This window comes from Allobosea lupini, from assembly GCF_900109525.1.
In the GTDB taxonomy this organism is placed as follows: Bacteria; Pseudomonadota; Alphaproteobacteria; order Rhizobiales; family Beijerinckiaceae; genus Allobosea; species Allobosea lupini.
The window spans coordinates 1-52,661 of the sequence record NZ_FOAN01000016.1; the positions used below are offsets into that span (position 1 = coordinate 1).

A 52,661-nucleotide genomic window follows, 5' to 3' on the forward strand; every position below is an offset into this window, starting at 1 on the left:
TCCCACTTTCGAGCCGGGTTGAAGGCAGTGGGAAAAATCAGGCGAAAAAGCGCAATGAAATCAATAGGAGACTAGGAAAGTGGTGGGCCGGGCCGGACTCGAACCGGCACCGGCGCTGTTATGAGCAGCGAGCTCTAACCATTGAGCTACCGGCCCGCAGCACGCCTAGCATCCGGGTAGCGAGACGTGCAACGGCTTTGCCGGGCACCGGATCGGTCCGCACGCTGATTTCGAAGCTCTGTGTCCGGCAGGCGCAGGGACCCGTCCCAGCTCACGCACCTTGCAGGGCCCGCCGACGACGCAGCGGGCCGAGGATATTGATCTCGACGGCCCCGAAGCTCGTAGTCGCCAATGCCGCAAGGCAGATGGCGAGCTTCGAGATCTCCTCCATCGCGCCCTCGATCAGCACGGCATGGACCGCGGTCGCGCTCACGATCGCCACCGCCAGCACGCTGTGCGAGATCCGCCAGCGGCGATGGCCGAGGCGCAGCCGGCGCCGGGCCGCGGCGAGCACGCCGGTCAGAATCACGCACCAGAGGCCGATCACGCCGTAGAGCGAGAACGGCGTCGGCGCGACCAGGAGCAGCGCATCCATCACGTCCTCGGGGCTATAGGCGTAGAGCGCCCCGACATGCAGGGCGACCATGGCGATGATCGCGACGCCGCCCCAGCGGTGCCAGCGTATGCCCTCGCGCGCTGCCGTCAGTACCGGCGCCGTCGCGGTGAAGAGCGGCTGGACGAAGAGCAGGCTGAGCGCAACGACGCCGGCCATGCCGCCGATGATCCACAAGGTTTCTCGGCCGCGCTGCAATGGGCTGAGCGCCGCGGCGATGACTGGCACCGCGGCGATGGCGGCGACGATCAGCCAGACGCCGAGCCGGCCGCTTCCCTCAGCCCTGCCGCGCGCCATTCGCGGCGGCGGGAGCGAGGACGAAATCGGTGACCATGCTCTTGTCATGGCGGCTGTTCAGCACCGGGCGCAGGAACAGCGTCGCGAAGCCCGGATCGTCATAGGCGATATGGATGTGCGGCTGGCCGAATTGCGGCACGATCGGCGAGATGTCGAGCCTATAGCGGCCATTGGCGTCGGTGACGACGCTGCCGCGATTGCTCGGCTCGCGCTCGCCGCCGCGCTCGGTCGCCGCCCAGATCTGGATGCGCAGATTGCGCAGAGGCTTGCCGCTGCCGGCCTCGCGCACGATGCCGGAGGCGGTGAAGCCGGTCCCGAGATTGTCGACCATGGGCGCGCCCGGGATGTAGTTGTTGGCGCCGCCGCGCATCGTCTCCGTCGCGGCAAGAGCGCCGCTCTGCGCGTTCGCGGGCAAAAGATAGCGCGGCAGCAGGCCGACGACGCCGGCAGCCGCTACACCGAGCAGAAGAATCCTGCGGTTGGGCTGGATGATCGTCACGGTCATGATCTGATCCTCACCATTACATCTGACGTCGGGAAAGATTTTGGGCGGCATCGCCCGGAGGCAGCCGCAGGCCCGCTCGACGCATCGCCTTGTCTTCCCCATCTAAGGAGCGACGGCCGGCGAAGTCCATCGGGCGGGCCATCACCTTCCCGTCATGCCGGCGTGAGGCGATGGCCGACAGCACATGGAACGCCGCCGCTCGATCAGAGCGGGGCTGTTATCGGCACCGAGCTCTGATAGTCGAGGGACCGGCCCGCCGCAGCCCTGCGCCCGTCCGGCTCCGTGGGCACGGATTCGCCCTCACGCTCCCCCGATCAGGATGCCAGCCGCCAGCACCAGCGCCCCGCCGAGCACGACCTGGAAGGTCGCGCGGGCGAAGGGCGTTTCCATATAGCGATTCTGGATCCAGACGATCGCCCAGAGCTCGATGAAGACGACCACCAGCGCGATCGCCGTTGCCGTCCAGAAGGACGGGATCAGATAGGGCAAGGCATGGCCGAGGCCGCCGAGCGCGGTCATGACGCCCGACGCCAGCCCACGCTTCCAGGGCGAGCCACGGCCGGACAGCTTGCCGTCGTCATGCGCCGCCTCGGTGAAGCCCATCGAGATGCCCGCACCGATCGAGGCGGACAGGCCGACCAGGAAGGTCGTCCACGGATTCTGGGTGGCGAAGGCGGTGGCGAAGATCGGTGCCAGCGTCGAGACCGAGCCGTCCATTAGCCCGGCAAGCCCGGGCTGCACCCAGGTCAGCAGGAACTGCCGGTGCGCCGCGGCGTCCTCCGTCGAGCCGGCCTCGCCCTTGAGATGATCCTCGGCGAGTTCCTCCGCCTTGCTCTCGTGGCCGGCCTCGGCTCGCGCGAGGTCGCCGAGCAGGCTGCGCGTCTGCGCATCCGTGCTGCGCCCGGCGGCGGCGACATAGAAGTCGCGCGCCTGGCGCTCCATCGCCGCCGCCTCCTCGCGGATACGCTCGAGCCCGAGCGTCTCGACCAGCCAGACCGGGCGGCGCTGGTAGAAATCGGCGACGTGCTCACGCCGGATCGGCACCACCACCTCGCCGAAACGGCGCCGATAATCGTCGAGCAGGCGGCGGCGATGCTCGTCCTCCTCCGCCGCCATGCCGTCGAACACCGCCGCCGAGGCCGGATAGTCCTTGCGCAGCTTCTCGGCATAGACGGCGTAGATGCGGCCATCCTCCTCTTCCGAGGCGATCGCCAGTGCCAGGATCTCGCGCTCGCTCAGGCTGTCGAAGCGGCGCCGGCCACTCAGGCCGGCGGGCAGGAACCGGGATAGCATCGCAGTCTCCTTTAGAATAATTCTAAAATAGAGAACGCGCTATGGCCCCGCAAGCCGCTTCAAACGCAACGCCCCCCGCCTTGCGGCGGAGGGCGTCGTGATGTCCGGCGATATCGTGCGCGTTTCGCGCGGTCAGGCTGCCTGTGCCTGCTCCTGGTCGTGCTCGGCTGCCCCGCTTTCGCGGAAGCTGAAGCGCGAGATGTGCTCGGTGAGCGAGCGGGTCTGCTCGTCGGTCAGGGCGAGCGCGGCATTGGTCTCCTCGACCAGCGCCGCGTTCTGGTGCGCCATGGTGCCGATGCCGTCGATCTCCTTGTTGATCGTCGAGACATCGGTGGCCTGGCCACGGGCCGTCTGTGAGATCCCGTTCATCAGCGCCGAGAGATCGTTGACCGAAGTCAGGATGCTGCCGAACACCGCCGAGCTCTGCTCGACCAGGCCGACGCCGACCTTGACGTCGCCATGGGCGGCCTCGACCAGCTTCTTGACGTCGTTCGAGGCGTCGGCCGAGCGCTTGGCAAGGCTGCGCACCTCGCTGGCGACTACCGCGAAGCCCTTGCCGGCATCGCCGGCGCGAGCCGCTTCCACCGCCGCATTCAGCGCCAGGAGGTTGGTCTGGAAGGCGATCTCGTCGATCATCGAGATCACCTCCGAGATCTTGCTGGAGGAGGTGCGGATGCGCTGCATCGCCTCCAAGGCCGAGGCGACGACCTGCTCGCCCTGCTGGGCGCGTTCCTCGGCGCTCTGGGCCATGCCCACGGCGGCGGCCGCATCCTTGGCGGTTTTCTGGACGTTGCTGGCGAAGGCACCGAGCTGGTTGGTCGCTACCGAGACGGCGTTGCTCTCCTCGCTGGTGCGCTCGGCGAGGTCGGTGACGCCGTCGAGGATCTCGCTTGTCGCGCTGCGAACCGCAGAGACGGTCTCCGAGAGGCGTGCCAGCGTGCTCTCGAACTCGCCGGCAAGACTGTTGGTGCCGTTCTTGAGTTCGGCGAAGGCGCCCTGGTAGCGGCCCTCGACGCGGGCGACCAGATGACCGTCCGAGAGGTGGCCGAGGACCTCGCAGGTCTCGGACAGGCCGGTCTGGACTGTCTCGAGCAGTTCGTTGACTGAAGCTGCCAGCGCATTGAGCTCGGCATCGGCGAAGGTGGCGTCGACCCGGCGGCTGAAATCGCCCTGCGCCGCGGCTGCGACGACGACGCCGAAGGCTTCGCCGAGCTCGGCCATCATCTGGCGGCGCTGCTCCTGGGCGCGCTCCTCATCCTCGACCTTGGCGAGTTCGGCGGCGCGCAGCGCCACCGCATTGTCGCGGAAGAGCAGCACGCTCTTCGAGATGTCGGCGATCTCGTCATTGCCTTTCGTGTCGACGACCGTCTCGAGCTGGCCGTCGGCGATCGCCTTGGTCGCGGCCCAGAGCTTGTTGAGGCGACCGACGATCTGGCGCCGGACATAGAACAGCGACAGCGCCAGCGCGACGAGAAGCGAACCGAGGCCGATCATGCCGAGCCAGAGCTTGCTGGTCTCGATCAGCTCTTTCGTCGAGCCGACGGCGGCCTGCGCCTCTCCACGCGCGCCCTGCACGAGGGCATCGACCTCGCGGCGCAGCTGCGCCGCAGCCTGGTCGACCTCCTTGAGGCCGCGGTTGATACCATCGCGGGTGGTGATGTCGCGGTTGCGGATGTCGACCAGCCCGTCGCTGCCTTCGCCGATCGCGATCAGGTCCTCGACCGTCTTGGCCCGGGCCTTGTTGGCGGTGATCTTCTCGGCGTCGGCGAGCAGCGTCCGCAGCCGATAGGCAATGCCGTTGAAGCGCTCGCGGGCGAGGCTCAGCTTCTCCTTGTCGTTGATCTGCGCGATCTCGCGGAGAACGCCGACCATCTCGTTGACATTGGCCTGCAGGGTACGGGCCAGGTCGAAGATCGCGAAATCGCGGTCCATCAGCGTCTTGACCGCGCCGGTCAGCGCGTCTCCCGAGAGCGCGGCGAGATCGTCGAGGCCGAAGGTCACCGCGAACTTGGCCTGCTCGGCCTCGCCGCTGGCAGCCTTGACGAAGGCCTCATAGGCCGTGCCGAGCTTCTCCAGCGCAGCAGCGCTTTCGGAGGCGTTGCGCAGGCGCTCGCCGGTCAGGTCGTTGATGTCGTTGATCTGGCGCGACAGGTTGTCGAGCGCGGCCTGCGCCTTCTTGTTGTCGACATTGCCCTCGCCGATCTTGCGGACGAGATCGAACTGCCGGGCCTCGACCTTGTCGAACTCGCCGGTCAGAGCCGCGCGCTCGCGCACGGTCTGCACTTCCATGAAGCGCGGAGCCAGCGCGGTCGAGGCGGTCGCGGCCTGCGACAGTTCGAGCGCCAGCTCGACCACCGGCATCTTGCGCTCGACCATGTCGGCGACCGTGCTGCCGACCCTGCCATAGGAGAACCAGGCGACCAGCGAGGCCGCGATCGTCAACACCGTCAGGACGCCGAGCGCGGCATAGATCCGCGCCGCGATCCCGATGCGCGAGCCCTTCTGGCGCGCAGGCTTTCCAGTCTTCGACATTGACGCGGTACTCCTGAAGGCATTCCCGGCAGCGCGGCGCTGGCCGGGGTCGGACGCGGACATGGGGGCAGGCAGCCGACGACGGTCAGCCGCGGAACGGAAATGAGCTTGTTGACGGGCGACGGCGGCTCGTCGGCGCGGCGCCATGCTGCGGCGACGGCGCGAGCCAAGCTTCATGCGCCGGCGGATGACGGCGGCCGATCATGCAGGACCTCCCAGCCCCTGGCAGAGCGATCCCGATGGACCGATCTATGGCAGAATTGCGGAGGTCCGCTTAAAGAACGCTTAAGTTGCCGGATTCTTCTGAATCACTCGGCGTTGGGGCGGGTTCACGTCTCGTTAGGATTTTTCGCCGGCTTCACGCGGACGGCAGCGGCGGCACCGGGCGCGGCCTGCCATCGTCGTCGATCGCGACGAAGGTGAAGGTCGCATCGGTGACCTTCTCGTGCAGGGTGGTGCGGAAGCGCCGGGCCCAGGCCTCCACCTGGATCTTCATCGAGGTCCGACCAATCGACTTCACCGAGGTGTAAACGCTGAGCACGTCGCCGACCTTGACCGGGCGGATGAAGGTCATCGCCTCGACTGCGACCGTGACCACGCGACCTTGTGCCCGGTCGACCCCGGCGATGCCGCCGGCCTGGTCCATGCGCGACATCACCCAGCCACCGAAGATGTCACCGTTGGCGTTGGTGTCCGCCGGCATGGCGATGGTGCGCACGGTCAAGGTGCCGCAGGGTTCCTCGGCGGGTTTCACACCAGGCTCAGTCATCGTTGGCCGTCCCCTCTTCGATATGGAAGGAGTGGAGCACACGATGCAGGATCGGCGCCAGCACGAAGCCCGTGGCGACCACCACGAACAGGCCCGAGAAGATCGCATAGAAGCCGGCGAAGAGCTTGCCGCCCGTGGTCTTGAGCTCGGCCACCGGCCCCATGCCGGAGAGGATCATCGCCGCGTTGACGAAGGCGTCGACCGCGCTCATGCCCTCGCTGGCGGCGTAGCCGATCATGCCGATCGCGAGCCCGACGATGGTGAGCCCCAGCCAAAGCAGCATCGCCCGCCCCATGCGCAGGGCGAACTGTCTTGGCGGCAGGAGTGCCTCGCGGCGGTGCTCGAAGCGGGTCAGGTGGCGCATCGGCGCTAGGCTTTGCCGAGTTCCTTGCGCACCAGCGCGGCTCCGGCTGAAAGCGCCGCGAGCTTGCCGTAGGCGACCGCGAACGGCATCGGCGCCAGGCCGCAATTGGTGCAGGGGTAGAGCTTTTCCGGCGCGACATAGTCGAGCACCGCCCGGATCGTCGCGGCCACCTCCTCCGGCGTTTCGACGGCGTTGGTGGCGACATCGATGCAGCCGGCCATGACGTCCTTGCCGTCGAGCAGCCTGATCAGCTCGAGCGGCACCTTCGAATTGCGGCACTCGAGCGAGACCTGGTCGATCGCGCTCCTGGCGATCACGGGGAAGGTTTCCTCGTAATGGCGCCACTGTTCGCCGAGCGTCGCCTTCCAGTCGATATTGGCCTTGATGCCGTAGCCATAGCAGATGTGAACGGCGGTGGTGACCGCGAGCCCCTGCGCCGCGCGCTCGAGGCAGGCGATGCCCCAGTCGGCAACGGCGCCCATATAGACGTTGAAGGCCGGCTCATCGAACTGGATCACATCGACCCCGATGGCCTGCAGTTCCTTCGCCTCCTCGTTCAGCACGGCGGCGAAGGCCATGGCGAGGTCCTCGCGCCGACCGTAATGTTCGTCGGCGATGGTGTCGACGATCGTCATCGGACCCGGCAGGGTGAATTTCAGCTTGCGCTTCGTATGCGCCCGCGCCGCTTCCGCCTCCATCCTGTGCACAGCGCCCCTGCGCCGGATCGGGCCGGTCACGGTCGGCACCTCCGCGTCGTAACGGTTGTTGCGGATGCCCATGATCGTCTTCTTGTCGAAGTCGATGCCGTCGAGATTGGCCAGGAAGCCGTGGACGAAATGGACGCGCGCCTGCTCGCCGTCACCGACGATGTCGAGCCCGGCATCCTCCTGCAGCTTGACCGAGAGAATGGTGGCGTCGCGCTTGCCCGCCTCCAGCGCCTCCCCCGAAAGCATCCAGGGTGCCCAAAGTCGCTCCTCTTCCGCGAGCCAGCGCGGCTTCGGCAGGCTGCCGGCAAGGGTGGTCTGGAGCATGGCGTTCCCCTTTCATCATTGAGCTGAGATTGCCGCGCGCGCATGCTGCGTCAAGTCGGGCTCGTCGAAGGAGAAGGCGATGGCCAGTCCGCCGCCGATGATCTGCATCTCGCTGCGCTATGCCGACGCGCCGCGCATCTATGACTGGCTGATCGCGGCCTTCGGCTTCGAGAAGCACGCCGCCTACTATTCGCAGGACGGCAAGACGTTGCTGCACGGCGAGCTGCGTATGGGCGACAGCTTCGTCATGCTCGGTTCAGCCGAGAACAACGAATTCGGCAAGCTGGTCTCGCGTCCGGCCGAGCTCGGCGGCACCACCGCCTCGCCCTATGTCGCGACGACGGATATCGACGCGCTCTGCGAGCGAGCCCGCAAGGCCGGCGCCGAGATCTGCATGGAGCCGACCGACCAGCCCTATAGCAGCCGCGACTTCATCTGCAAGGACCCGGAGGGCCATGTCTGGTGCTTCGGAACCTACCGTCCGGGTGCTGTCTTGGCTTGATCACGCCGCCGCCAGCTTCGGGCGCGCCTTCAGCATCAGCCAGCAGACGATCGAAAGGTTGATCAGATTCCAGGCGAGGCCGTTGAGGAAGGCGAGCCGGTAGGACGAGGTCGCGTCGAAGATGAGGCCGGAAACCCAGCCGCCGAAGGCCATGCCGAAGATCGTAGCCGACATCACCACGCCGATGCGCACGCCCGCCTCGCGCGGCGGCATGTAGTCGCGGATGATCACCGCATACATCGGCACGATCCCGCCCTGGAACAGGCCGAAGATGCCGGTGACGATGAAGAGCGAGCTCAGCCCGTCGAACCAGAGATAGAGGAAGAGCGCCATGCCCTGCATCAGGGAGGACAGAGCGAGCGTCGCCGTGCCGCCGATCTTGTCGGCGACGAAGCCGGATGAGATCCGGCTGACGATGCCGAGCGCCATCATCACGCTCAGCATCTCGGCGCCGCGAGCGACGCCGTAGCCGAGATCGCTGCAATAGGCGACGATATGGACCTGCGGCATCGACATCGCGACGCAGCAGCAGAAGCCGGCCACGACCAGCAGCAGCTGCAGCTGGTTGGGCGACAGCCCGAGGCTGCCGCGCGCGCCGGCGCTCGTCGCCTCTGCCGCCGCGATGCTTGCAGCGTTCGGCCGGCGCCGGAACAACGGCGCCAGCGGCAGCATCACCACCAGGCAGGCGATGCCCAGCCAAAGATGCGTCGTGCGCAGGCCATGGGTCTGGACGCCCCAGTTGATCAGCTGCGGCCAGAACATGCCGGCGAGATAGCTGCCCGACGCGCCGAAGACGACGGCAAGGCCGCGATAGCGCCGGAACCAGTGCGAGAGATCGGCGATGAGCGGCGAGAACCCGGTCGCGGCGCCGAGCCCGATCAGGAAGCCGTGCGCCAGCGCGAACTGCCAGAGCGAGCCGGCGACCGAGGCGAGCGCATAGCCGCTGCACAGCAACAGTGCGCCCAGCACGATCGGCCAGACGATCCCGAAACGATCGGCCAGCCGGCCCATGGCGATATTGCCGACGCCGAAGCCGATCATCGCAAAGGTATAGGGCAGCGAGGCATCGGCGCGCATGACGCCGAATTCCTGCTGAACTGCCGTCACCACCACGACCGCCGACCAGGAACCGACGCAGGCGATCGTCCCGACCAGCAGGGCGAGCGCGAGCCTCATCCAGGCATAAGACGAATCCGGCGCGTAGCGCGCATCCTGGGCGTTCATGTTTCCTCGCCGGATCAGCGGAGAACGATTTTCTCTCTGCCCGAGCATTAGGCAGCACGATCGTTCGCCACAAGCGCATCGGCGGCGGGCCGATGCGGCGCGGATGTGGGGGCGGCCTGCGTTCTTTTCGACCGCTTGCATCGTGGGCCGACAGCGGCATGCTCGGCCCGAGGCGGAGGAGCGATGGCCAGGATCTCAATCTACGGCGCCGGCGCGATCGGCTGCTATCTCGGCGGGCGGCTCGCCGCCGGCGGCGCGAACGTCGCTTTCATCGGCCGCCGGGGCGTTGGCGAGCAACTCCGGCAGCACGGCCTGACGCTGACGCATTATGACGGCCGCAAGTGGCACGTTCCGCCGGAGACGGTCGCCTTCTCGACCGAGCCGGATGCCGCCGCGGCGGCCGAGCTCATCCTGGTCACCGTGAAGTCGGGCTCGACCGCGCAGGCCGCAGCCGAGCTTGCCGCCATGGCTGCACCGAACGCCGTCGTGATCAGTTTCCAGAATGGTATCAGCAATGCGGATGTGCTGCGCTCTGCACTGCCCGGCCGCAGCGTGCTCGCCGGCATGGTGCCGTTCAATGTCATCAGGCGCGATCCCGGCGGCTTCCATCAGGCCTCGGAAGGCGAGCCCGAAGTCGAGGACGCAGCCGCACTCGCACCTTTCCTCGCCGATTTCACCAGCGCCGGCTTCGCGCTGCGCCGGCATCGCGACATGCTGCCGGTGCAATGGGCCAAGCTGCTCCTCAACCTCAACAACGCCGTCAACGCGCTCTCCGCCCTTCCCTTGCATCAGGAACTGGCGCAGCGCGCCTATCGCCGCTGCCTGGCGCTGGCGCAGGCCGAAGCGCTCGCCTTGCTCAAGCAGGCAGGCATACAGCCGGCGCGGCTGACACCACTGCCGGCGGCCTGGATCCCGGCGCTGCTACGCCTGCCCGATGCGCTCTTTGCCCGGCTCGCCCGCAAGATGCTGGCGATCGATCCGTCGGCGCGTTCGTCCATGGCGGACGATCTCGCCGCCGGGCGCAGGACAGAGGTCGACTGGATCAATGGCGAAGTGGTCAGGCTGGCGCAGCGGCTCGATGGGAGCGCGGCGGTGAACGAGCGCCTTACGGCTCTCGTCCACCAGGCCGAGCACTCGCCGCGGCGCTGGAGCGGCGACGCCTTGTTCGCGGAACTCGGCGACGCGAACTCCTCTCTCCGGGGGATCAGGCGGCGCGACGATCGTGCCGGCCCTCATTGACCTCCTCGATGATCTTGGCGACGAAAGCCGGCAGGTCGCCGGGATTGCGCGAGGTGACGACACCCTTGTCGGTGACGACCTCGCTGTCCTCCCATTGCGCCCCGGCGTTGACCAGGTCCTGCTTGATCGTCTTGTACGAGGTCAGCCGCCGCCCCTTGGCGATGCCGCTGTCGACCAGCAGCCAGGGCGCGTGACAGACGGCCGCGACGACCTTGCCTTGCGCGAAGAAGTCCTTGATCAGCGCGATCGCCTTGTCGTTGCCGCGCAGTGTATCGGGGTTCATCTGGCCGCCGGGCAGCACGATCGCGTCGTAGGCGTCGGCCCGTGTCTCATCGAGGCTCTTGTCGACCTTGACCGCCTTTCCCCAATCCTTCTTGTCCCAGCCCTTGATCTCGCCGCTCTCAGGCGATGCGACATGCACGGTGGCGCCGGCTTCCTTGAGCTTTGCGAGCGGTACCTCGAGCTCGGACTGCTCAAAGCCGTGCGTGGCGAGGATGAGGATCGATTTTCCGTTCAGCGAGGCCATGGCCTTCTCCCTGGTTGCTGCTTCAATCAAGGCAACCTTCGGGAGGGCGATCCGTTTCCGCGTCGGAACGACGCGGTGGGGGCGACAACGGCCCAGAGACATGCCGCGATCTGGAGGAGTGCTCCAGCTCAGCTCTTGCGGCCGGTCAGGTCGGCATATTGCTCGGCCGGCAGCGGGCGGCCGAGCATATAGCCCTGCATGTAGTTGCAGCCTTCGTCGATCAGGAAGTCGAGTTGCTCGCGCGTCTCGACACCCTCGGCCACCACCTCGATGTCGAGCGCATGGCCAAGCGCGATGACCGCGCGCGTGATCGCCGCGGCCTCCGAGGCGACGCCGAGATTGGCAACGAAGCTGCGGTCGATCTTCAGCGTCGAGAGCGGGAACATGTGCAGATAGGAGAGCGAGGAATAGCCCGTGCCGAAATCGTCGAGCGCGATGCGCACGCCGAGCGCCTTGATCCGGTGCAGCACCAGCATGGTGCGGTCGAAATCGGTGATCATCACCCCTTCGGTGATCTCGAGCTCGAGCCGCTCCGGCTCCAGCCCGGTCTCGACCAACACCTCATCGATCAGCGTCGGGAGGTCACCATGGCGGAACTGCAGGGGCGAGACGTTGACGGCGATGCGCAGCGGCCTTGCCCAGCTTGCCGCCTCGGCGCAGGCCTGGAGCAGCAGCTCGCGCGCCAGAGGCAGGATCAGCCCGCTCTCCTCCGCCGCCGGGATGAACTCGGATGGCGGAATCACGCCACGCTCGGGGTGGACCCAGCGCGCCAGCGCCTCGAAGCCCGACAGATTGCCGGCGGCCGAGAAGACCGGCTGATAGTGCAGATGCAGCTGCTTCTGCGCGATCGCGGCTGCAAGGTCGTCGGCAAGGTGATGAGCGGCCGCCGCCGCATCGCTCCCGGTTTGCGGGCCGCTGCTGACGTCGACCATCACGTTGACTGCGCCGGTGAGCTTGCCTTGCGCATCGTAGAGCGGCGTCGGCAGCGGCATGAAGCGCACGCGGCTGCCATCGGGCCGCTCGGCCAGCGCCTCGATGCCGCGGACCGCGCGCTTCTCGCGCAGCGCCACGGCCAGCGGGCAATCCTCATGCGCCAGAGGCGAACCGTCGACCTGAAAAAGACGATGGGCGATGCACCAGCGATCCTGCCCGATCTCAGGTTGCCGCCCGACGAGCCGGGCAGCCGCCTGATTGAAATAGGTCACGTTCCCGTCGGCATCCGTCGCGTAGAGCGCGAGCGGCAATTGCGCCACGACCTCCCGGAACCAGCTGTCGTCGGCCGCGTCGGCCTGCGCACCCGGAGGCTCGTCCGGCTTCTGACCGCCGGGGGGATTGGGAGGCATGCTGGTGATCTCGACGCGAACAACGTGGTGGCATCAAAGCCGGAAAAACCGAATAAAGTTTTAAATGGCGAAGGCGAATCCAATGCCGCTGCGCAATAGCCACTCCCGCCGGCGTCGGAAAGCAGCGGAAATCTTCGTATAAATTGACTCAAATTTGCGCAATGCCCCAAGGACAACACAATGGATGCGCAGTTTTAAAATTTTAAACCGATACTGATCCAATGAATTGTGAAACACTTTCGATAACTAAAACAGGGATTACGTGAAATCCTATTTGAACAGGCGTTCGCCCTGTTCGTCGATCAGCTGCCGGGCCTTGACGATCGCGAAATCGGCCGCCTCATCGGCGCCCGGGAAGCGGTCAGCCCGGATGAAGCGATGGCTCTTCACCTCGCCGTCGATCTCCTTCTCGATCAACCCGGACAATTGCTGCTGCCCCCCCTCCGGGAACGGCGTGGCGTGGATGGTGAAGCCCTTGTACTCGATGGTCTTCAGCGGCCCGGCAGGCGTAGCCGGCTTGGCATCCTTGCGGCCGAACAGGGATTTGAGAAAGGACATGACGCGCTCCGTGTGACCGGCGCTGTATAGCGCAGATGCGGCCTGATTGGCCAAGCTCGCCTTGTGGGCTTGTCTTCTCCCATAATAATACCATACGGTATTGTATTATTATGGAGACTGACATGAATTTCTGGCTCGCCCTTGCCGCCGCGCTTGCGGCCATCACCACCCTGGTTCACGCCATTCTCGGCGGCCGGGAGATCGCAGCGCCGCTGCTGGCTGCCGAGCGGCTGCATGCGGTGCCGAAATTCACCTTGTACTACTGCTGGCATCTGGTGACGATCGTGCTCGCCGCACTCGCCCTGGCCTTCGGCCTCGTCGCGACCGGCCAGGGCAGCCGCGACCTCGCGCTCTTCGCCACCGCCGGCGCTGCGCTGTTCTGCCTCTGGGGCCTCGGTATGGTCGGGCTGTTCCGCCTGCGCATTGTGCATTTCCCGCAATGGGCACTGTTCGCGGCGATCACGGCGAGCGGCGCGATCGGCTTGTGGCAGTGACTGGTCTTCCCCCGCGCCGCTTCCGCCTGGGCGACTGGCTCGCGCTCGGGCTCACTGCCCTCGCCGAACAAGGGCCTTCCGGGCTGACCATCGAGGCGCTCTGCCGCCGGGCCGGCAAGACCAAGGGCTCGTTCTACGCTCATTTTCCGGCAATCGAAGCCTACCTCGCCGCCCTCGCCGGGCATTGGCGCGAGACCCATACCCTTCGCCTGATGCAGGAGGTCGACACGGGCGGGCCGGCGCAGGAGCGGCTGATCGCGCTCGACCGCATGGCGCTCGCCCTCGACGTGCGCGTCGAGCAGGGCATGCGCCGACTCGCCCAGCTCGATCCCGGCGTTGCCGCGACCTGTGCCGAGGTCGATCGCGAGCGTATCGCCTATCTGGAGACTCTTCATGGCGAGAGCGGGCGCTTAGCGCCGGAAGAGGCTCTCGCGCTCGCCCGCATCGAATATGCCGCCTATATCGGCTTCCAGCAGCTCGACCTCGGCCTTTCGCCGCAGGAGCTGCATGACTGCTACGGCATCCTGATGCGGCTTTTGCACCGCCCCGCCAGCGGCTGACGGCTCAGGCGAGATGCAGCACGACCGCGCGCCGGTGCGGGCTGGTCCGGTGCTCGAACAGGTAGATGCCTTGCCAGGTGCCGAGCACGAGCCGGCCACTGCTGACCGGGATCGACAGCGAAACCGGCAGCACCGCCGCCTTGATATGAGCCGGCATGTCGTCCGGCCCCTCCGCGCGATGGGTAAGATAGGCCATGGCCGCATCGTCCGCCGGTGGCACGAGCCGGGCGAAGAAGGCGGACAAATCACGCTGCACATCCGGATCGGCATTCTCCTGGATCAGGAGCGAGCAGGAGGTATGGCGCACGAACAGCGTCAGCAGGCCGACATCGACCGCCGCCTCGCGTACGAAGCGGGCGACCGCGTCGGTGAACTCGTAGAGCCCCGCCCCGCGTGTCTCGATCGCGAGACGGGTCTGCTTGCCAGACATCACCGCTCGGTCAGCGCGAGCTTGGCGCCGAGCGCGACGAAGGCCGCCGCGAAGGTGCGCCGCAGCCAGGCCATCACCGCCGGCCGGCTCACCACCTTGTCGCGCATCGCCGCCGCGAACAGGCCGTAGAGCGCGAAGACGACGAAGGTCATCGCCATGAACACGCCCGAGAGCTCGAGCATGCGCGCCATCGGGCTGGCCTCGTTCGCGGCGATGAACTGCGGCAGGAAGGCGACGAAGAAGATCGAGAGCTTCGGATTGAGCACGTTGAGCGCAAGGCCGTCGACCAGCACGCGCCAGGCCGAGCGCTCGTCGGCCGCAGCCTCGACGCTGAGGGCGCCCTGCTCCTTCAGCGTCTGCCAGGCCATCCAGAGCAGATAGGCGACGCCGGCATATTTGACGATCGAGAAGGCGAGCGCGCTGGCATGCAGCAGTGCCGCAAGACCCATCATCGCGGCGATCAGGTGCGGCACGATGCCGAGCGTGCATGCGAAGGAGGCGAGCAGGCTGGCCTTGGCCCCGCGCGTCAGCCCGGCGGCGATGGTGTAGATCGCGCCCGTCCCGGGCGAAGCGACGATGATCAGCGAGGTCAGCAGGAATTCGAGGGACATGCGTTGCTCCACTTCCTGCGACGAGGTCGGTGGCGCATCGATATCCCGGTCGCGGGCGCCTTGCTAGCCCAGCCCCTCGAAGATGCCGCCGATGACGCTGACCACCGCCTCACCGGTAGCAACCACAGCGGCCCCGGCGCCCTCGACGACGGTCCCGACCACCTCGACCGCGACGCCGACCGCATCGATGGTGACGTTGCTGGCGACATCGAGCACGCCGCTGACGACGTCCCCGGCCGTCGAGCCTTCCTCTTCCTGCTTCTTCGCCTGGGGCGGAAGATTTGCCTGCAGCGCCGCCTTGGCGGCCTCGATCTCGTCGGCGCTCGGAATTCCGGTCATCTGCGCTCCTCCAGGGGAAGCCCCGCAAGGTCACCTCGATTGTCGAGGCGACCTTAGCAGAACTGTGGCGGACTGGACCGATTCTGCTTGCCCCCTGTGCCTGTCGATCGTAAAGGCAGCGCCGCGTCCCCAGGGACAGCCGTAAGCGTCTCACGTCAGGCAACGCATCCACGAAGGCTCAGCGCCGCCGGGATGCAACAAGGCCATGACGGCGCGGCCTGTCCTTGCAGGATGTCTCCCATGAACTCCGTCCGCAAATTGCCGGCGCGCTATGGTGCGTTCGTCACCCCCTTGATCCTGTCCGGCCTGATGACCCTGATCGTCTCAGGGATTTCGACCCTGCGCGTGCTCGGCCCGACGCCGGCCTTCCGGCAGGGCTGGCCCGGCGCCTGGGGCCTGTCCTGGCTGATCGCCTTCCCGGTGCTGCTGCTGGCGCTGCCTGTGGCGCGCCGGCTCACGGCGATGCTGGTCGCGCCGGCGGGGTGAGCCCGGGCGACGCGCTCAACACGTCCGCGCGATGTCGTGGACCGCGGCGAGCAGGCGCTCGATGTCCTGCTCGCTCGTGAGATAGCTGACGGAGGCACGCACGATGCCGGCGAGCCCGCGTGCCTCCATGTCGAACGGTGTATAGGCGGGCCCGTTCGCTCCCACCGAAATCCCGGCACTCGCAAGCCGGTTCTTGACCGCGTTGACGTCGAGATCGCCGACGGTGAAGGACACCAGCCCGGACCGTTGCTGCCCGAGATCATGGATCGTGACGCCGTCGATGGTCGCAAGCTCGGCCCGCAACCGCCTGGCCGTCAGGTCGATCTGGTCCCGGATCGCAGGCACGCCGAGCGCCAGCGCCTCATGCAGCGCGACGCCGAGTCCCAGCAGCAGCGCGACCGCGTGCTCGCTCGTCTCGAAGATCCGCGCATCGCCGCGCGGCACTGGCCCTTGCGCCGTCCAAGGCGCGGACAGGACATCCGAGAACACCGGGTCGAGCCGCTGCCGGAGTGAAGCCCGGGCGTAGAGGATCGCGGTTCCGCGCGGGCCGCGCAAATGCTTGCGTCCGGCACCCTTGAGCACGTCGCAGCCGATCGCCTCGACATCGACGGGAATCTGCCCGAGCGCCTGCCCGGCATCGACGAAATAGGGGATGCCGGCCGCACGCGTCACCCGGCCGACTGCCGCGGCGTCGTTGATCAGGCCGCCATTGGCCGGCAGCCAGGTCAGGGCGACGAGACGGACGCGCTCGTCGATCATGCCTGCGAGCGCCTCCGGATCGACCGAGCCGTCCTCGCGGCAGGGGATCATCTCGATCCGCGCTCCAGAGCGCGCTGCCGCGCGCTGCATCGTCGCGAGATTGCCGCCCCATTCCTGGCGCCCGACCAGAATGCGGTCGCCAGCGCGCAGCGGCGGCAGGGCGGCGAAGGCGAGCCCCCAGCCGGCGGAGCCGCTTGGGGTGAAGGCGATCTCCGCGGGCGTGGCGTTGAGAAGGCGGGCGGCATCCGCCCGTGCCTGATCCAGCCGGCCCTGGACCGCGACACTGGCCTCATGCGGGCCGTAAAGCGCCTCGCGTTGGAGCTGCTCGGTCACCGCAGCGAGCGTGCCGGCGGACATCAGCGAAGCGCCGGCGTGATTGAAGTGGATGCTGGTCGCGCAGCCCGGCGTTTCGGCGCGGAGCGCTTTGATATCGAGGCGGCTCATTGCCGAACCTGCACAAGGCGGGCTGCGTCCGTAGCCCGGGCGAGCATCAGCGAGGGGTCAGTCATCATCATCGTCGAAATCCCTTCGATCCCGACGATGGCAGCGCCGTCCGCGGCTGACCAATTCGAAACGTCCGGCGCTGCGATCGATCTGGCTCATGGGTGGAACCCGGCCTATAGCTCGATATCGATGATCGGGACTCCATCGCATGCGCTCCTCGCCCGTCCTGCCACCGCTGCATGCACTGCGCGCGTTCGAAGCCGTCGGCCGCCTCCTCAGCTTCCGTCGCGCTGGCGAGGAATTGCTGATCACGCAGAGCGCCGTCAGCCATCATGTCCGGACGCTGGAAGAGGCGCTGGGAACCATGCTGTTCGAGCGCAAGGGGCGCAGCATCGCCTTGACCGCGGCAGGCGCACGCTATCTCGACAGTATCTCGCAGGCCTTCGCTCTCGTCGCCGACGGAACCCGCGAAATCCGCTCTTACGCTACGCACCAGGTCCTGACGGTGAGCCTGCTGCCATCCTTCGCTGCCAACTGGCTGGTGTCGCGTCTCGCCGGTTTCCGGGCCGCCTATCCGCAGATCGAACTCGTCCTCGACCCGACGCTGAACCAGGCCAACCTCGCCGCCGGGGAGGCGGATATCGCGATTCGGTACGGCGTCGGCGAATGGCCGGGCCTGCGCTGCGAGCTGCTTGCTGCCGAACGCCTGCTTCCGGTCCTGAGCCCGGAGCTGGCGGCACGTCAGCCACTGGCGAAACCTGACGACATCCTCTCGCACACCCTGCTGACCAGCCATCGTCCCACCGAATGGGAGGCCTGGTCGCGGCATACCGCCCTCGACCTGACCTCAGCCAGCCGGCTGCAGTTGACGGACTACAACATCGTCCTGCAGGCCGCGCTCAATGGTCAGGGTGTCGCCATAGGCCGCAGCCTTCTCGTCGCGGATCATCTCCGCCGTGGCGCATTGCTCGCGCCATTGTCGGATTTCGCGACCGCGCCGGGGCTTGGCTACTGGGCGGTCCTGCCGGGCAGCGGCGCAGGCAAGCCGGCCGCGGCGATGTTCGTGACCTGGCTCAGGCGCGAAATCGCCGAGGCCGGATCCGCGGGAATGGCCCGCCAAAATGAAACGGGGCGCTGAAGCGCCCCGTTCGAACTTCGCGTCAATTGTCGAGGAAGCTCCGGAGCTTGCGGCTGCGGCTCGGGTGCTTGAGCTTGCGCAGCGCCTTCGCCTCGATCTGGCGGATGCGCTCGCGGGTCACGCTGAACTGCTGGCCGACCTCTTCGAGGGTGTGGTCGGTGTTCATGCCGATGCCGAAGCGCATGCGCAGCACGCGCTCCTCGCGCGGGGTGAGCGAGGCGAGCACGCGCGTTGTGGTCTCGCGCAGATTGCTCTGGATCGCCGCGTCGATCGGCAGGATCGCGTTCTTGTCCTCGATGAAGTCGCCGAGATGCGAATCCTCCTCGTCGCCGATCGGGGTCTCCAGCGAGATCGGCTCCTTGGCGATCTTCAGGACCTTGCGCACCTTCTCAAGCGGCATGGCCAGCTTCTCGGCCAATTCCTCCGGGGTCGGCTCGCGGCCGATCTCGTGCAGCATCTGGCGCGAGGTCCGAACGATCTTGTTGATCGTCTCGATCATGTGCACCGGGATGCGGATCGTGCGGGCCTGGTCGGCGATCGAACGGGTGATCGCCTGGCGAATCCACCAGGTCGCGTAGGTCGAGAACTTGTAGCCCCGGCGGTACTCGAACTTGTCGACCGCCTTCATCAGGCCGATGTTCCCCTCCTGGATCAGGTCGAGGAACTGCAGGCCGCGGTTGGTGTACTTCTTGGCGATCGAGATCACGAGACGCAGGTTCGCCTCGATCATCTCCTTCTTCGCCTGCCGGGCCTCGCGCTCGCCCTTCTGAACCATCAGCACGATCTTGCGGAACTCCTGGATCTCCAGGCCGGTCTCCGAGGCCATCGTATGGATGTCCTCGCGCAGGTCCTTGATCCGGTCCTTCTCCTGCGCGACGAACTCCTTCCAGCCGCGCGAGCCAAGCTTGGAGACGCGCAGCAGCCACTTCGGGTCGAGCTCGCCGCCGATATGCTGCTTCAGGAAATCCTCGCGGCCGACGCCATAGCTCTCGGCGAGACGCAGAAGTCTCGTCTCGTGAGAAATAAGCCGCTTGTTGATGTCGTAGAGCTGCTCGACCAGCGCCTCGATGCGGTTGTTGTTGAGCGAGAGCGACTTCACCGAAACGATGATGTCGTCCTTCAGCTTCTTGTACTTGCGGTCCTGCGACGGCGAGAGCTTGGCGTTCTCCAGCCGGCCGGCAATGTCCTGGTCCTGCAGGCGGCGCAGCTTGGTGTAGTTGCTGGCGATCGAGTCGAAGGTTTCGAGCACGCGCGGCTTCAGCTCGGCTTCCATGGCCGAGAGCGACACGTTGTTCTCCATGTCGTCATCGTCCATGCCTTCGGGCGGAGTCTCGCCCTCGGGTGCAGCCTCCTCGGCCTCAGCCGCCTCCTCGCCCTCGCCCGGCAGCTGGTCCGGGTTCTTGCCATCGGGACCGGCATAGGTCGCTTCGAGGTCGATGATGTCGCGCAGGAGAACCTTGCCCTCCATCAGCTCGTCGCGCCAGATGATGATCGCCTGGAAGGTCAGCGGGCTCTCGCAGAGTCCCGCGATCATCGCCTCGCGGCCGGCCTCGATGCGCTTGGCGATCGCGATCTCGCCTTCGCGCGAGAGCAGTTCGACCGAGCCCATCTCGCGCAGATACATGCGGACCGGATCGTCGGTGCGCTCGGTCGGCTCGAGATTGCGCTTGGTCTCGACCGGCAACGCCGAGCGCTGCGCCTCGACCATGTCGCCGCCCTCGGCCTCGTCCTCTTCACCGTCCTTGCCGCGGGCCGCACGCTCTTCGCCTGCCGCTTCCGGATCCTCGTTGTCGACGACGTTGATGCCCTGCTCGCTGAGCTGGCCGAGCACGTCCTCGATCTGCTCGGAGGAGAACTCTTCCGACGGCAGGACCTCGTTCAATTCGTCATAGGTGACATAGCCGCGCTTCTTGGCGAGCTTGATCATCCGCTTGACGGCCTGATCGGTGAGATCGAGAAGCGGGCTGTCCGTGCTCGGGGGCGCCTCCGGGGAACCCGCTTCGGACTTGTCCCGCTCGCTCACTTTGGTCGCCATCAATCAGCGCTCCACCATCTTGCGCGCCGGTGCTCTGGCCCCGACGCATAAAAGGGCGCCGCGGCAGACGTCACTGCCGCGCACCCACCCAACTCATCCGCCATAGATAGCACCGACCATCGTTGATGAATCGTGCACCATCCTCAAAGCCGTCCTCGATTCTGCCGACGAAAGCAACGGGCCGGCCTGGTCATTTCTCGGGGTTCGCCTCGGTCCCCTCGATCGTCTCGAGGCGAGCCTTGACGTCCTTCATCCAGGCGAAATTGGCTTCCGTTGGTTCGTCAGCCAATGCGCGTTCGGCTGCCTTCAGCTCGCTATGTAGCGTGCGTGCGCGATGATGCAAGACGAGAGCCTGACGAATCGAATCAAAAACAGATTCAGGATCAGCCGTTTGCGCGAGTTTCAGCCGTTCGGCCGGCTGGGTGACGGCGAGCAGCGCCGCCCTCGCCTCCGCCACGCGGGTCTGCTCCAGCCTGCGCCCGAACGCCTCCTGGTCGAAGCTCCCATCGAAGGCCGCTTCGACGAGCGCCTGGCGGAAGCGCTCGGCCGCGGTCCCGTCGAGCGCAAGCTCGGCGATCTCGTCGACGCAGCGCATGACGAGGTCCGGATGGCTCGCAAGGGCCAGCAGGATGAACGCCTCGCGCGTGTTCTCGCCGTGCCGGCGCTGCATCATCTGCGAACCGGCAAGTTGCGGGCTCGGCCGCACCAGCGACAGCGGCGGCCGTTCGGAGCCACGCGGAAAGCCGCGCCCGCCGCCGCGCGCAGTGCCGCCGCCGAACCCGCTCTGGCGCCGGCCCTCGAACCGCTCCTGCCGCGCCGGCGCGAAGAGCTGGCCAAGCCGCTCGTCGATCTCGCGGCGGTAGTGCCGGCGGGTGACCTCGTCGCGAATCAGGCCGAGCGGCTCCTTCAGCCGGCGCTCGAAGGCGGCGCGCCGCTCGGGCGTGTCGAGCTGGCTCGCCTCGAATTCACGGGCCCAGAGCATGTCGACGAGCGGCTTGGCCGAACCGATCACCTCGGCGACGGCAGGCTTGCCACCGGAACGGGCGAGATCATCGGGATCCTGCCCTTCCGGCAAAAGCGCGAAGGAGAGCGAGCGCCCCGGCTCCAGCAGCGGCAGCGCAAGGTCGATCGCCCGGCCCGCCGCCTTGCGGCCGGCCTTGTCGCCATCGAGGCAGATCACCGGTTCGCCCGCCATGCGCCAGAGCAGCGAAAGCTGGTCCTCGGTCAGCGCCGTGCCGAGCGGTGCCACCACCTGCGGGAAGCCGGCCATCGTCATGGCGATGACGTCGACATAGCCCTCGACCACGATGACCTGGCCGGTGTCGTGCGCGGCTTTGCGGGCATTGTGGTGGTTGAACAGCAGCGCGCCCTTGTGGAAGAGCGGCGTCTCAGGCGAGTTCAGATACTTGGCCGGGACATCGGCGCTCATCGCCCGGCCGCCGAAGGCGACGACGCGACCGCGCGCATCGTGGATCGGGAACATGATCCGGTCGCGGAAGCGGTCATAGGGCACGGCGATCTCCTCGCCATGCACCAGCAGCCCCGTCTCCATCATCGCATCGGCGCCGACGCCCTTAGCCGCGAGATGGTCGCGCAGCGCGAAGCGGTCCGGCGGGGCATAGCCGATGCGGAAGAGCTGGCGCGCCTGTCCTTCCAGCCCGCGCCCCGAGAGATAGCGCCGCGCCAGCCCGCCGCGCTCCGATTGCAGCTCGGCCTCGAAGAAGCGCGCCGCCAGCTCGACGACCTCGTGCAGCCCCTTGCGCTTCTCCTCCTGGACCTGCGCCTCGAAGGAGACCTTCGGCAGGGTGACGCCGGCTTCCGAGGCGAGCTTTTCGACCGCCTCCGGGAAGGACAGCCCTTCGGTCTCCATCACGAACTTGAAGATGTCGCCGTTCTTGCCGGAGGAGAAATCGAAGAAGGAGCCCTTCTGGTCGTTGACGAAGAAGGACGGCGTCTTCTCGGCATTGAAGGGCGAGAGCCCCTTCCATTCGCGGCCGGCCTTGGCGAGGCGCACGCGCTTGCCCACGACCGCCGAAACAGGCAGCCGCGCCTTGATCTCCTCGAGCACGGAGGGCGGGAACTTCATGGCTCCCTATCTGGCCGCTGCGAGCCCGCTTGCCAACTCCTGAAGGCGCCCTTGTCGGGCTTATGGTCCATATCCACAGCAAGCCCCATATGATAAAGAAAATCGCGAAAAAGGAAGAAAGCCGTGGCGCTCAACATCAAGGACCCGGAGACGGAGAAAGCGGTGCGCCAGCTGGCGCGCCGGCGCGGCCTCAGCCTGACAGAGGCCGTGCGCATGGCCGTCAGGAGCGAGCTCGACAAGGACGAATTGTCCGAGGAGGAGAAGGCGCGGCGGGTGGCGGCGGCGCATGCCTGGATGAACGAGTTCTACAAGAAGTACGGCATCAAGCCGGCCGAGCGTTCCATGACCAAGGAGGAGATGGACGATATCGTCGGCTATGACGAGAACGGAATGTGGGGATGATCGTCATCGACGCCTCGGCAGTCGTCGCGATCATAACCGGTGAGCACGACGCTCAGGCCCTGCTCGAACGCATCGCCCTCGCACCACATCGCTGCATTTCGGCCACCAACTTGTTGGAAGCACGGCTCGTCCTCGAACTCGGCCGTGGTCTCGAATCGATTCTGTTGAACAATCTCCTGTCCCGGTGGCAGATCGAGATCGTGCCGTTCGATAAGGAAGACATCGAATTCGCCTTCGACGCCTATCGCCGCTACGGCAAGGGCCGCCATCCCGCCAAGCTGAACATGGGTGACTGCGCGGCCTACGCTTTGGCCAGGTCGCGCGGCTGGCCGCTGCTCTACAAGGGCGAGGATTTCACGCAGACCGACATCGAGCGGGCCTAATGCCGCCAGCGGTCGAGACACGGCTGCTGCGCCAGTTCATCGCCGTCGCCGAGGAATTGAACTTCCACCGGGCGGCCGAACGGCTGCACATGGCGCAGCCGCCGCTGAGCCAGGCCATCCGCAAGCTTGAGGATGCGCTCGGCTTATCTCTGTTCGAGCGCAGCAATCGCAGCGTCGCGCTGACGCCCGCCGGCGCGGCCTTCCTCATCAGCGCCCGGCGCATCCTCGCCCAGCTCGATGAGGGCGTCCGCGAAGCGCAGGCCGTCGCCGCCGGCCAGGCCGGCCGGCTCGCGATCAGCTTCGTCGGCACGGCCCATGACCTGCTGCCTCTGGCGCTGCGCCGCTTCCGCGCGCAATTCCCCGGCATCGAGCTCGTCCTGCGCGAGGCGACCACGGGCGAGCAGCTCGCAGCGATCACCGCGGGCGAGGCCGATATCGGCCTGATGCGCCAGCCCGGCATCATGGTGGCTCAGCTCGCCAGCGAAACCCTGCTGCGCGAGCCGATTCTCGCCGCACTGCCGGATGACCACCCCCTCGCCGGAGAGGAGAGCATCCCTCTCGCCGCCCTCGCCGGCACCGAGTTCATCGGCACGCCGCGCCAGCTCGGCATCGGCTTCCACGACCAGATCATCGGGCTCTGCCGCCTCGCCGGCTTCTCGCCGCGCATCGTCCAGGAAGCACGCCAGATGCAGACCATCGCCAGCCTGGTCGCGAGCGGCCTCGGCGTCTCGCTGATCCCGGCGTCACTGGCGCTGATGCCGCGCGCCGGTGTCGCCTTCCGGCCGATCGCCGTCGAGGCGCCGCCGGAGATGACCAATATCGAGTTGATCGCGGCGTGGGATGCGACGCGCCATTCTCTGGCCCGCGACAACTTCCTGGCCGTGCTCAGGCACGTGGCCCGCGATATGCAGTTCATATCAAACTAGAACAAACAATATATTTTACCGCAGAAGCGTCTGCTGGCAGCCTTTCCTCGACAGCAACAACGAGGGAGCATTCGCTATGCCAAACCGCTTGCGACGATGGGGCCTGATCGGCGCGGCCCTGGCCGCGGCCGCCCTTTTCACCACCCCGACCTCGGCAACCGAACGAGTGACCATGATCGAGCAATTGCGCATCTACGAGATATTCGAGAGCAACAAGGAGGCGTTTCACGCCCGCTTCCGCGACCACGCCGCCCGCATCATGAAGACCTATGGTTTTGACATCGCCGCGATGTGGGAGGCCAGGACCAAGGATCGCACGGAATTCATCTACGTCCTGCGCTGGCCCGACGAGGCGACCATGCGCCAGAGCTGGGCCAGCTTCATGCAGGACGCGGAATGGTCTGCGATCAAGGAGCGCACCTCGGCCGAGCACGGCCGCCTGGTCGGCGGAATCGAGGAGCGCGTGATGCAGCGCACGAGCTATTCGCCCTGAGCAGACGCCTCTCTAAGGACACTGCAGCGGGTCGTCCGCCAGGGCTTTCGCCACGCCCTCGATCGGCAGCAGGACGGCGGCGTCGCCGGCCCGCAATTCGATGCGCGTCGCATCGCGCAAGGCTGCCACGACCGGCTTCATCTGCGCAGCGCCGAAACTGCCGTCGGGTTTCCAGGTCAGTTCGACCTCGTCGATGCCCGCCTGCGCCGTGACCGGCACCCGCGTCGCCTTGCCGTCGGCCACGATCTCGATCGCCGACGGCAGGGCGTCCTTGAGCTGCGTCTTGGGCAGGACGGCGATCAGATAGGGGCCGCCCGCAATCGCCGGATTGGCGCGGGCCGCCGCCGCAGCGCCGCAATAGAAGGTGAGCCGCGTCCCGTCGGCACCGTTCACCCCGGCATAGGAGGTGCCCATCTGGTAGCCGGTACCCCAGCCTTCGGATTGAGCCAGAGCAGCCGAGCCATGCAGGGTCAGACCGAGCGTCAGGATAGCGATCGATCGTTTCGACATCGGAAGCCTCCTTTGCCGAAACGCTGTCCGTCGATCTGGCGAAAATGCCGCCCGCGGATCAGCCGCCCAGCAACTGCTTCACCATAGGCGAGACCTTGGCGAAGTCCATCTGGCCGGCGTAAGCCGCGCGCAGCGCACCGATGACCTTGCCCATGTCCTTGACGGCGGATGCGCCGGTCTCGGCGATGACCTCCTCGATCGCCGCCTTGATCTCCTCGTCGCTCATCTGCTTGGGCAGGTAGGACGAGATCACCGCGACCTCGGCGCGCTCGCCCTCGGCGAGCTCGGGCCGGCCATTGGCGTCGTAGATCGCGATCGACTCCTGGCGCTGCTTGATCATCTTCTGCAGCAAGGCGAGGATTTCGTCCGGCGTCGCCTCGCCCTTGCCGGCGCCGCGCGCCTCGATGTCCTTGTCCTTCAGCGCCGACTGGATCAGGCGGATGGCGGCGACCTTGCCCTTCTCGCCGGCCTTCATCGCGGTCTTGAGGTCGGCAGTGAACTGCTCGCGCAGAGTGGACATGATGGTACGAACCTTCTTCATTCATTGACGGGGCGCGGCCGCCTGATTAAGGCTCGCGCTCCAGACCGGCAGCGCCATTTCGCGCAGCCTTCACGCTTGCCGCAGCTTCCAGCGGCCTGGACGAGACATAGACATGACCGCTCACGAAGGAAACCCCGCCGCGCAAGGCGGGCAAGAGGGCTGGGTGGAGCCGCGCGCGACTGCCGTGCTGGTGCTGGCCGACGGCACGGTGCTCGAAGGCTTCGGCCTCGGCGCGATCGCGCAGGCGCCCGGCGAGGTCTGCTTCAACACGGCGATGACCGGCTATCAGGAAATCCTGACCGACCCGTCCTATGCCGGGCAGATCATCACCTTCACCTTCCCGCATATCGGCAATGTCGGCGTCAACGAGGAGGACACCGAGACGGTCAACGCCGCCGCCTCCTCCGGCGTGCGCGGCATCGTGCTGCATGCCGAGGTCACCCAGCCCTCGAACTGGCGCGCGGCCAAGCATCTCGACGCCTGGCTCAAGGCCCGCAACATCGTCGGCATCAGCGGCGTCGACACCCGCGCCCTGACCGCGCTGATCCGCGAGAACGGTATGCCCAACGCCGTCATCGCCCATGACCCGGCCGGCGATTTCGACATCGAGGCCCTGAAGAAGGAGGCCGCCGCTCTCCCCGACATGGCCGGGCTCGACCTCGTGCCGCTCGTCGCCGCGACCCAGCGCTATGACTGGGACGAGACGCCCTGGCTCTGGCCGCGCGGCTACGGCAAGCGCGAGAGCGCGGCGCATCGCGTCGTCGCCATCGACTACGGCGTCAAGCGCAACATCCTGCGCCTGCTGGCCAAGGCCGGCTGCGAGGTCGAGGTCGTGCCCTCGACCGCATCGGCCAAGGACATCCTCGCGCTCAACCCCGACGGCGTCTTCCTGTCGAACGGCCCCGGCGATCCGGCCGCGACCGGCGAATATGCCGTGCCGGTGATCAGGGAACTGCTCGACCGCAAGATCCCGACCTTCGGCATCTGCCTCGGCCACCAGATGCTGGCGCTCGCCATCGGCGGCCAGACCATGAAGATGAAGCAGGGCCATCACGGCGCCAATCATCCGGTCCAGGACAAGACCACTGGCAAGGTCGAGATCGTCTCGATGAACCACGGTTTCGCCGTCGATCCGGCGACGCTGCCGGCCAACGCGACCGAGACCCATGTCTCGCTCTTCGACGGTTCGAACTGCGGCCTCGCCCTGACCGACCGCCCGGCCTTCAGCGTCCAGCACCATCCGGAAGCCTCACCCGGCCCGCAGGACAGCCACTATCTCTTCACCCGCTTCGTCGAGCTGATGGAGACGGAGAAGGCGAAGAAGGCCGCCTGAACCCGGCCATTGACAGCAAGCATGGCGCGCGCTCTAAGCGCGTCATGACCTTTGCCTGCCTGCTCGCCCGCAACTATTACGCCCCGTCCTCATAGAGGCGGTGGCATTTTCATGTCTCAACCGCCGCGCTGGCGGTTGAAATCAGGCAGTCACCCGGCATCGCGGCCCCTCCAGAGGACCACGCGATGCTTTTCCCGAATATCACCACTCCCTCCGTCGGCCTGATGGGCTTTGGCGCCTTCGGCCGCCTGATCGCCCGCCATCTCCGCCCGCATTGCCATCTGATCGCATTCGATCCAGCGCTGCCGGCCGATGCGGCCGCCGGTGGCATCATCGCCGCAGATCCCGCCGAGATCGCCGCCTGCGACATCGTCATCCTCGCCGTGCCAGTCTCGGCCCTCTCGCAGGCGATCGCGACCTTGCGGCCGCATCTGCGCGCCGGCGCGATCGTCGTCGATGTCGGCTCGGTCAAGATCGGCCCGGCCATGACCATGCTCGCCGAGCTGCCCGAGCACGTCGGGATCGTCGGTACCCATCCGCTCTTCGGCCCGCAGAGCGGCCGCAGCGGCATTGCCGGCCTCAAGATCGCGATCTGCCCGATCCGCGGCCGCAGTGCCTGGCGCATCGCCGCCTTCCTGCGCCGTGTGCTTGGTCTCAAGGTGATCATGACGACGCCGGAGGCGCATGACCGCGAGGCCGCCATGGCCCAGGGCCTGACCCATCTCATCGCCAAAATCCTGGTCGCGATGGAGCCGCTGCCGCGGCGCATGACAACCGCGAGCTTCGACCTTTTGATGCGCGCGACCGAGATGGTCCGCCATGACAGCCCGGCCGTATTCCTCGCCATCGAGCAGGCCAACCCGCATGCACGGCCGGTGCGCGACCGCTTCTTCGCGCTCGCCGAGGAGATGCGGGCGCATCTCGATCGGGATGCCGCTTCGTCCTTCGACCAGCGGGACGCGGGAGCCCTCTCTTGGAAGGAGAGGGTTGGGTGAGGTGTTCGGACTGAAAACGTTGGCTTGAACCTGACCGCGCGTTGAGCGCTCGTGTCACTGGTCCAACAGCCTGCACTTCACCCTGCCCTCTCCTTCCAGGAGAGGGTTCCCCGCGCTCTTTCCTGCCGACGATGGCTAGGCCGCTTTCGCCTCGGTCCTCAGGAAGCCCGCGAGCTTGCCTGCCGACAGCCCGGCCTGATGCGCGATCCTTGTCGCCAGCGCGACCGCCGCCGGCCGTGGCTGCCCCATGGGCCGGTCGAGCCAGTAGGAGACCGGGTTGAGCGCCGTGCGCTGATCGACCCTGGCGATCCGCCCGGCATCGACCTGCGCCTGCGCCAGAGGCGGGCGCGACAAGGCGACGCCGAGCCCGCTGGCAGCGGCGTCGAGCACGAGATTGTAGTCCTCGAAGCGCCGGTCCTGCTGGCGCGGCCGGAAATCGAGCCCATGGGCATTGAACCAGGCGCGCCAGCCGGCAGCATCCGAATCGTGGATCAGCGGCTGGTCGAGGAAGCGCTCCGGCCTCCCCTCGCCGATCGCCCTGGCCAGCTCCGGCGAGGCGACGGGGTAGCACCACTCCTCGAAGAGCTGCACCGAGACCCGTCCTGGCGTGCCGCCGCGGCCGCAGCGAATGGCGAGGTCGATGCCCTCCTCCTCGAGGTCGACCTTGCGATGATCGACCTGCAGCATGATCCGCACGGCGGGATCGCCGCTCTCCAGAAGCTGCCAGCGCGGCATCAGCCAGAGCGAGCAGACGGAAGGCGTCGCGCTGAAGCGCACCACCGCCGTCCCGCGCGGTTCGCTCCAACGGTCGGATGAGTCGGCGAAGACCGAGAATGCCTCCTGCGTGCGCTGGAACAGCCGCTGCCCCTCCGGCGTCAGCGCGACGCCGCGCGCCTGGCGCTCGAACACGCGCAGGCCGAGCCAATGCTCGAGCTTGGCGACCTGCCGGGAGATCGCGCCATGGGTGAGGTTCAGCGCCTCGGCCGCAGCCGAGAAGCTGCCCGAGCGGGCGGCGGCTTCGAAGGCGCGTAGCGTGTCCAGCGGCGGGAGTGGCGAGCTGTGATCCATGTTCACAGCTCGCCATCGAATTACTCGTTTGTCAATCAGCTCGCCGAGGCGCTTATCCGAAGGCGAACCGTCACCAGCCTTTGAGGCCTGCCATGACAACCGTCCCCTCCGCCGCGTCTTCCCGGCCCGGCTCCACCCTCGACGCCATGCTGCTCTTCACCATCCCCTTCACCGTGATCGCCTGGGCCTCCTCCTTCCCCGCGATCCGGGCCGGCCTTTCCGGCTTCGGCGCACTCGAGCTGGCGGCGCTGCGCTTCGCCATCGCCGGCGTGTTCGCCGCGCTCTTCCTGATCGTGACGCGGCCGAAGCTGCCCGAGCGCGCCGATATCTGGCGCTTCCTCACCGGCGGCATCGTCTTCATCGCGCTCTATGCGATCTTCCTCAATCTCGGCCAGCGCGTCGTTCCGGCGGGCGCGGCGAGCTTCATCATCAACACCAACCCGATCATGACGGCGGCGCTCGCCATGCTCGTCCTGAACGAGCGCTTCAGCGCTCTCGCCTGGACCGGCACCGCGCTGGCGTTCGCCGGTATCGGCGTCATCGCGATTGGCAACGGGCTCGACCTCAATATCGGCGTCAGCGTCCTGCTGATCCTCGGCGCCGCTTTGTGCAACTCGGTCTCGACCGTGGTGCAGAAGCCGCTCTTTGCCCGCCATAAGCCGCTCACCGTCGCAGCGTGGAACATGGCGATCGGCGGCCTTGCGCTGACGCCGTTCCTGCCCGGCGCCCTGGAGCAGTTGCCGGCGGCCCCGGCGCAGGCGATCTGGTCGGTAATCTGGCTCGCTCTGGTCTCCAGCGTCGTCGCCTACGGCACCTGGGCGATCACCCTGTCGCGCCTGCCGGCCGCCCGCGCCGCCAACTTCCAGTACTGCGTGCCGCCGGCGGCGATGCTGATCAGCTTCCTCTGGCTAGGCGAGGTCCCGACCGCGCTCGGCCTGATCGGCGGCGCCATGGCGCTGGCTGGAGTGGTCCTCGTCAACCTGAAGCGCTGAACCTCATCGTCATTCTCGGGCGGCGCACAGCGCTCACGCTAACCCTCTCCCCTTGCGGGAGAGGGTTAGCGTGAGCGGTCGCGCGACGCTGATCGCAAGTCCGGCGTCGTATTTCGTTGGCTGTCAGGACCTGCGCGACCTCTCATCCGACCTTGCGGGCCACCTTCTCCTGCAAGGGGAGAAGGATACGCGGCTCGTCCAGCGCTCGACCGGACAGCCGTAGGTCAAGCTCGGGCACGACCTGCCTTCAATGATCGCCTGCGCTATCGCTCGACTCGCGTCGATCCCAGGATCATTGCCGGCGCAGGCGGTCGCCCCCCTCCCAGCGCCCCTGCGCCAAGATATCTTGACGCCAAGATAATTATCTTGACAGGAAGATATCTCTCGGTTAGATATCTTTTCGTCAAGATAATTCAATCCGCAGTCAGCCCTGGGAGGCAGCTATGTTCAACGTCCTTCGGTCCGAAGATCAGCAGCGCGGCGCCAACCGCACCGTGCGCTTCGAGGGTGAGAAGCTCGGCGGCCCGGTCTCGTTCTTCATCGTCGACGCCGAGCCGGGCCAGGGCTCGATGCTGCACGTCCACCCCTATTCAGAGACCTGGATCGTCCGCAAGGGCGAGGCCGAGTTCACTGTCGGCGGCGAAACGACGCGTGGCTATCCCGGCGACGTCGTCGTCGCTGCGGCCGACATCCCGCATCGCTTCGAGAATGTCGGCGACGGCCGGCTCGAGCTGATCTGCGTCCACCCGAACGGGCGAATCCTGCAGCAGAACCTGTGAAATCGCTCAGCAAGGAGACTGACCATGTCCAAGATGATCTTCGTCAACCTGCCCGTCGCCGACATCGGCGCCGCGACGCGCGTCTACGAGGCGATCGGCTGCAGGCAGAACCCGGATTTCAGCGATCATCAGTCGTCGAGCATGGTCTGGTCCGAGACGATCACCTTCCAGCTGCTGACCCGCGACTATTTCGCGACGTTCGTCAGCAAGCCCGTCGCCGACGCCCAAGCCGGGGCGCAGGTGCTGCTGGCGCTCACGCTGGCGAGCCGCGCCGAGGTCGACGCCACGGTCGCGGCGGCAGCGGCAGCCGGCGGCAAGGCCGATCCGCGGCCGGCGACCGATTTGGGCTGGCTCTACAACCGCGCCTTCGAGGACGCCGACGGCCACACCTTCGAAGCCGTCTTCGCCGACATGACGGCGATGCCAGCGGTTTAGCCGCGCCGCCGAGCACTGCATGGGCCGAGTTGGCCCGAGCGATGTCGCGGGCGTCGAAAGCGCCCTGCCCCGTCCGTCACGCCCGGCCTGGACAAGCCGGCAGACAGCCTGTCGCAAACAGCGACCGTGCGACGGTGAAGAGCATAGCGCGCGCCCAAGGACAATTCCGGGGAAGTTCTTGCTCTTTGCGGCTGGACTGAACGGGCGAGTGGCTGCAGCCGCGGAGCGTCATCTGCAGCCACTCGAGTTTGCCCGGTCAGCTGACCGATGACGACGCATCTCGGGCTTGGTCGGGTGGTGATCACGCATCAGCCTGATGGAAGTCACCGCTGGGCGAGGCGGCCGCCAAATCGACGCGCCTCGACACGCGCCAACGGCTGCACCTCACGGCGTTCCACACGAAAAAGCCGACAGAAAAAGCAGTAGATTTTCACCGAAACTGATCCGTAAAGCAGGTTTCTCTTCAACAAAATCCAAAAAAACGCTCGAAACTTTTACATTCGAAATAAAAATAAACGAACAAATGAATTGACATGCACCTCATAAAATCCTAGAAGTATTTTCGTCGATATTTGCTCGGACGGTTAGTTTTATTTTCGCGCTTCGGCGCGTTTCTGACGAACTCCCCTTTCAAAATCGTTCTGAATCCGCCGAGCATTCGCATGGCGGACGACAGGTCTTGCCAACAGGAGGGTTCTTCAATGACCACCGGCACAGTGAAATGGTTCAATTCCACCAAAGGCTTCGGCTTTATTCAGCCTGACGATGGCAGCCAGGACGTCTTCGTGCATATCTCCGCCGTCGAGCGCGCTGGCATGCGCGATCTTCAGGAAGGCCAGAAGATCGGTTTTGAGGTCGCTCGCGACAATCGGTCTGGCAAGATGGCTGCCGAGCAGCTTCAGGCTGCGTGATCCGCTCATCATTCGTCGCGGTGACCATGGATGTACCGGCACCACTGACTGGAATGATTTCCGAGGAAAGGCCAAGCGAATGCTTGGCCTTTTTTATGGCCTGACCGGGCAATCAAAACCAAACGGAGGGCAATTTGGCTGAACATTCAAGGCAACGCACCGATGCCGACAACAATTTCCTGAAGGTGCAGACACAGGCGCTGGCCCGCAATCGGATCATCTCCGAGGCAGACAGCATCGCTCAGGCCCGAGACGCGAATACTGCGAAGCTGAGGCAGCTGCGGTTGCATAAGGAAGCGCTCGACCGCGAGTCCCAGGCTCTCTCCCCGGCCAAGTCCAAGACACGCCGCAAGATCGTCCCGGCCTGATCGCCTATCGGCGGCGGGCATTCCTGCCCTGGATGGGCAGTGGCCCATCGCGCTGCCTTGGCATGGCTAGGTAGCTGTAGGATGCAATACAGCCCGGCCCCGTTCCCCTTCTCGAATGACGGTTTCAAAGGTCTGCGGTGACAAGCCGCCGGAACGATTGTGCTTGCCGAGAGCCGGCTCGCCTCAATCAGCCAACAGCCGCCGCTGCAATTCGTCCCAGAGGGCCGGCGTCTGCGCCGCCAGGATGCCGAAGCCCGGCTCGGCCGGCCTGTAGGGGCGCCCGTCGAAGCGCGCCGCCCGGCCGCCGGCCTCTTCGAGGAAAAGCGTGCCCGGCGCATGGTCCCAGGGCAGGCCGCGCCAGAACATCACGAAATGCTGCTCGCCGCGCACGATCGCCGGATAGTCCTCGCCGGCGCAATGCATGCCCGGCAGGATGGCGGCAAGGTCCCGGCCATTGGCCTGCACCCGCGCCGTCATCTCCGCCGGCAGGAAGCGGGTGAGCACGCCGCCGCGCAGCCCGGTCCATTGCGGCGGCTGTCCCACCCGGACGCGTTTCCCATCGACCCAGGCGCCGCCGCCGCGCTCGGCGACATGGATGGTACCGGTCGCCGGGCTGAGCATCCACGAGGCGACCGGCTCGCCCTCGCGCAGCAGCGCCACCATCATCGAGAAGCACGGGCTGCCCTTGACGAAGTTCGAGGTCCCATCGACCGGATCGACGACGAAGACAGTGCCCTCGCCCAGCTCCTGCAACAGCTCCGGCTGTGCCGAGACCGCCTCTTCCCCGATCACCCGGGAGCCGGGCAGCAGCGCCGGCAGCCGGAGAGTGAGCAGACGCTCGGCCTCCTCGTCGGCGATCGTGACCTCCTCGCCCGGCGATTTCACCCGGACCTCGGCCTCCGCCAGCTTGCGGAAGCGCGGCATCACCACCTCGGCCGCGACCTCGTGCAGCAGGTCGCAGACCGGCTGGATCAGCTCCTGCCTCGCCATCGTCAGAAGCCCCGCTGTTCCAGCTCGGCTTCTGCCTCGGTGATGTAGTCCCGGATCACCGGCACGGCGCTCTTGTGCGGGCCGAGCAGCAGCTGGAACACCATGTCGCCGCCGATGTCGAAGGAGATCGAGCAGGCGGAGAGGTAGAACTCCCACATCCGCGCGAAGCGCTCGCCCAGCATAGTCACCACCTCGGGCCGGTGCGCGATGAAGCGCTCGCGCCAGGCTTCCAGCGTCCAGTGGTAATGGCGGCGCCAGAACTCGCAGTCGGAATGCCAGAGGCCGGTCTGCTCGACGGCGGCAAACACCTCCGACAGCGCCGGGGCATAGCCGCCGGGGAAGATGTACTTGTCGAAGAACGGGCCGGTGAAACCGGGCGGACCGACGCGGCCGATGCAATGGACCAGCGCGATCCCATCCGGGGTGAGCAGGTCGCGGATCTTCTCGAAATATTCGAGGTAATGCGCGACGCCGACATGCTCCATCATGCCGACCGAGACGACGCGGTCGAAAGTGCCGGTCAGCTCGCGATAATCCTTGTTGATGAAGCTCACGGCATCGCCGACGCCGGCGGCTTCCGCCCGCTTCTGTGCCGCCGCCATCTGGTCGGGCGAGACGTTGAGGCCGGTCACCTTCGCGCCGCAGGCCTTGGCGAGATAGATCGAGAGCTCGCCCCAGCCCGAGCCGATATCGAGCACGCGCATGCCCGGTTCGATCTTCAGCTTGGCGGCGATGTGGCGGAGCTTGGCCTTCTGCGCGTTCTCCAGGCCGACGTCCGGAGAATGCCAGTAAGCGCAGGAATAGGTCATCGTCTCGTCGAGCCAGAGCCGGTAGAACTCGGTCGGGATGTCGTAGTGGTGCTTCACTTTCTTGCCGGCGACGCCGAGCGGATTGTGCATCCGCCAGCGCCGGATCTTGAAGCGGACCTTGCGGATCGCCGCCTGCACCGGATGCTTGCGCAATTCGCTGCGCTGGATCCAGAACAGCGTCAGCAGGTCGTGGATGGTCGAGCCGTCCTCGAACTCGATCCGCTGGTCCATATAGCCTTCGGCCAGCGCCAGCTCCGGGTTCAGGAAGAGCTCGCGCTCGATCTTGGTATCCTTGAAGCGCACCGTCACCTCGCCGGCGACGACCGGCTTGCCGGCGAAGGTGAACTCAGTCCGCCCCGGCCCGAAGACGTGCCGCTGGCCGTCCGGCGCGATCACGGTCAACCGGCCCTTGCGGATCGAGCGCTTCAAGAGTTTCGGCAACAGCAGCATGGTCGGGCAGGCTCCGGTCGGTCGCGCGCAAGCTATTGGCTCAGCAGCCGTGCCGTAAACCCAGCAGGCAATCAACCTGCTCTGCACGCGCGGCGCAGCCATGCTAAGGGCTAGCAGCGAAGGCGACCCTCGAAACGGAGACCCGATGTCCTGGCGTGATTTCTGGAATGGCGAGCATGCGATCTACGTTTCGGATCGTCACAAGGCCCTGCATTACCGCCGCATCGCGCAGGATATCGCCGCCGCAGTGCCCTCAAAGGACGCAAGCGTGCTCGATGTCGGCTGCGGCGAGGCGCTCTCGGCCGATCTCGTCGCCGCGGCGAGCGGCAGGCTGATCCTGTGCGAAGCTGCTCCGACCGTCCGCGAGAAACTGAGAGCCCGCTTCGGCAGGCTCGCCAATCTCTCGGTGGTCTCGCCGGAAGAGGTCGAGGCCCTGCCGGATGATTCGCTCGACCTCGTCGTCGCCAATTCGCTCATCCAGTATCTAAGCGAAGACGAACTGAAGCGGGCACTGTCGACCTGGCTCGCCAAGCTGAAGCCCGGCGGCGAGCTCATCCTCGCCGACGTGATCCCGCCCGACCTCTCGGCCTTGACCGATGCGACCGAGCTGCTCGGCTTCGCCTGGCGCGGCGGCTTTCTCGTCGCGGCGCTCGGCGGCCTCGTCCGCACCGTCTTCTCGGACTACCGCAAGCTGCGAGCGCAATACGGGCTCTCGACCTACGGCGCCGTCGGCATCACCGCGCTCATCGAGGCCGCGGGCTTCACCGGCGTCACGCGCATTACGAATTTCGGCCATAACCCGCACCGCATGGCGTTCGCGGCCAGGAAGCCGCTGGCGGCGGAAGTTCCGACGCGATGACCTCGCTCGCGCTCGCACTCACCATCGTCACCTTGGCTCTGGCCGGTGCCATGGCCGGCTTCTTCTACGCCTATTCGATGTCGGTGATGTGGGCTCTGGATGCGGTCGATCCGAAAGCCGCGATCGCCGCGATGCAGAGCATCAACATCGTCGTCCGCAACGCCATCTTCTTCCCGGCCTTCTTCGGCACGCCGGTGGTGGCGCTGGTCGCGGCTGGCCTATGGTGGAAGCAGGGCGCCGGACAGGTCGCACTGCTGCTCGCGCTCGCCGCCATCGTCTATCTGGCCGGTACCTTCCTCGTCACCATCGTCGCCAACGTGCCGATGAACGAGGTGCTCGCCATCGCCACGATCCCGGCCGATCCCGAGCAGGCGCGGACGCTGTGGCAGGACTATTCCCCTCCTTGGACGCTGTGGAACCATGTCCGCACCGTCGCGAGCTTTGCGAGCCTGCTGCTGGTCGGCTGGGCGCTCTACGCCGCCGGCCAGGCCTGATCACGGAGAACGAGATCAATGCATATCGGCCTCATCGGCGGCATCGGCGTCGCGGCGACGATGGTCTATTACCAGCGCCTGACCGCGGCCGCGGCGGCACGCGGCGTGCCCAGGCTCGACCTGACGATCGTCCATGGCGAGATTCACGAGCTGATCCGCAACAACCTGGCCGACCGCAAGGCCGAGCAGGCGCAGGCCTTTCTTCCGCTGGTCACGCGCCTGAAGGATGCAGGTTGCGATTGCGCCGCCCTATCCTCACTCGGCGCGCATTTCTGCTTCGAGGAGCTCGCGGCGCTGTCGCCCTTGCCATTGGTCTCCGCCGTCACGCCGCTCGACGCCTATTTCGTCGAGCAGGGCATCAAGCGCGTCGGGCTGCTCGGCACGCGGGTGGTGATGCGTACCCGCCTTTACGGCCAGCTCGCCCATACCGAGGCCTTGGCGCTGGACGACGAGATCGAGACCCTCGGCCAAACCTACCAGGAGGTTGCCGTGGCCGGCACCTGCTCGGCCTCGCAGCAGGATCTGTTCCTCGATGCCGGGCGTCGCATGATCGCGGCCGGAGCCGACGCCATCGTCCTTGCCGGAACCGATCTCAACCTGGCTTTTGACGGGCAGGATCCGGGATATCGGGTCGTCGACGCACTGGATGTCCATGTCGCGCTGCTCGCCGATCTGGCGGCGGGGCGCAAGACACTGAGTGATCTCTAGACCCTGGAGCCGCCGTTCACTGCGCCCGATCGGCGAAGGAGAAGAACTTGTGCCCGGCGAAGGTGAAGACCATCACGATCAGCGTGGTGACCACCTGCATCGGCAGATAGGGCAGACCGGCAACCTTGACGAAGAAGTGCATCAGCACGCCGGTGAGCAGGAAGCCGCCGAAGGCGATCAGGCCGAAGCGCCAGCTCGCCTCGCCATGGCTGCGGGTCGCCTCGAAGGTCAGCCAGCGGTTCAGCGCGTAGGAGACGACGCCGCCGAGCACGAAGCCGGCGAGTGAGGCGGCAACCGGATCGGCCCGGCCGAGCTCGACCAGGCCGATCAGCAATCCGTAATGCGCGACCGCCGCCATCACGCCCGAAAAGGCATAGGCGATGACCTGGCGCGTTTGGCGGGGAAGACGGTGCAGCATCCGGAAATGCCTATACCCCGGATGCTGAACGGAAGCCTACGGCCAATCAGCCCGCATCGCTGCCGGCGAGAGTGGCCGGCATGCCTTCGACCGGCAGGTCGAGCGCCTGCTTCAGCGTCTCGAGATTGTATTCGCGAATGCGGCCGTTGGTGGGGTCGCTGACATAGGCGCTGCCGCCGACCACCGCGAGCGAGGGCGTCGGCGTCTTGGCGCCGTACTGGCAGTCGAAGGCCGGCACCGCGTCGAAGCTGGCGAGTTCCTTCCAGGCGGCGACATCATAGACCCTGAGCTTGCCATCCGGCGTCAGATTGGCGAGCCGCCGGCCATTGGCGGAGAGCTCGAACTGGCAGGCCGACTGGCCGCCTGGCACCGGCAGGACATCCGCTGTCGTCAGCGACTTGGCGGTCGGGTCGACCCTGAGCAGGCCGTCATAGGGCGAGGTCTTGCCGTAATTGGCGACCATGAACCTGGCGCCCGCCTTCGCCTTGATCGCGCTGATCCGGCGCTCATCGGGGTAGGCGAGCTTGTGCGCGCTGAATTTCGCCCCGGCCTGCGACAGCACCAGCATGCCGCCGCCCTCGCCCTCGGCACAGCCGAAGACATGGCGGCCATCGGCGGCGGCATGGCCGTGATAGAGCTTGCAGGAGGCGTCGGGCTTGGCCGGATCGTTGAAGCTGGCGAGCCTGGTCCAGCCACCCTTCGTCCGATCGAGAATCTCGAACCCGTCGGGCCGTGACGAAGCGCTGCGATCCTCGCCCTTCACATAGACCGGGTTCGGCACCGACATCAGCCAGCGTCCCTCGCCGAGCGGCACGACGATGCCGTGCTGCGGCCCCGGGCTCGGCCATTCCGTCAGCGCCGGCTTGTCCTTGGAAAGGTCGTTGATCGCGACCAGCACCGCTTTGGCCGTGCTTTGCCCGTCCCAGGGGCGGATGCCGTCATAGAACAGCGCGAGCTGGCCATGGCCCGAGATGACATGGGCCGGCTTCTGGCCGGTCAGCACGAGGTCGATGAGCTTCACCGGCCCCTTCTCGATGTCGTTGTGGTCGCCATGCGATTCGATCGTCAGGCCGGTGTCGAGGAAGCGGAGCGTGCCGGCATCGTCGCCGGTCTTGATCACCACGAAGCGGCCGCCCTGCGCGGTGGCGAAGCCGGGATTGGCCTTGGGCACGTCGAAGCTGTGGGTGACTTCGCCGCTGTCGAGATCGAGCACGCGCACGACAGGTTTCTCGTAGTCGGCGAAGACCAGACGGCCGCGCAGCACGGCATGGTCATGGGCGAGCGCCGGCAGGCTCGACAGCAAGGCCGACATGGCGAGCGTGGACAACAGGGAAAGCGGACGCATTCTGGGCTCCAAAGCGAACGACGGAAAAGGGCGAGGTCTCAAGCGGCATCGGCCCGGCGCCAGGCCGGGAACGGATCGGGCAGGTCGCGATAGCGCTCGGGCTTGAAGGCGATAGTCGGGGTCTCGCCGAGCAGGCAGGCGTCGAGCCCGGTGCGGATGGCCTGTTCGTCCATCCCCGCGCCGATGAAGACCAGCTCCTGCCGGCGATCGCCCCAGACCGAGTGCCAGTGCCGGTTCAGGATCGCCTTCCATTCCGGATGGTCAGGCCAGCGCGGGCGCGGCACCGCAGCCCACCAGAAGCCCATCGCCTCGGTCCGGCAGATCGCGCCGGCAAGCGACATCTCGCCGACCCATTCGGGCCGCGTCGCCAGCCAGAAATGGCCCTTGGCCCGGATCAGCCCCGGCCAGCTCTGCTCCAGGAAGGCGTTGAATTTCTCGGGGTGGAAGGGCCGGCGCGCCCGGTAGACGAAGGAGGAAATGCCGTATTCCTCGGTCTCCGGCACATGGTCCTTGAAGCCGTAGAGTTCCTTGTGCCAGAGCGGGTGCTCCTGCGCCTTCTCATGGTCGAACAGGCCGGTATCGAGGATCGCGTCCAACGGCGCGCGGCCGAAATCGGCCTCGATCAATCGCGCATCCGGATTAAGCGCCCGGATCACCAATTTCGCCTGCGCCACCGCCTCCGGCCCGGCATCGCCGACCTTGTTGAGCACGACGACATCGGCGAACTCGATCTGCTCGACCAGGAGATCGACCAGCGTGCGCTCGTCGCCCTCGCCGGCCGTCTCGCCGCGCTCGCGCAGGAAATCGCGCGAGCCGTAATCCCTAAGCAGGTTCACCGCATCGACCACCGTGACCATGGTGTCGAGCCGGGCGAGGTCGGAGAGCGAGAAGCCCTCCTCGTCGCGGAACTCGAAGGTCGCAGCGATCGGCAGCGGCTCGGCGATGCCAGTGCCCTCGATCAGGAGGTAGTCGAAGCGCCCGTCGCGGGCGAGGCGGCCGACCTCAGCGAGGAGGTCGTCGCGCAAGGTGCAGCAGATGCAGCCATTGCTCATCTCGACCAGTTTCTCGTCGGTGCGCGAGAGATCGCCGCCGCCGGCTCGGACCAGGTCGGCGTCGATGTTCACCTCGCTCATGTCGTTGACGATGACCGCGACCTTGCGGCCTTCGCGGTTGTTGAGGACGTGATTGAGCACCGTCGTCTTGCCGGCGCCGAGAAAGCCGGACAGCACGGTGACGGGAAGGCGGCCATCCATCGCGAAGCTCATGTTTTGTTACGTTGTAACATTTCATAGCGAGGGAGAATTGCTGACGCAAGGCTGCCGTGCAGGCGCGTCGCTGGCCTTCCACAGCACGCGCCCTAAGCTCACCCTCCCGCGCTGTTGGAGGAGCCCGCGCCATGATCGAGATCGACCTCCTGGTGCGCGCCGAATTCCTCTATCCGGTCAGCCCCGGCCTGCCGGTCATCCCCAACGGCGAGGTCGCGATCGCCGGCGGGCGCATCCTCCATGCCGGCCCGCGTCAACCCGAGGGACATTGGGCACCGGCTCGCACGATCAATGGCTCCGGCCGCGCGGTGCTACCCGGCTTCGTCAACTGCCATTCGCATGCGGCATCATTGGTGTTCCGCAGCCAGACCGACGACCACGCCGCCAAGGCGGCGCTGCTCGAAGTCGCCTTCCGGATGGAAAAGGACATCACGGAAGATGAGTGGGCGCTGCTGGCGGAGGCTGGCTGCGCCGACATGCTCCAGTCCGGGATCACCACGATCAACGACATCTGGTACGCGCCGCACCGGCTCGCCGACACCGTCGAGGCCTGCGGCCTGCGCGCCCAGATCGCCCACAAAGTGTTCGATGTCCGCCTGCACGAGCTCTGGCGCGGCGACTACACTCACCATCCCGACATCGGCGAGGAACGCCTAAGCGATGGCATCGCCTTCGCCGAACGCTGGCACGGCGCCGCCGACGGCCGCATTACGGCGCGCATCGGCACGCACGCCACCGACACCTGCTCGGCCGAGTTGCTGCGGACGGCCCGCGCCGAGGCGGACCGGCTCGGCATCGGCATGCATATCCACGCCGCCCAGAGTGTCGCCGAAGTCGAGCAGATCAGGGCGGCCCATGGCTGCGGCCCGCTCGAGTTCCTCAGGGATGTCGGCATGCTCGGTCCGGATGTCGTGCTCGCCCATCTCGTCTTCGCCGGCACCGGCGATCTCGACGCGGTGGAGGAGAGCGGTGCGGCCTACGCGCATTGCCCGACGATCTATCCGCGCCGCGGCCGCTATCCGCCACTCGAAGACATCATGGCGCGGGGCATCCCGACCGGCTTCGCCACCGACTGGATGCTGAACGACCCGTTCGAGGGCATGCGCAACGCCCTCAACGCCATGCGCTTGCGCCTGGGAAGCCCGACCGCCCTCTCCTGCGCGAAGGCGCTGGAACTACACACGATCGGCGCCGCGCGCGTCATGGGACTTCAGGACGAGATCGGCTCGCTGGAACAGGGCAAGAAGGCCGACCTGATCATGGTCGACATCGACCGGCCGCACCTACAGCCCTATTACGGCGACTATGCCGCACTGGTCTACTATGCGAGGGCGAGCGACGTGGTGACCAGCATCGTCGACGGGGCTGTCGTGGTCGAGAATGGCCGCCCGACCCGCCTCGACCGCGAACAGACGATGGCGCGGATCAGGGAGAAAGTACCCGGCTGGCGCGGCAAGCTGGCGGCGCTCGGCAGCCGGGCGGTGTTCGGGCCGGGATGCCCCTGCTGCGGCTGATCTAGCCGGCGGCAGCCGCCGGTTCGGCGATCAGCCTGCGAACAACGTCCGTCGCGATGTCGAGCAGAGCCCCGGCCGCCGGCGTCCGCGCTCCCGATGCCAGCAGGCGCACCTCGATCGGCGGCAGGTCCGGCAGATCATGCTCGACCCCGACATCGCGAACAGTGTCCGGCAGGCGGTGGCGGCTCCGGACCGAGACGCCATGTCCCGCCCCCAGAGCCGCCCACAGACCCGGCAGGCTCGGCGTCGTCAGCGCCAGCCGCCAGCGCAGGCGCTGCCGGTCGAGGGTCTGGAGCGCGGTCTGCCGGAACAGGCAGGGATGGTCGAACAGCACGAGCGGCAGTTCGGCAGCGCCTGGCCGCCGCATGGTCTCGGCGGCAAGCCAGACCAGTGGCAGCGTCGCGACATGCGTGCCGGCCGTCGATGACCCCGCCTTGAAGAAGGCAAGCGCGACGTCGAGCCGGCCGGCCTGGACCTCCTCCTCCAGCGCGTAGTTGCGGCCGGCTCTCACTTCGAGATGGGAGTTCGGACGTTGCTGCGAGAACAGCCCCAGCACCTCCGGCATCACATCCTCGAAGAAGTCCTGCGGCAGGCCGAGACGCACGGTCGCAGCCCCTGCGCTGTTGCCGACAGCCGCGGCGGCCTCGTCGTTCAGCGCGATGATCTGGCGGGCGTAGCTCAGCAGCGCCTCGCCGGCCTCGGTCGGCACCAGACCGCGCCCGTCCCGCCGGAACAGCGGACGCCGCGCCTGCTCCTCCAGCTTCTTGAGCTGCATGCTGATCGCCGATTGCGATCGGCCGAGTTGCGTGGCGGCGCGGGCGAAGCTGCCGAGTTCGACCCCGACCACCATCGCCCGCAGTGCGTCCATATCGAAATTCGCCGACATCGACCCGAATTCCTGAAGTCAGACTTACGATCATTTCGTTATTCGGAATGATCTAGCATTGCTAGCGTCCTGTCCAGCGGCCTTGCGGCCGGACCAGACCATGGAGGACAGCGCATGAATCCCGATCTGATCGCGCAACTGAAGACGCTCACGACCCCGCATCTGGCGGATGGCTGCCTGCGCTGCGGCGTGCCGATCCGTTTCGCGCCCGCCGGTTTGCGACCGCTCGCGCCGGACATGGAGGTACGCGGCCGCGCCCGCCCCGTGCGCCATGTCGGCAGCATCGACGTCTTCTTCGAGCTGCTCGAGCATGCCGCGCCGGGCGAGGTGATCGTCATCGACAATGGCGGCCGCCTCGACGAGGCCTGCATCGGCGACATCGTCGCGATCGAGGCCAAAGCCGCCGGCATCGCCGGCTTCGTGATCTGGGGCCTGCATCGCGACAACCGCGAGCTTGCCGAGCTCGGTCTGCCCGTCTTCAGCCTCGGCGCGCTGCCGACCGGGCCGCAGCGCCTGCATCCGCGTCCACACGACCTCTTCCGTCAGGCGCTGGTCGGCCAGCACGGCATCGCCGAGACCGACTACGTCGCCGCCGACAGCAATGGCGTGCTGTTCCTGCCCGAAAGCCGGATCGAGGACATCGTCGCGGCAGCGATCGGCTATCGCGAGACCGAGGCGCGCCAGCTCGCGGCGATGCGCAATGGCCGCAGCTATCGCAGCCAGACCCGTTTCGACCAGTACCTGGCGACGCGGGCGCAGAACCCGGCCTACGGCTTCCGCCAGCATCTCAAGGACATCGAGGCCGCCGGCGAGGTCTGACCGCGCCACCGCCCACTTCAGCAAACCAGCGGCATGTCAGCCGCCTCCATCACGAGACATCGCAATGACCAAGCAGATCCGCATCCACGAGACTGGCGGCCCCGACGTGCTGCGCTATGAGGACGCCACGCTCGGCGCCCCCGGCCCAGGCCAGGTCCGCCTGCGCCAGACGGCCGTCGGCCTCAACTTTATCGACGTCTACCAGCGCAGCGGGCTCTATCCGCTGCCGCTGCCCAGCGGCATCGGGCTGGAGGCGGCGGGCATCGTCGAGGCGGTCGGCGACGGTGTCGCCGATCTGCGGCCGGGCGACCGCATCGCCTATGCCGGCGGCCCGCTCGGCGCCTATGCAGACGCGCGCGTCATGCCGGCCGGCCCGCTGGTCAAGCTGCCGGACGCGATCAAGGACGAGCAGGCCGCGGCGATGATGCTGCAGGGCCTCACCGCCCATTACCTGATCCATCGGACCTGTCGCGCCAAGCTCGGCGACACCGTGCTCCTGCACGCCGCAGCGGGGGGCGTCGGGCTGATCGCCTGCCAATGGCTCAGCGCGCTCGGCGTCACCGTGATCGGCACCGTCGGCAGCGAGGAGAAGGCGGCGCTGGCGCGCGCCCATGGCTGCGCCCATACGATCCTTTATCGCGACGAGAACATCGCCGAGCGGGTCCGCGACATCACGAATGGTGCCGGCGTTCCGGTCGTGTTCGATTCGGTCGGCAAGGACACCTGGGCGGCATCGCTCGACAGCCTGAGCCCGCTCGGCCTGATGGTCAGCTATGGCAACGCCTCGGGAGCCGTGCCGCCCTTCGCCGTCGGCCAGCTTGCCAGCAAGGGCTCGCTGTTCGTGACGCGGCCGACGCTCGCGACCTATATGGCCAGGCGCGAGGACCTCGAAGCCGCTGCCAACGCATTGTTCGCCGTCGTCGCCGATGGCACGGTCAAGATCGCGGCGCTGCAATCCTATCCACTCGCCGATGCTGCGCAGGCGCATCGCGACCTCGAGGCCCGCAGAACCTCCGGCTCGACGATCCTCATCCCATAACGCCGCCCCTCGGGCGGGCCGCGGATCAGACGTCGATCTTGATCCGCGGCACCGACGGGTCGCGCCGCGCCGTCTCGATCACGCTGTCGAGCAGGCCGGGGAAGCGCCGGTTGAACTCCTCGCGGCGGATGCTGAGGAAGCGCACCGTCCCCTCCGCCCGCGAGCGGGTGATCCCCGCCTCGCGCAATTTGGCGAAATGGTAGGAGAGCAGCGAGGGCGAGGCGAGCTCGGTGAAGGCGCCGCAGCGCGCCTTGTCGACCTCGTCGCAATCGGCGAGCGAGACCAGGATGCCGAGCCGGATCGGGTCGCCGAGCGCTGCGAACACGTCGGCCGGCACGACGTCCTCGATCTCTGGGTGGAAGAGCTGCTTCATCACCTCCGGCTTAATTGCATCGGCCGCTCCTGACAAGTTTCAATGATCCTTGAATTTAGGATTGACTCATGGTCGGCTGACGCCCATGATTCAACGATCATTGAAATAGTCGGCAACTCCCCACGGAGCGCTCTGCCATGGACATCCGTCTCCTTCTGCTGGCCGGCGGCGCCTTCGCCATCGGCACGGGCAGCCTCGTCATCACCGGCATCCTGCCGAACCTCGCCGCCGCCTTCGGCGTCAGCGTCGACACCGCCGGCCTGCTGATCTCGATCTTCGCCATCGCCTACGCCATCGGCTCGCCGGTGCTCTCGACCCTGTTCGGCAATCTCGACCGCAAGCTCGTGCTGGTCGGCTCGCTGACGGTCTTCACCCTCGCCAATCTCCTCGCCGCCTTCACCAGCGACTTCGCCTGGCTGATGCTGGCGCGCATCGTCATGGCGCTCGGTTCGGGCGTGTTCATGCCGGCGGCGAACGCCGTCGCGGTGGCGCTCGTCCCGCCGGAGCGCCGGGCGCGCGCCATCGCGCTCGTCACCGGCGGCATGACCGTCTCGCTGATCCTCGGCGTGCCGCTCGGCACCGCCGTCGCCACGCTCGGCTGGCACTTCGCCTTCCTGGTCGTGGCGCTGTTCGGCGCGCTCGCCCTCGCCGGCCTCGTGGTCAAGATGCCGGCCGGCCTGCCGCGCGGTGCCAACACGCTCGCCGAGCGGCTGCAGGTCGCGCGCCGCGGCGACGTGCTGCTCGCACTCGGCACCACCGCGCTTTGGACCACCGGCGCCTTCACGCTCTACACCTATGTCGCGCCCTTCCTCTCGGCCCATGCCGGCATCTCCGGCCATTGGCTGAGCGCGACCCTGGTGCTGACCGGCATCGGCTCGGCACTGGGCAACCAGCTCGGCGGCCAGGCCAGCGACCGCTTCGGCCCGGTGCCGACGCTGACCTTGGTCCTGACCCTGCTCGCAGCCTCGCTCGCGGCCGCCTCGCTCGTCGCAGTGACGCTGCCGCCGGCGATGGCGATCTTTGTCCTGCCGGTGATCCTGATGATCTGGAGCGGCGCCGGCTGGGCCGGGCATCCCTCGCAGATGTCGCGGCTCGCCTCGATGGCGCCCGATGCGGTCGTCGTCGCGCTCTCGCTCAACGCCTCGGCGCTCTATATCGGCATCGCCGCCGGCGCGGCGCTCGGCCAGCAGGTGCTGCGCCACGGCGCCTCCTGGGAGCTCGGCTTCGTCGGGGCGGCCTGCGAGCTCGGCGCACTCGGCCTGCTGCTGATCGCGACGCAGCGGCGCAAGGCGGCGGCGCGCGAGGCCGCCCGCGTCAGCGAGGTCGCGGTCGCGCCCTCCGTGCGCTGATGAGCACTGGCTGACCGACCACTCAGCCCGCTCGCCGTCACGGCGGGCGGGTTCTGCTCATCCGTCGGAGCCAGTCTCAGGCCCTGACCTCGAACACCATGTTGAACGGCGTCTCGGTGGCGCGGCGGAACCGGGTGAAGCCGGCGTCGAGCGCCACCTTGCGCAAGCGCATCTCGCCGGCCTGCGCGCCGAGCCCGAGCCCGACCTCCTGCGACAGTGAAGCCGGCGTGCAGATCATCGTCGAGGCCCCGTAGAAGATCCGGCCCACGGGATTGAGGTTCTGCTTGAGATTGTCGTGGGCAAAGGGCTCGACGATCATCCAGGTACCACCCTGCGCCAGCGTCTCCCTGACATGGCGGCCGGCCCCGACCGGATCGCCCATGTCGTGCAGGCAGTCGAACATCGCGACGAGGTCGTAGCTCGCCGCCGGGAAGTCCTTGGCGCTGGCCCGCTCGAAAACGATGCGGTCGCCGACGCCGGCCTTGTCAGCCGCTTCCCTGCCCGTCTCGATCGAGGGGCCGTGATAGTCGAAGGCGTAAAAGCGCGATTTCGGATAGGCCTGCGCCATCAGGATGGTCGAGGCGCCATGGCCGCAGCCGACATCGGCGACGACGGCGCCCGCCTCGAGCTTGGCCTTGACGCCGTCCAGCGCCGGAATCCAGCTGCTGACCAGATTGGTGTTGTAGCCCGGCCGGAAGAAGCGCTCGGTGCCGCGGAACAGGCAGTTGCTGTGCTCGTGCCAGCCCAGTCCGGCGCCGGACCGGAAAGCCTCTTCGACCTTGGGCTCGTCGACCCACATCGACTGGACCACCTCGAAGGCCCCGGCGAAGAAGGCCGGGCTGCTCTCCTCGGCAAAGGCCATGGCCTGCTCCGGCGACAGGCTGAAGCTGTCGCTGCCCTCGTCATAGTCGATGTACTCGGCCGCCGCCTGGGCCGAGAGCCATTCGCGGACATAGCGTTCCTTCAGCCCAGTCCGGCTGGCGAGTTCCGCCGCCGTCACCGCTTTGCCGTCGGCCATCGCCTTGTAGAGCCCGAGCTGGTCGCCGAGGACGATGAGCGAGCCGGTGACGCAGGCTCCGACGTCCCCGACGAGACGTCCCACCAAGGCATCCAGCTTTTGCGGGTCGGATTCACGCATGGCCAAGCTCCTCTGGTTGGGGAGGGCGTGGCCGGGCCTCACGCGAACCGGCTCGACGCCATCGCGGAAGCCGATGCTATACCCCGCCGGTCACCACTCAACTGCGCAGAGGGAGAAACGCGCCACATCTGCGCGCATGACCTGTGTGCGCATGACAGGAAGTAGCGCTTTCCGCTTCCCCCCGCCGCCTCCCCCGTCTATAGCGAGCGCCTAGCATTCATCTTCAGGCGCTCGCTGGCCCCCGCTCCTTTCGATCGGACGGGTCATGCGCGCCCGCACGGAACCGGTCGAGACCATGCCCAAGCGCACAGACATCAAGACGATCCTGATCATCGGCGCGGGCCCCATCATCATCGGCCAGGCCTGCGAGTTCGACTATTCGGGCACCCAGGCCTGCAAGACGCTGAAGGCCGAGGGCTACCGCATCGTCCTGGTCAACTCGAACCCGGCGACGATCATGACCGATCCGGAGCTGGCCGATGCGACCTATGTCGAGCCGATCACGCCGGAGATCGTTGCCAAGATCATCGAGAAGGAGCGCAACGTCCTGCCCGGCGGCTTCGCCCTGCTGCCCACGATGGGCGGCCAGACCGCGCTCAACTGCGCGCTCTCGCTGCAGAAGCTGGGTGTGCTGGAGAAGTTCGACGTCGAGATGATCGGCGCCACCGCCGATGCCATCGACAAGGCCGAGGACCGCGAGCGCTTCCGCGAGGCGATGACCAAGATCGGCCTGTCGACGCCGCGCTCGCACCACGTCAAAACGCTCGGCGCCGCACTCGACGCGCTGGAAGATATCGGCCTGCCGGCGATCATCCGGCCGTCCTTCACCATGGGCGGCACGGGCGGCGGCATCGCCTACAACAAGGGCGAGTTCATCGACATCGTCGAGCGCGGCATGGACGCCTCGCCGACCAGCGAGGTGCTGATCGAGGAGAGCGTGCTCGGCTGGAAGGAGTACGAGATGGAGGTCGTCCGCGACAAGGCGGACAACTGCATCATCGTCTGCTCGATCGAGAACATCGATCCGATGGGCGTCCACACCGGCGATTCGATCACCGTCGCCCCGGCGCTGACGCTGACCGACAAGGAATACCAGATCATGCGCGACGCCTCGCTGGCGGTGCTGCGCGAGATCGGCGTCGAGACCGGCGGCAGCAATGTTCAGTTTGCCGTCGATCCCGAGACGGGCCGGATGATCGTCATCGAGATGAACCCGCGCGTGTCGAGGTCGTCCGCCCTGGCGTCCAAGGCCACCGGCTTCCCGATCGCGAAGGTCGCGGCGCGGCTTGCCGTCGGCTACACGCTCGACGAGATCGAGAACGACATCACCGGCGGTGCGACACCGGCCTCGTTCGAGCCGACGATCGACTATGTCGTCACCAAGATCCCGCGCTTCGCCTTCGAGAAGTTCCCGGGCGCCGAACCGACGCTGACCACCGCGATGAAGTCGGTCGGCGAAGCCATGGCGATCGGCCGGACCTTCCAGGAGTCGCTGCAGAAGGCGCTGCGCTCGCTGGAGACCGGGCTCGACGGCCTCGACGAGATCGAGATCGAGGGTATCGGCCAGGGCGACGACAGGAACGCGATCAAGGCAGCACTCTCGACGCCGACGCCGGACCGCATCCTGCAGGTCGCCCAGGCGATGCGCGCCGGCTTCACCGACGCGCAGATCCATGAGAGCTGCAAGATCGACCCCTGGTTCCTGGAGCAGATGCGCGGCATCGTCGACGCCGAGGAGAAGGTCCGCAAATACGGCCTGCCGCAGACGCCGATCGCCTTCCGCCAGCTCAAGGCGATGGGTTTCTCCGACAAGCGCCTGGCGGCCGTCGCCGGCAAGAGCGAGACCGAGGTCAAGGCCCTGCGCCGTTCGCTCAAGGTGCGCCCGGTGTTCAAGCGCATCGACACCTGCGCCGCCGAGTTCGCCTCGCCGACCGCCTATATGTACTCGACCTACGCCATGCCTTTCGCCGGCGCGCCGGCCGACGAGGCCAAGCCGTCGGACGCCAGGAAGGTCGTCATCCTCGGCGGTGGGCCGAACCGCATCGGCCAGGGCATCGAGTTCGACTATTGCTGCTGCCATGCCTGCTACGCGCTGCGCGACGCCGGCTACGAGACCATCATGGTCAACTGCAATCCCGAGACGGTCTCGACCGACTACGACACCTCGGACCGGCTCTATTTCGAGCCGCTGACGGCCGAGGACGTGCTCGAGATCCTCGAAACCGAGAAGCAGGCCGGCACGCTGCACGGCGTCATCGTCCAGTTCGGCGGCCAGACCCCGCTGAAGCTCGCCCATGCGCTGGAGCAGGCCGGCATCCCGATCCTGGGCACCACGCCCGACGCGATCGATCTCGCCGAGGACCGCGACCGCTTCAAGCGCCTGCTCGACAAGCTGCATCTCAAGCAGCCCAAGAACGGCATCGCCTACTCGGTCGAGCAGTCGCGCCTGATCGCAGCCGAGCTTGGCCTGCCCTTCGTGGTGCGCCCGTCCTATGTGCTCGGCGGCCGCGCCATGGCGATCATCCGCGACGAGGTGATGTTCGAGGATTACCTGCTCGGCACCCTGCCCTCGCTGATCCCCTCCGAGGTCAAGGCCAAGTACCCGAACGACAAGACCGGCCAGATCAACACCGTTCTCGGCAAGAACCCGCTGCTGTTCGACCGCTATCTCTCGGATGCGATCGAGGTCGACGTCGACTGCCTTTGCGACGGCAAGGACGCCTTCATCGCCGGCATCATGGAGCATATCGAGGAGGCCGGCATCCATTCCGGCGATTCGGCCTGTTCGCTGCCGCCGCGCTCGCTTTCACCGGAGCTGATCGCCGAACTGGAGCGCCAGAGCAAGGCGATGGCGCTTGCTCTCGACGTCGGCGGCCTGATGAACGTGCAGTACGCCATCAAGGACGGCGAGATCTATGTGCTCGAGGTCAATCCGCGGGCCTCGCGCACCGTGCCCTTCGTCGCCAAGGTGATCGGCCAGCCGATCGCCAAGATCGCGGCGCGGCTGATGGCCGGCGAGAAGCTCGCGAGCTTCGGCCTAAAGCAGGAGAAGCTCGATCATGTCGGCGTGAAGGAGGCGGTGTTCCCCTTCGCCCGCTTCCCTGGCGTCGACGTCCTGCTCGGACCGGAGATGCGCTCGACCGGCGAGGTCATCGGCCTCGACCGCTCCTTCGACGTCGCCTTCGCCAAGAGCCAGCTCGGCGCCGGCTCGAAGGTCCCGGTCAAGGGCACGGTCTTCGTCTCGGTCCGTGACGAGGACAAGCCGCGCATCCTGACCTCCATCGCGGTCCTGGCCGAGCTCGGCTTCCATATCGTCGCGACCGGCGGCACGCTGCGCCTGCTCCAGGAGAACGGCATCCGCGCCAGCAAGATCAACAAGGTGCTGGAAGGCCGCCCGCACGTCGTCGACGCGATCAAGAACGGCGAGATCCAGCTCGTCTTCAACACCACCGACGGTCCACAGGCACTGGCGGACTCGCGCTCGCTGCGCCGCGCGGCCCTCTTGCACAAGGTGCCCTATTATACCACCTTGGCCGGAGCGATCGCCGCGGCGGAGGGCATCAAGGCCTATTGCAGCGGCGATCTCGAAGTGAGGTCGCTGCAATCCTATTTCGCCCGCGCCGCCTGACCGGCCGCGCGGCGAAGTAGTTTTTCGACGATCGGGAGCGGTGCGGGCGCGTTGGCAAAAGCTGGCGCGGTCGTCATCGCTTTTCATAACTGGGACGGAACGATGGACAAGGTTCCCATGACGGCCGGCGGTTTCGCCGCCCTCGAAGTCGAGTTGAAGCAGCGCCAGCAGGTCGAGCGCCCGCGCATCATCCAGGCGATCGCCGAGGCGCGCGCGCTGGGCGACCTGTCGGAGAATGCCGAATACCATGCTGCCAAGGAGGCCCAGTCGCTCAACGAGGGCCGGATCATGGAGCTGGAATCGCTGATCGGCCGCGCCGATATCATCGATATCAGCAAGCTCGGCGGCGACACGATCAAGTTCGGCGCCACCGTCACGCTGATCGATGACGATACCGAAGAGAAGAAGCTCTATCAGATCGTCGGCGAGCCGGAATCGGACGTGAAGTCCGGCAAGGTCTCGATCGGCTCGCCGATCGCGCGCGCTTTGATCGGCAAGAAGGTCGGCGATTCCGTCCATGTCAACACGCCGGGCGGCGGCAAGTCCTATGAGGTCGTCAGCGTCGCCTTCCGCTAGAGCCGGATCCGATCAGATCGACTCAATCGGATCGGTGAATCCGTCTCTCACTTTGAATTGGAGACCGGGTTACCGATCGACTTGCGGTGCAAGTTGATCGGAACGGGCTCTGAGCGGCGCTTGTGACTTGGCCAGCCCGGCGGCAGCTCCTAGATTAGGGAACTGCCTGCCGGAGACCACGCCATGACCACGCGTCGCGCATTTCTCACCGGGTCCGCCACGCTCGCCGCTAGCGGGCTCGTTTCGTTTTCGGCTTCCGCTCAGCCCGTCTCGATCGGCGCGATCAAGGTCGATGCCCGCAGCCTCGGCCCGCTCGGCTGGGGCGAGAACGCCCCGCGGATCGGCCGAGCCTTCGAAAGCCGGCTCGCCAGCGAACTTCTGCCGTTGCGTCGCCGTGGTGGCCCGACCTTGCACGTGACCGTGCGCTGGCTCTGGCTCGGCGCGGGTGTCGGCGGTGGTATGCCCGGCGACGGCGGCGGCGGCAGCGACGACAACATGGTGAGCATCATCGAGGTCGCCGATCGCGGCCGCCCGCTCGTCAGCCGCGAAATCCGTTCGATGCTGCCATCCAGCTCCGGCGGCGCCTGGTATCGCCCCGATGTTGACCAGCGCCGCATCGCCGCGCTGCTCGAAAACAACGCCCAATGGATTCGCCGATATCTCGGCGCCTGAGGCTATGCTCGCACGCCGCACCATCCTGACTGGTCTTGCCGCAGCCCTGCTGGCTGGCTGCCAGACGGCCGTGCAGACCGCCTCCCCCGTCGCGATCGGCGCGATCCGTGTCGATACCGGGCCACTTGCGGCAAAGGGAAAGAGCGCCACCGCGGCCGCAATCAGGCCGATGCTGGAGCGCGAGCTCGCCAGCCTGCGCAGCGCAGCAAGGCACAGCGCGACCCTGCACGTCACCGTCACCGGGCTTTACCTGACGAGCTATGCCGGAGGGCAGTCCGCCACCCTCGGCAACGACACGCTCGAAAGCGAAGCGGTGCTGGTCGGCACCGGCGGCCGCGAGCTTGCCCGCTATCCCGTGATGTCCATCATGGCGCCGAGCTTCAGCGGCGCCTGGTATCTGCCGGACATCAACCAGCGGCGGATCGACGCCCTGGTCGCGAACAACGCGCAATGGATCAGGCAGGCGCTCGGGCGTTGAGCGACCGCGCTAAAGCGGCGCGATCGGCGCGTCCTTGACCCGGTCTAGCGCCAGCGCCGTGCGGACATTGCGGACATTCGGCAATGCCGTCAGGTCGGCGACGAAGTCCTGGAAGGCCTTGAGGTCGGTCGCGACGCATTTCAGGATGAAATCGATGTCACCCGACAGCGTCCAGCACTCGCGCACCAGCGACCAGCTGCGGATGCGCTCCTGGAAGATGGCGAGATCGGCTTCGGCCTGGCTGGCGAGATGGACGAAGGCGAAGCAGACGACCTCGATGCCGAGCTTGCGCTCGTCGAGCAGTGCCCGATAGCCGGTAATCACCCCGGCTTCTTCGAGCGCGCGGACGCGCCTGAGGCAAGGCGGCGGCGATATGCCGACCCGGCTCGCGAGCTCGACATTGGTCATGCGCCCGTCACTCTGCAGTTCCGTAAGGATGCGGAGATCGATCTCGTCGAGTTTGGCGCGCACAAATCCTCCTGAAAAAGAGCCGCGCAGGTGTAGACGGGCCATCGAAGCGTTACAAGGCATCGACCC

The 52,661-nt window shown here is 66.9% G+C and carries 58 protein-coding genes and 1 tRNA gene; 29 read left to right on the top strand and 30 right to left on the bottom strand.

What is annotated here, in order from left to right; translation table 11 throughout:
* Positions 1–80 precede the first annotated feature (80 nt).
* From BMZ21_RS28175 to BMZ21_RS28210, 8 genes are all read right to left on the bottom strand, one after another.
* Positions 81–156: transfer RNA gene (locus BMZ21_RS28175), tRNA-Ile, on the bottom strand.
* 115 nt (positions 157–271) lie between these two features.
* Positions 272–910 (bottom strand): ferric reductase-like transmembrane domain-containing protein, encoded by a 639-nt coding sequence (locus tag BMZ21_RS28180; RefSeq protein WP_167561793.1) that lies wholly within the window; start codon positions 908–910, stop codon positions 272–274.
* Complete coding sequence (locus tag BMZ21_RS28185; RefSeq protein WP_208862394.1) at positions 891–1,415, bottom strand: peptidase associated/transthyretin-like domain-containing protein; 525 nt, start codon at positions 1,413–1,415, stop codon at positions 891–893. Before BMZ21_RS28185 ends, BMZ21_RS28180 begins: the two co-directional genes overlap by 20 nt.
* A gap of 300 nt (positions 1,416–1,715) precedes the next feature.
* On the bottom strand, positions 1,716–2,708 hold the full coding sequence (mbfA, locus tag BMZ21_RS28190) for an iron exporter MbfA (protein WP_091842750.1): 993 nt from the start codon (positions 2,706–2,708) through the stop codon (positions 1,716–1,718).
* 132 nt (positions 2,709–2,840) lie between these two features.
* Positions 2,841–5,240 carry a methyl-accepting chemotaxis protein gene (locus BMZ21_RS28195; protein WP_100963999.1) on the bottom strand — a complete coding sequence of 800 codons (2,400 nt, stop codon included), beginning with the start codon at positions 5,238–5,240 and terminating at the stop codon, positions 2,841–2,843.
* 358 nt (positions 5,241–5,598) lie between these two features.
* Positions 5,599–6,009, bottom strand: a complete 411-nt coding sequence (locus BMZ21_RS28200) for an acyl-CoA thioesterase (RefSeq protein ID WP_091842756.1) — start codon at positions 6,007–6,009, stop codon at positions 5,599–5,601.
* Positions 6,002–6,373, bottom strand: a complete 372-nt coding sequence (locus tag BMZ21_RS28205; RefSeq protein WP_091842758.1) for a hypothetical protein — start codon at positions 6,371–6,373, stop codon at positions 6,002–6,004. Before BMZ21_RS28205 ends, BMZ21_RS28200 begins: the two co-directional genes overlap by 8 nt.
* A gap of 5 nt (positions 6,374–6,378) precedes the next feature.
* Positions 6,379–7,404 (bottom strand): methionine synthase, encoded by a 1,026-nt coding sequence (locus BMZ21_RS28210; protein ID WP_091842761.1) that lies wholly within the window; start codon positions 7,402–7,404, stop codon positions 6,379–6,381.
* A gap of 79 nt (positions 7,405–7,483) precedes the next feature.
* Here BMZ21_RS28210 and BMZ21_RS28215 point away from each other — a divergent pair, with 79 nt between their 5' ends.
* Positions 7,484–7,906, top strand: a complete 423-nt coding sequence (locus BMZ21_RS28215) for a VOC family protein (protein ID WP_091842764.1) — start codon at positions 7,484–7,486, stop codon at positions 7,904–7,906.
* Here the strand turns inward: BMZ21_RS28215 and BMZ21_RS28220 are convergent, their stop codons facing one another.
* On the bottom strand, positions 7,907–9,130 hold the full coding sequence (locus BMZ21_RS28220; protein WP_091842766.1) for an MFS transporter: 1,224 nt from the start codon (positions 9,128–9,130) through the stop codon (positions 7,907–7,909).
* Between the two features lie 183 nt (positions 9,131–9,313).
* Between BMZ21_RS28220 and BMZ21_RS28225 the strand changes: the two genes are divergently transcribed.
* Complete coding sequence (locus tag BMZ21_RS28225; RefSeq protein ID WP_091842769.1) at positions 9,314–10,369, top strand: 2-dehydropantoate 2-reductase; 1,056 nt, start codon at positions 9,314–9,316, stop codon at positions 10,367–10,369.
* On the opposite strand, the gene BMZ21_RS28230 is transcribed toward BMZ21_RS28225, so the two are convergent.
* From BMZ21_RS28230 to BMZ21_RS28240, 3 genes are all read right to left on the bottom strand, one after another.
* The gene (locus BMZ21_RS28230; RefSeq protein WP_091842772.1) at positions 10,335–10,895 is read right to left on the bottom strand and encodes a type 1 glutamine amidotransferase domain-containing protein; all 561 of its coding nucleotides are present in this window, start codon (positions 10,893–10,895) and stop codon (positions 10,335–10,337) included. The genes BMZ21_RS28225 and BMZ21_RS28230 overlap by 35 nt on opposite strands.
* A gap of 128 nt (positions 10,896–11,023) precedes the next feature.
* Positions 11,024–12,238, bottom strand: coding sequence for a putative bifunctional diguanylate cyclase/phosphodiesterase (locus tag BMZ21_RS31090; protein ID WP_342029058.1), 1,215 nt, complete (start codon positions 12,236–12,238; stop codon positions 11,024–11,026).
* A gap of 270 nt (positions 12,239–12,508) precedes the next feature.
* The gene (locus tag BMZ21_RS28240) at positions 12,509–12,796 is read right to left on the bottom strand and encodes an HlyU family transcriptional regulator (protein WP_091842774.1); all 288 of its coding nucleotides are present in this window, start codon (positions 12,794–12,796) and stop codon (positions 12,509–12,511) included.
* Between the two features lie 122 nt (positions 12,797–12,918).
* On the opposite strand from BMZ21_RS28240, the gene BMZ21_RS28245 reads away from it, so the two are divergent.
* Positions 12,919–13,290 (top strand): hypothetical protein, encoded by a 372-nt coding sequence (locus BMZ21_RS28245; RefSeq protein WP_091842777.1) that lies wholly within the window; start codon positions 12,919–12,921, stop codon positions 13,288–13,290.
* On the top strand, positions 13,287–13,850 hold the full coding sequence (locus BMZ21_RS28250) for a TetR/AcrR family transcriptional regulator (RefSeq protein ID WP_167561794.1): 564 nt from the start codon (positions 13,287–13,289) through the stop codon (positions 13,848–13,850). The genes BMZ21_RS28245 and BMZ21_RS28250 overlap by 4 nt, the downstream gene beginning before the upstream one ends.
* 4 nt (positions 13,851–13,854) lie before the next feature.
* Here the strand turns inward: BMZ21_RS28250 and BMZ21_RS28255 are convergent, their stop codons facing one another.
* The 3 genes from BMZ21_RS28255 to BMZ21_RS28265 all read right to left on the bottom strand — a co-directional run bounded on the left by BMZ21_RS28255 (position 13,855) and on the right by BMZ21_RS28265 (position 15,230).
* Positions 13,855–14,280 (bottom strand): secondary thiamine-phosphate synthase enzyme YjbQ, encoded by a 426-nt coding sequence (locus BMZ21_RS28255; RefSeq protein WP_091842782.1) that lies wholly within the window; start codon positions 14,278–14,280, stop codon positions 13,855–13,857.
* Positions 14,280–14,891 carry a LysE family translocator gene (locus tag BMZ21_RS28260; RefSeq protein WP_091842785.1) on the bottom strand — a complete coding sequence of 204 codons (612 nt, stop codon included), beginning with the start codon at positions 14,889–14,891 and terminating at the stop codon, positions 14,280–14,282. Before BMZ21_RS28260 ends, BMZ21_RS28255 begins: the two co-directional genes overlap by 1 nt.
* A gap of 63 nt (positions 14,892–14,954) precedes the next feature.
* A complete protein-coding gene (locus tag BMZ21_RS28265; RefSeq protein WP_091842789.1) occupies positions 14,955–15,230 on the bottom strand; it encodes a hypothetical protein in 276 nt (91 codons plus the stop codon).
* A 240-nt stretch (positions 15,231–15,470) separates the two neighbouring features.
* On the opposite strand from BMZ21_RS28265, the gene BMZ21_RS28270 reads away from it, so the two are divergent.
* A complete protein-coding gene (locus BMZ21_RS28270; protein ID WP_091842792.1) occupies positions 15,471–15,716 on the top strand; it encodes a DUF2798 domain-containing protein in 246 nt (81 codons plus the stop codon).
* A gap of 15 nt (positions 15,717–15,731) precedes the next feature.
* Here the strand turns inward: BMZ21_RS28270 and BMZ21_RS28275 are convergent, their stop codons facing one another.
* The gene (locus BMZ21_RS28275) at positions 15,732–16,919 is read right to left on the bottom strand and encodes an aminotransferase class V-fold PLP-dependent enzyme (protein WP_091842795.1); all 1,188 of its coding nucleotides are present in this window, start codon (positions 16,917–16,919) and stop codon (positions 15,732–15,734) included.
* Between the two features lie 208 nt (positions 16,920–17,127).
* Here BMZ21_RS28275 and gcvA point away from each other — a divergent pair, with 208 nt between their 5' ends.
* Positions 17,128–18,057 (top strand): transcriptional regulator GcvA, encoded by a 930-nt coding sequence (gene gcvA, locus BMZ21_RS28280; RefSeq protein WP_091842798.1) that lies wholly within the window; start codon positions 17,128–17,130, stop codon positions 18,055–18,057.
* A gap of 22 nt (positions 18,058–18,079) precedes the next feature.
* Here the strand turns inward: gcvA and rpoD are convergent, their stop codons facing one another.
* Both rpoD and dnaG read right to left on the bottom strand, forming a co-directional pair.
* Positions 18,080–20,092: an RNA polymerase sigma factor RpoD gene (rpoD, locus tag BMZ21_RS28285; RefSeq protein ID WP_091842802.1), complete on the bottom strand. Its 2,013-nt coding sequence runs from the start codon at positions 20,090–20,092 to the stop codon at positions 18,080–18,082.
* Positions 20,093–20,282: 190 nt separating this feature from the next.
* Entirely contained in the window at positions 20,283–22,178 is a 1,896-nt protein-coding gene (gene dnaG, locus BMZ21_RS28290) for a DNA primase (RefSeq protein WP_091842805.1), read from the bottom strand.
* Between the two features lie 123 nt (positions 22,179–22,301).
* On the opposite strand from dnaG, the gene BMZ21_RS28295 reads away from it, so the two are divergent.
* From BMZ21_RS28295 to BMZ21_RS28310, 4 genes are all read left to right on the top strand, one after another.
* Complete coding sequence (locus tag BMZ21_RS28295) at positions 22,302–22,580, top strand: type II toxin-antitoxin system VapB family antitoxin (RefSeq protein ID WP_091842808.1); 279 nt, start codon at positions 22,302–22,304, stop codon at positions 22,578–22,580.
* On the top strand, positions 22,577–22,963 hold the full coding sequence (locus BMZ21_RS28300; RefSeq protein ID WP_342029059.1) for a type II toxin-antitoxin system VapC family toxin: 387 nt from the start codon (positions 22,577–22,579) through the stop codon (positions 22,961–22,963). The genes BMZ21_RS28295 and BMZ21_RS28300 overlap by 4 nt, the downstream gene beginning before the upstream one ends.
* Positions 22,963–23,889, top strand: a complete 927-nt coding sequence (locus BMZ21_RS28305) for a LysR substrate-binding domain-containing protein (RefSeq protein WP_091842811.1) — start codon at positions 22,963–22,965, stop codon at positions 23,887–23,889. The genes BMZ21_RS28300 and BMZ21_RS28305 overlap by 1 nt, the downstream gene beginning before the upstream one ends.
* A gap of 76 nt (positions 23,890–23,965) precedes the next feature.
* Positions 23,966–24,382, top strand: coding sequence for an NIPSNAP family protein (locus tag BMZ21_RS28310; protein ID WP_244544065.1), 417 nt, complete (start codon positions 23,966–23,968; stop codon positions 24,380–24,382).
* Between the two features lie 12 nt (positions 24,383–24,394).
* Here BMZ21_RS28310 and BMZ21_RS28315 read toward each other — a convergent pair whose 3' ends face one another.
* Together BMZ21_RS28315 and BMZ21_RS28320 are read right to left on the bottom strand one after the other, a co-directional pair.
* Positions 24,395–24,892: a hypothetical protein gene (locus BMZ21_RS28315; protein WP_091842814.1), complete on the bottom strand. Its 498-nt coding sequence runs from the start codon at positions 24,890–24,892 to the stop codon at positions 24,395–24,397.
* Positions 24,893–24,950: 58 nt separating this feature from the next.
* Entirely contained in the window at positions 24,951–25,412 is a 462-nt protein-coding gene (locus tag BMZ21_RS28320; protein ID WP_091842965.1) for a GatB/YqeY domain-containing protein, read from the bottom strand.
* A 133-nt stretch (positions 25,413–25,545) separates the two neighbouring features.
* Between BMZ21_RS28320 and carA the strand changes: the two genes are divergently transcribed.
* Together carA and BMZ21_RS28330 are read left to right on the top strand one after the other, a co-directional pair.
* Entirely contained in the window at positions 25,546–26,766 is a 1,221-nt protein-coding gene (carA, locus tag BMZ21_RS28325) for a glutamine-hydrolyzing carbamoyl-phosphate synthase small subunit (protein WP_091842818.1), read from the top strand.
* Positions 26,767–26,951: 185 nt separating this feature from the next.
* On the top strand, positions 26,952–27,761 hold the full coding sequence (locus BMZ21_RS28330; protein ID WP_091842822.1) for a prephenate dehydrogenase: 810 nt from the start codon (positions 26,952–26,954) through the stop codon (positions 27,759–27,761).
* A 135-nt stretch (positions 27,762–27,896) separates the two neighbouring features.
* Here BMZ21_RS28330 and BMZ21_RS28335 read toward each other — a convergent pair whose 3' ends face one another.
* Positions 27,897–28,829: a LysR substrate-binding domain-containing protein gene (locus BMZ21_RS28335; protein WP_091842826.1), complete on the bottom strand. Its 933-nt coding sequence runs from the start codon at positions 28,827–28,829 to the stop codon at positions 27,897–27,899.
* A 92-nt stretch (positions 28,830–28,921) separates the two neighbouring features.
* Between BMZ21_RS28335 and BMZ21_RS28340 the strand changes: the two genes are divergently transcribed.
* The 6 genes from BMZ21_RS28340 (at position 28,922) to BMZ21_RS28360 (ending at position 32,314) form a co-directional block, all read left to right on the top strand.
* Complete coding sequence (locus tag BMZ21_RS28340; protein WP_244544066.1) at positions 28,922–29,821, top strand: DMT family transporter; 900 nt, start codon at positions 28,922–28,924, stop codon at positions 29,819–29,821.
* A gap of 443 nt (positions 29,822–30,264) precedes the next feature.
* Positions 30,265–30,600, top strand: coding sequence for a cupin domain-containing protein (locus BMZ21_RS28345; protein WP_091842831.1), 336 nt, complete (start codon positions 30,265–30,267; stop codon positions 30,598–30,600).
* A gap of 24 nt (positions 30,601–30,624) precedes the next feature.
* Entirely contained in the window at positions 30,625–31,035 is a 411-nt protein-coding gene (locus BMZ21_RS28350; protein ID WP_091842836.1) for a VOC family protein, read from the top strand.
* A 316-nt stretch (positions 31,036–31,351) separates the two neighbouring features.
* The gene (locus tag BMZ21_RS30140) at positions 31,352–31,567 is read left to right on the top strand and encodes a hypothetical protein (RefSeq protein ID WP_143079836.1); all 216 of its coding nucleotides are present in this window, start codon (positions 31,352–31,354) and stop codon (positions 31,565–31,567) included.
* Between the two features lie 169 nt (positions 31,568–31,736).
* The gene (locus BMZ21_RS28355) at positions 31,737–31,946 is read left to right on the top strand and encodes a cold-shock protein (protein ID WP_076441136.1); all 210 of its coding nucleotides are present in this window, start codon (positions 31,737–31,739) and stop codon (positions 31,944–31,946) included.
* Between the two features lie 134 nt (positions 31,947–32,080).
* Positions 32,081–32,314: a hypothetical protein gene (locus tag BMZ21_RS28360; RefSeq protein ID WP_091842842.1), complete on the top strand. Its 234-nt coding sequence runs from the start codon at positions 32,081–32,083 to the stop codon at positions 32,312–32,314.
* A gap of 183 nt (positions 32,315–32,497) precedes the next feature.
* Here the strand turns inward: BMZ21_RS28360 and BMZ21_RS28365 are convergent, their stop codons facing one another.
* Both BMZ21_RS28365 and BMZ21_RS28370 read right to left on the bottom strand, forming a co-directional pair.
* Positions 32,498–33,304: an inositol monophosphatase family protein gene (locus BMZ21_RS28365; RefSeq protein WP_091842845.1), complete on the bottom strand. Its 807-nt coding sequence runs from the start codon at positions 33,302–33,304 to the stop codon at positions 32,498–32,500.
* A 2-nt stretch (positions 33,305–33,306) separates the two neighbouring features.
* The gene (locus tag BMZ21_RS28370) at positions 33,307–34,563 is read right to left on the bottom strand and encodes an SAM-dependent methyltransferase (protein ID WP_091842848.1); all 1,257 of its coding nucleotides are present in this window, start codon (positions 34,561–34,563) and stop codon (positions 33,307–33,309) included.
* 145 nt (positions 34,564–34,708) lie between these two features.
* Here BMZ21_RS28370 and BMZ21_RS28375 point away from each other — a divergent pair, with 145 nt between their 5' ends.
* The 3 genes from BMZ21_RS28375 to BMZ21_RS28385 are packed head-to-tail and all read left to right on the top strand — an operon-like array spanning position 34,709 to position 36,624.
* Positions 34,709–35,422, top strand: a complete 714-nt coding sequence (locus BMZ21_RS28375) for a class I SAM-dependent methyltransferase (RefSeq protein ID WP_091842852.1) — start codon at positions 34,709–34,711, stop codon at positions 35,420–35,422.
* On the top strand, positions 35,419–35,916 hold the full coding sequence (locus BMZ21_RS28380) for an anthrone oxygenase family protein (protein ID WP_091842856.1): 498 nt from the start codon (positions 35,419–35,421) through the stop codon (positions 35,914–35,916). The genes BMZ21_RS28375 and BMZ21_RS28380 overlap by 4 nt, the downstream gene beginning before the upstream one ends.
* Before the next feature lie 18 nt (positions 35,917–35,934).
* Positions 35,935–36,624 carry an aspartate/glutamate racemase family protein gene (locus BMZ21_RS28385; protein ID WP_091842859.1) on the top strand — a complete coding sequence of 230 codons (690 nt, stop codon included), beginning with the start codon at positions 35,935–35,937 and terminating at the stop codon, positions 36,622–36,624.
* 16 nt (positions 36,625–36,640) lie between these two features.
* Here the strand turns inward: BMZ21_RS28385 and BMZ21_RS28390 are convergent, their stop codons facing one another.
* The 3 genes from BMZ21_RS28390 to zigA are packed head-to-tail and all read right to left on the bottom strand — an operon-like array spanning position 36,641 to position 39,640.
* Entirely contained in the window at positions 36,641–37,042 is a 402-nt protein-coding gene (locus tag BMZ21_RS28390; RefSeq protein WP_091842862.1) for a GtrA family protein, read from the bottom strand.
* Between the two features lie 46 nt (positions 37,043–37,088).
* Positions 37,089–38,387, bottom strand: coding sequence for a YncE family protein (locus BMZ21_RS28395; protein WP_091842865.1), 1,299 nt, complete (start codon positions 38,385–38,387; stop codon positions 37,089–37,091).
* Positions 38,388–38,425: 38 nt separating this feature from the next.
* Entirely contained in the window at positions 38,426–39,640 is a 1,215-nt protein-coding gene (gene zigA / locus BMZ21_RS28400) for a zinc metallochaperone GTPase ZigA (protein ID WP_091842972.1), read from the bottom strand.
* 143 nt (positions 39,641–39,783) lie between these two features.
* On the opposite strand from zigA, the gene BMZ21_RS28405 reads away from it, so the two are divergent.
* Positions 39,784–41,166 carry an amidohydrolase family protein gene (locus BMZ21_RS28405; protein ID WP_091842868.1) on the top strand — a complete coding sequence of 461 codons (1,383 nt, stop codon included), beginning with the start codon at positions 39,784–39,786 and terminating at the stop codon, positions 41,164–41,166.
* A gap of 1 nt (position 41,167) precedes the next feature.
* Here BMZ21_RS28405 and BMZ21_RS28410 read toward each other — a convergent pair whose 3' ends face one another.
* Entirely contained in the window at positions 41,168–42,052 is an 885-nt protein-coding gene (locus tag BMZ21_RS28410) for a LysR substrate-binding domain-containing protein (protein ID WP_091842871.1), read from the bottom strand.
* Positions 42,053–42,166: 114 nt separating this feature from the next.
* Between BMZ21_RS28410 and BMZ21_RS28415 the strand changes: the two genes are divergently transcribed.
* A complete protein-coding gene (locus tag BMZ21_RS28415; RefSeq protein WP_091842874.1) occupies positions 42,167–42,871 on the top strand; it encodes an RraA family protein in 705 nt (234 codons plus the stop codon).
* 64 nt (positions 42,872–42,935) lie between these two features.
* Positions 42,936–43,910, top strand: a complete 975-nt coding sequence (locus tag BMZ21_RS28420; protein ID WP_091842877.1) for a quinone oxidoreductase family protein — start codon at positions 42,936–42,938, stop codon at positions 43,908–43,910.
* A 25-nt stretch (positions 43,911–43,935) separates the two neighbouring features.
* Here BMZ21_RS28420 and BMZ21_RS28425 read toward each other — a convergent pair whose 3' ends face one another.
* Positions 43,936–44,319: an ArsR/SmtB family transcription factor gene (locus tag BMZ21_RS28425; protein WP_244544067.1), complete on the bottom strand. Its 384-nt coding sequence runs from the start codon at positions 44,317–44,319 to the stop codon at positions 43,936–43,938.
* Positions 44,320–44,420: 101 nt separating this feature from the next.
* On the opposite strand from BMZ21_RS28425, the gene BMZ21_RS28430 reads away from it, so the two are divergent.
* Entirely contained in the window at positions 44,421–45,632 is a 1,212-nt protein-coding gene (locus BMZ21_RS28430) for an MFS transporter (RefSeq protein WP_091842885.1), read from the top strand.
* Positions 45,633–45,708: 76 nt separating this feature from the next.
* Here the strand turns inward: BMZ21_RS28430 and BMZ21_RS28435 are convergent, their stop codons facing one another.
* Positions 45,709–46,770: a class I SAM-dependent methyltransferase gene (locus BMZ21_RS28435; protein WP_091842888.1), complete on the bottom strand. Its 1,062-nt coding sequence runs from the start codon at positions 46,768–46,770 to the stop codon at positions 45,709–45,711.
* Between the two features lie 295 nt (positions 46,771–47,065).
* Here BMZ21_RS28435 and carB point away from each other — a divergent pair, with 295 nt between their 5' ends.
* From carB to BMZ21_RS28455, 4 genes are all read left to right on the top strand, one after another.
* Positions 47,066–50,398, top strand: a complete 3,333-nt coding sequence (gene carB, locus BMZ21_RS28440) for a carbamoyl-phosphate synthase large subunit (protein WP_091842975.1) — start codon at positions 47,066–47,068, stop codon at positions 50,396–50,398.
* Between the two features lie 102 nt (positions 50,399–50,500).
* Positions 50,501–50,974, top strand: coding sequence for a transcription elongation factor GreA (greA, locus tag BMZ21_RS28445; protein WP_091842894.1), 474 nt, complete (start codon positions 50,501–50,503; stop codon positions 50,972–50,974).
* 183 nt (positions 50,975–51,157) lie between these two features.
* A complete protein-coding gene (locus tag BMZ21_RS28450; protein WP_091842898.1) occupies positions 51,158–51,646 on the top strand; it encodes a hypothetical protein in 489 nt (162 codons plus the stop codon).
* A 4-nt stretch (positions 51,647–51,650) separates the two neighbouring features.
* Positions 51,651–52,124, top strand: coding sequence for a hypothetical protein (locus BMZ21_RS28455; protein WP_091842903.1), 474 nt, complete (start codon positions 51,651–51,653; stop codon positions 52,122–52,124).
* A 9-nt stretch (positions 52,125–52,133) separates the two neighbouring features.
* Here BMZ21_RS28455 and BMZ21_RS28460 read toward each other — a convergent pair whose 3' ends face one another.
* Positions 52,134–52,595, bottom strand: a complete 462-nt coding sequence (locus BMZ21_RS28460; protein ID WP_091842906.1) for an Lrp/AsnC family transcriptional regulator — start codon at positions 52,593–52,595, stop codon at positions 52,134–52,136.
* Between the last annotated feature and the right edge of the window lie 66 nt (positions 52,596–52,661).

What these genes read in the sequence shown, in the direction of transcription:
- BMZ21_RS28230 (WP_091842772.1), bottom strand. Translation starts at nt 10,895, where the DNA reads ATGGCCTCGCTGAACGGAAAATCGATCCTCATCCTCGCCACGCACGGC.
- BMZ21_RS28215 (WP_091842764.1), top strand. Translation starts at nt 7,484, where the DNA reads ATGGCCAGTCCGCCGCCGATGATCTGCATCTCGCTGCGCTATGCCGAC.
- BMZ21_RS28265 (WP_091842789.1), bottom strand. Translation starts at nt 15,230, where the DNA reads ATGACCGGAATTCCGAGCGCCGACGAGATCGAGGCCGCCAAGGCGGCG.
- gcvA (WP_091842798.1), top strand. Translation starts at nt 17,128, where the DNA reads ATGCGCTCCTCGCCCGTCCTGCCACCGCTGCATGCACTGCGCGCGTTC.
- BMZ21_RS28315 (WP_091842814.1), bottom strand. Translation starts at nt 24,892, where the DNA reads ATGTCGAAACGATCGATCGCTATCCTGACGCTCGGTCTGACCCTGCAT.
- BMZ21_RS28245 (WP_091842777.1), top strand. Translation starts at nt 12,919, where the DNA reads ATGAATTTCTGGCTCGCCCTTGCCGCCGCGCTTGCGGCCATCACCACC.
- carB (WP_091842975.1), top strand. Translation starts at nt 47,066, where the DNA reads ATGCCCAAGCGCACAGACATCAAGACGATCCTGATCATCGGCGCGGGC.
- BMZ21_RS28330 (WP_091842822.1), top strand. Translation starts at nt 26,952, where the DNA reads ATGCTTTTCCCGAATATCACCACTCCCTCCGTCGGCCTGATGGGCTTT.
- BMZ21_RS28255 (WP_091842782.1), bottom strand. Translation starts at nt 14,280, where the DNA reads ATGTCTGGCAAGCAGACCCGTCTCGCGATCGAGACACGCGGGGCGGGG.
- BMZ21_RS28405 (WP_091842868.1), top strand. Translation starts at nt 39,784, where the DNA reads ATGATCGAGATCGACCTCCTGGTGCGCGCCGAATTCCTCTATCCGGTC.
- BMZ21_RS28270 (WP_091842792.1), top strand. Translation starts at nt 15,471, where the DNA reads ATGAACTCCGTCCGCAAATTGCCGGCGCGCTATGGTGCGTTCGTCACC.
- BMZ21_RS28225 (WP_091842769.1), top strand. Translation starts at nt 9,314, where the DNA reads ATGGCCAGGATCTCAATCTACGGCGCCGGCGCGATCGGCTGCTATCTC.
- carA (WP_091842818.1), top strand. Translation starts at nt 25,546, where the DNA reads ATGACCGCTCACGAAGGAAACCCCGCCGCGCAAGGCGGGCAAGAGGGC.
- BMZ21_RS28205 (WP_091842758.1), bottom strand. Translation starts at nt 6,373, where the DNA reads ATGCGCCACCTGACCCGCTTCGAGCACCGCCGCGAGGCACTCCTGCCG.
- BMZ21_RS28395 (WP_091842865.1), bottom strand. Translation starts at nt 38,387, where the DNA reads ATGCGTCCGCTTTCCCTGTTGTCCACGCTCGCCATGTCGGCCTTGCTG.
- BMZ21_RS28385 (WP_091842859.1), top strand. Translation starts at nt 35,935, where the DNA reads ATGCATATCGGCCTCATCGGCGGCATCGGCGTCGCGGCGACGATGGTC.
- BMZ21_RS28260 (WP_091842785.1), bottom strand. Translation starts at nt 14,891, where the DNA reads ATGTCCCTCGAATTCCTGCTGACCTCGCTGATCATCGTCGCTTCGCCC.
- BMZ21_RS28275 (WP_091842795.1), bottom strand. Translation starts at nt 16,919, where the DNA reads ATGAGCCGCCTCGATATCAAAGCGCTCCGCGCCGAAACGCCGGGCTGC.
- BMZ21_RS30140 (WP_143079836.1), top strand. Translation starts at nt 31,352, where the DNA reads ATGGAAGTCACCGCTGGGCGAGGCGGCCGCCAAATCGACGCGCCTCGA.
- BMZ21_RS28350 (WP_091842836.1), top strand. Translation starts at nt 30,625, where the DNA reads ATGTCCAAGATGATCTTCGTCAACCTGCCCGTCGCCGACATCGGCGCC.
- BMZ21_RS28450 (WP_091842898.1), top strand. Translation starts at nt 51,158, where the DNA reads ATGACCACGCGTCGCGCATTTCTCACCGGGTCCGCCACGCTCGCCGCT.
- BMZ21_RS28185 (WP_208862394.1), bottom strand. Translation starts at nt 1,415, where the DNA reads ATGACCGTGACGATCATCCAGCCCAACCGCAGGATTCTTCTGCTCGGT.
- BMZ21_RS28390 (WP_091842862.1), bottom strand. Translation starts at nt 37,042, where the DNA reads ATGCTGCACCGTCTTCCCCGCCAAACGCGCCAGGTCATCGCCTATGCC.
- BMZ21_RS28365 (WP_091842845.1), bottom strand. Translation starts at nt 33,304, where the DNA reads ATGGCGAGGCAGGAGCTGATCCAGCCGGTCTGCGACCTGCTGCACGAG.
- BMZ21_RS28410 (WP_091842871.1), bottom strand. Translation starts at nt 42,052, where the DNA reads ATGTCGGCGAATTTCGATATGGACGCACTGCGGGCGATGGTGGTCGGG.
- BMZ21_RS28335 (WP_091842826.1), bottom strand. Translation starts at nt 28,829, where the DNA reads ATGGATCACAGCTCGCCACTCCCGCCGCTGGACACGCTACGCGCCTTC.
- dnaG (WP_091842805.1), bottom strand. Translation starts at nt 22,178, where the DNA reads ATGAAGTTCCCGCCCTCCGTGCTCGAGGAGATCAAGGCGCGGCTGCCT.
- BMZ21_RS28310 (WP_244544065.1), top strand. Translation starts at nt 23,966, where the DNA reads ATGCCAAACCGCTTGCGACGATGGGGCCTGATCGGCGCGGCCCTGGCC.
- BMZ21_RS28430 (WP_091842885.1), top strand. Translation starts at nt 44,421, where the DNA reads ATGGACATCCGTCTCCTTCTGCTGGCCGGCGGCGCCTTCGCCATCGGC.
- BMZ21_RS28375 (WP_091842852.1), top strand. Translation starts at nt 34,709, where the DNA reads ATGTCCTGGCGTGATTTCTGGAATGGCGAGCATGCGATCTACGTTTCG.
- BMZ21_RS28195 (WP_100963999.1), bottom strand. Translation starts at nt 5,240, where the DNA reads ATGTCGAAGACTGGAAAGCCTGCGCGCCAGAAGGGCTCGCGCATCGGG.
- BMZ21_RS31090 (WP_342029058.1), bottom strand. Translation starts at nt 12,238, where the DNA reads ATGCCTCCCAATCCCCCCGGCGGTCAGAAGCCGGACGAGCCTCCGGGT.
- BMZ21_RS28240 (WP_091842774.1), bottom strand. Translation starts at nt 12,796, where the DNA reads ATGTCCTTTCTCAAATCCCTGTTCGGCCGCAAGGATGCCAAGCCGGCT.
- rpoD (WP_091842802.1), bottom strand. Translation starts at nt 20,092, where the DNA reads ATGGCGACCAAAGTGAGCGAGCGGGACAAGTCCGAAGCGGGTTCCCCG.
- BMZ21_RS28305 (WP_091842811.1), top strand. Translation starts at nt 22,963, where the DNA reads ATGCCGCCAGCGGTCGAGACACGGCTGCTGCGCCAGTTCATCGCCGTC.
- greA (WP_091842894.1), top strand. Translation starts at nt 50,501, where the DNA reads ATGGACAAGGTTCCCATGACGGCCGGCGGTTTCGCCGCCCTCGAAGTC.
- BMZ21_RS28180 (WP_167561793.1), bottom strand. Translation starts at nt 910, where the DNA reads ATGGCGCGCGGCAGGGCTGAGGGAAGCGGCCGGCTCGGCGTCTGGCTG.
- BMZ21_RS28420 (WP_091842877.1), top strand. Translation starts at nt 42,936, where the DNA reads ATGACCAAGCAGATCCGCATCCACGAGACTGGCGGCCCCGACGTGCTG.
- BMZ21_RS28415 (WP_091842874.1), top strand. Translation starts at nt 42,167, where the DNA reads ATGAATCCCGATCTGATCGCGCAACTGAAGACGCTCACGACCCCGCAT.
- BMZ21_RS28340 (WP_244544066.1), top strand. Translation starts at nt 28,922, where the DNA reads ATGACAACCGTCCCCTCCGCCGCGTCTTCCCGGCCCGGCTCCACCCTC.
- BMZ21_RS28210 (WP_091842761.1), bottom strand. Translation starts at nt 7,404, where the DNA reads ATGCTCCAGACCACCCTTGCCGGCAGCCTGCCGAAGCCGCGCTGGCTC.
- BMZ21_RS28380 (WP_091842856.1), top strand. Translation starts at nt 35,419, where the DNA reads ATGACCTCGCTCGCGCTCGCACTCACCATCGTCACCTTGGCTCTGGCC.
- BMZ21_RS28320 (WP_091842965.1), bottom strand. Translation starts at nt 25,412, where the DNA reads ATGTCCACTCTGCGCGAGCAGTTCACTGCCGACCTCAAGACCGCGATG.
- BMZ21_RS28435 (WP_091842888.1), bottom strand. Translation starts at nt 46,770, where the DNA reads ATGCGTGAATCCGACCCGCAAAAGCTGGATGCCTTGGTGGGACGTCTC.
- BMZ21_RS28355 (WP_076441136.1), top strand. Translation starts at nt 31,737, where the DNA reads ATGACCACCGGCACAGTGAAATGGTTCAATTCCACCAAAGGCTTCGGC.
- BMZ21_RS28220 (WP_091842766.1), bottom strand. Translation starts at nt 9,130, where the DNA reads ATGAACGCCCAGGATGCGCGCTACGCGCCGGATTCGTCTTATGCCTGG.
- BMZ21_RS28345 (WP_091842831.1), top strand. Translation starts at nt 30,265, where the DNA reads ATGTTCAACGTCCTTCGGTCCGAAGATCAGCAGCGCGGCGCCAACCGC.
- mbfA (WP_091842750.1), bottom strand. Translation starts at nt 2,708, where the DNA reads ATGCTATCCCGGTTCCTGCCCGCCGGCCTGAGTGGCCGGCGCCGCTTC.
- BMZ21_RS28300 (WP_342029059.1), top strand. Translation starts at nt 22,577, where the DNA reads ATGATCGTCATCGACGCCTCGGCAGTCGTCGCGATCATAACCGGTGAG.
- BMZ21_RS28200 (WP_091842756.1), bottom strand. Translation starts at nt 6,009, where the DNA reads ATGACTGAGCCTGGTGTGAAACCCGCCGAGGAACCCTGCGGCACCTTG.
- zigA (WP_091842972.1), bottom strand. Translation starts at nt 39,640, where the DNA reads ATGGATGGCCGCCTTCCCGTCACCGTGCTGTCCGGCTTTCTCGGCGCC.
- BMZ21_RS28370 (WP_091842848.1), bottom strand. Translation starts at nt 34,563, where the DNA reads ATGCTGCTGTTGCCGAAACTCTTGAAGCGCTCGATCCGCAAGGGCCGG.
- BMZ21_RS28455 (WP_091842903.1), top strand. Translation starts at nt 51,651, where the DNA reads ATGCTCGCACGCCGCACCATCCTGACTGGTCTTGCCGCAGCCCTGCTG.